The sequence below is a fragment of the Streptomyces sp. NPDC059499 genome (genome assembly GCF_042749285.1).
In the GTDB taxonomy this organism is placed as follows: domain Bacteria; phylum Actinomycetota; class Actinomycetes; order Streptomycetales; family Streptomycetaceae; genus Streptomyces.
Map to the genome: position 1 here is coordinate 54,081 of NZ_JBHYTT010000009.1, position 45,943 is coordinate 100,023.

45 protein-coding genes and 1 riboswitch (1 of these 46 running past the window's edge) are annotated in these 45,943 nt (G+C 71.2%); of the genes, 30 read left to right on the plus strand and 15 right to left on the minus strand.

Annotation, left to right across the window (positions count from 1 at the left end):
* Positions 1-446 carry the 5' portion of a class II aldolase/adducin family protein gene (locus tag ACFW9O_RS21430; RefSeq protein WP_384611369.1) on the minus strand. It extends 217 nt beyond the left edge of the window, so only the first 446 of its 663 coding nucleotides appear in the window; the start codon lies at positions 444-446; the stop codon falls past the left edge of the window.
* A 304-nt stretch (positions 447-750) separates the two neighbouring features.
* Here ACFW9O_RS21430 and ACFW9O_RS21435 point away from each other — a divergent pair, with 304 nt between their 5' ends.
* From ACFW9O_RS21435 to ACFW9O_RS21465, 7 genes are all read left to right on the plus strand, one after another.
* Positions 751-2,013 carry an anion permease gene (locus tag ACFW9O_RS21435; protein WP_384611371.1) on the plus strand — a complete coding sequence of 421 codons (1,263 nt, stop codon included), beginning with the start codon at positions 751-753 and terminating at the stop codon, positions 2,011-2,013.
* A 12-nt stretch (positions 2,014-2,025) separates the two neighbouring features.
* Positions 2,026-2,247: a hypothetical protein gene (locus ACFW9O_RS21440; protein ID WP_351168688.1), complete on the plus strand. Its 222-nt coding sequence runs from the start codon at positions 2,026-2,028 to the stop codon at positions 2,245-2,247.
* Between the two features lie 162 nt (positions 2,248-2,409).
* A riboswitch (cobalamin riboswitch) is annotated at positions 2,410-2,537 on the plus strand.
* Positions 2,538-2,666: 129 nt separating this feature from the next.
* Entirely contained in the window at positions 2,667-3,614 is a 948-nt protein-coding gene (locus tag ACFW9O_RS21445) for a cobalamin biosynthesis protein (protein ID WP_384611373.1), read from the plus strand.
* Positions 3,611-5,266: a cobyric acid synthase gene (locus ACFW9O_RS21450; protein ID WP_384611375.1), complete on the plus strand. Its 1,656-nt coding sequence runs from the start codon at positions 3,611-3,613 to the stop codon at positions 5,264-5,266. Before ACFW9O_RS21445 ends, ACFW9O_RS21450 begins: the two co-directional genes overlap by 4 nt.
* Complete coding sequence (locus ACFW9O_RS21455; RefSeq protein ID WP_384611376.1) at positions 5,263-7,296, plus strand: putative cobaltochelatase; 2,034 nt, start codon at positions 5,263-5,265, stop codon at positions 7,294-7,296. The genes ACFW9O_RS21450 and ACFW9O_RS21455 overlap by 4 nt, the downstream gene beginning before the upstream one ends.
* Entirely contained in the window at positions 7,296-7,904 is a 609-nt protein-coding gene (gene cobO / locus ACFW9O_RS21460; protein WP_384611378.1) for a cob(I)yrinic acid a,c-diamide adenosyltransferase, read from the plus strand. The genes ACFW9O_RS21455 and cobO overlap by 1 nt, the downstream gene beginning before the upstream one ends.
* Positions 7,898-9,244, plus strand: coding sequence for a cobyrinate a,c-diamide synthase (locus ACFW9O_RS21465; RefSeq protein WP_384611379.1), 1,347 nt, complete (start codon positions 7,898-7,900; stop codon positions 9,242-9,244). The genes cobO and ACFW9O_RS21465 overlap by 7 nt, the downstream gene beginning before the upstream one ends.
* Before the next feature lie 29 nt (positions 9,245-9,273).
* Here the strand turns inward: ACFW9O_RS21465 and ACFW9O_RS21470 are convergent, their stop codons facing one another.
* Complete coding sequence (locus ACFW9O_RS21470) at positions 9,274-9,996, minus strand: ZIP family metal transporter (RefSeq protein WP_383183844.1); 723 nt, start codon at positions 9,994-9,996, stop codon at positions 9,274-9,276.
* A gap of 78 nt (positions 9,997-10,074) precedes the next feature.
* Between ACFW9O_RS21470 and cobC the strand changes: the two genes are divergently transcribed.
* The gene (gene cobC, locus ACFW9O_RS21475) at positions 10,075-11,586 is read left to right on the plus strand and encodes an Rv2231c family pyridoxal phosphate-dependent protein CobC (protein ID WP_384611381.1); all 1,512 of its coding nucleotides are present in this window, start codon (positions 10,075-10,077) and stop codon (positions 11,584-11,586) included.
* A 77-nt stretch (positions 11,587-11,663) separates the two neighbouring features.
* Here the strand turns inward: cobC and ACFW9O_RS21480 are convergent, their stop codons facing one another.
* Both ACFW9O_RS21480 and ACFW9O_RS21485 read right to left on the minus strand, forming a co-directional pair.
* Positions 11,664-12,809, minus strand: coding sequence for an SCO1860 family LAETG-anchored protein (locus ACFW9O_RS21480; RefSeq protein ID WP_384611383.1), 1,146 nt, complete (start codon positions 12,807-12,809; stop codon positions 11,664-11,666).
* 317 nt (positions 12,810-13,126) lie between these two features.
* Complete coding sequence (locus tag ACFW9O_RS21485) at positions 13,127-14,227, minus strand: amidohydrolase family protein (protein WP_384611384.1); 1,101 nt, start codon at positions 14,225-14,227, stop codon at positions 13,127-13,129.
* A 102-nt stretch (positions 14,228-14,329) separates the two neighbouring features.
* On the opposite strand from ACFW9O_RS21485, the gene ACFW9O_RS21490 reads away from it, so the two are divergent.
* From ACFW9O_RS21490 to ACFW9O_RS21520, 7 genes are all read left to right on the plus strand, one after another.
* On the plus strand, positions 14,330-15,436 hold the full coding sequence (locus tag ACFW9O_RS21490) for a pyridoxal-phosphate-dependent aminotransferase family protein (protein WP_384611386.1): 1,107 nt from the start codon (positions 14,330-14,332) through the stop codon (positions 15,434-15,436).
* 403 nt (positions 15,437-15,839) lie between these two features.
* On the plus strand, positions 15,840-16,304 hold the full coding sequence (ectA, locus tag ACFW9O_RS21495) for a diaminobutyrate acetyltransferase (RefSeq protein ID WP_384611388.1): 465 nt from the start codon (positions 15,840-15,842) through the stop codon (positions 16,302-16,304).
* Between the two features lie 74 nt (positions 16,305-16,378).
* Complete coding sequence (gene ectB / locus ACFW9O_RS21500) at positions 16,379-17,647, plus strand: diaminobutyrate--2-oxoglutarate transaminase (protein WP_384611390.1); 1,269 nt, start codon at positions 16,379-16,381, stop codon at positions 17,645-17,647.
* Between the two features lie 63 nt (positions 17,648-17,710).
* On the plus strand, positions 17,711-18,109 hold the full coding sequence (locus ACFW9O_RS21505; RefSeq protein WP_037691652.1) for an ectoine synthase: 399 nt from the start codon (positions 17,711-17,713) through the stop codon (positions 18,107-18,109).
* A gap of 5 nt (positions 18,110-18,114) precedes the next feature.
* Positions 18,115-19,008, plus strand: a complete 894-nt coding sequence (gene thpD / locus ACFW9O_RS21510) for an ectoine hydroxylase (RefSeq protein ID WP_384611392.1) — start codon at positions 18,115-18,117, stop codon at positions 19,006-19,008.
* A gap of 165 nt (positions 19,009-19,173) precedes the next feature.
* On the plus strand, positions 19,174-19,545 hold the full coding sequence (locus ACFW9O_RS21515) for a cupin domain-containing protein (protein WP_351168659.1): 372 nt from the start codon (positions 19,174-19,176) through the stop codon (positions 19,543-19,545).
* A gap of 98 nt (positions 19,546-19,643) precedes the next feature.
* On the plus strand, positions 19,644-20,651 hold the full coding sequence (locus ACFW9O_RS21520; protein ID WP_384611394.1) for a VOC family protein: 1,008 nt from the start codon (positions 19,644-19,646) through the stop codon (positions 20,649-20,651).
* Positions 20,652-20,654: 3 nt separating this feature from the next.
* On the opposite strand, the gene ACFW9O_RS21525 is transcribed toward ACFW9O_RS21520, so the two are convergent.
* Together ACFW9O_RS21525 and ACFW9O_RS21530 are read right to left on the minus strand one after the other, a co-directional pair.
* Positions 20,655-22,211, minus strand: a complete 1,557-nt coding sequence (locus tag ACFW9O_RS21525; protein ID WP_384611396.1) for an arabinogalactan endo-beta-1,4-galactanase — start codon at positions 22,209-22,211, stop codon at positions 20,655-20,657.
* A gap of 65 nt (positions 22,212-22,276) precedes the next feature.
* The gene (locus tag ACFW9O_RS21530; RefSeq protein WP_384611398.1) at positions 22,277-24,322 is read right to left on the minus strand and encodes a beta-galactosidase; all 2,046 of its coding nucleotides are present in this window, start codon (positions 24,320-24,322) and stop codon (positions 22,277-22,279) included.
* A 188-nt stretch (positions 24,323-24,510) separates the two neighbouring features.
* Here ACFW9O_RS21530 and ACFW9O_RS21535 point away from each other — a divergent pair, with 188 nt between their 5' ends.
* Genes ACFW9O_RS21535 through ACFW9O_RS21550 form a run of 4 tightly spaced genes read left to right on the plus strand, consistent with a single transcriptional unit; the run spans position 24,511 to position 28,681 of the window.
* Positions 24,511-25,827: an extracellular solute-binding protein gene (locus ACFW9O_RS21535; protein ID WP_384611400.1), complete on the plus strand. Its 1,317-nt coding sequence runs from the start codon at positions 24,511-24,513 to the stop codon at positions 25,825-25,827.
* The gene (locus ACFW9O_RS21540; RefSeq protein WP_384611402.1) at positions 25,824-26,750 is read left to right on the plus strand and encodes a carbohydrate ABC transporter permease; all 927 of its coding nucleotides are present in this window, start codon (positions 25,824-25,826) and stop codon (positions 26,748-26,750) included. The genes ACFW9O_RS21535 and ACFW9O_RS21540 overlap by 4 nt, the downstream gene beginning before the upstream one ends.
* The gene (locus ACFW9O_RS21545) at positions 26,747-27,604 is read left to right on the plus strand and encodes a carbohydrate ABC transporter permease (RefSeq protein ID WP_351168649.1); all 858 of its coding nucleotides are present in this window, start codon (positions 26,747-26,749) and stop codon (positions 27,602-27,604) included. Before ACFW9O_RS21540 ends, ACFW9O_RS21545 begins: the two co-directional genes overlap by 4 nt.
* A 42-nt stretch (positions 27,605-27,646) precedes the next feature.
* A complete protein-coding gene (locus ACFW9O_RS21550; protein WP_351168647.1) occupies positions 27,647-28,681 on the plus strand; it encodes a LacI family DNA-binding transcriptional regulator in 1,035 nt (344 codons plus the stop codon).
* A gap of 84 nt (positions 28,682-28,765) precedes the next feature.
* On the opposite strand, the gene ACFW9O_RS21555 is transcribed toward ACFW9O_RS21550, so the two are convergent.
* Positions 28,766-29,836, minus strand: a complete 1,071-nt coding sequence (locus ACFW9O_RS21555; RefSeq protein ID WP_351168641.1) for an alkene reductase — start codon at positions 29,834-29,836, stop codon at positions 28,766-28,768.
* A gap of 168 nt (positions 29,837-30,004) precedes the next feature.
* Between ACFW9O_RS21555 and ACFW9O_RS21560 the strand changes: the two genes are divergently transcribed.
* Positions 30,005-30,511: a MarR family winged helix-turn-helix transcriptional regulator gene (locus tag ACFW9O_RS21560; RefSeq protein WP_384611405.1), complete on the plus strand. Its 507-nt coding sequence runs from the start codon at positions 30,005-30,007 to the stop codon at positions 30,509-30,511.
* 27 nt (positions 30,512-30,538) lie between these two features.
* Here ACFW9O_RS21560 and ACFW9O_RS21565 read toward each other — a convergent pair whose 3' ends face one another.
* From ACFW9O_RS21565 to cpt, 4 genes are all read right to left on the minus strand, one after another.
* On the minus strand, positions 30,539-31,600 hold the full coding sequence (locus tag ACFW9O_RS21565) for an aminotransferase class V-fold PLP-dependent enzyme (protein WP_384611407.1): 1,062 nt from the start codon (positions 31,598-31,600) through the stop codon (positions 30,539-30,541).
* A 69-nt stretch (positions 31,601-31,669) separates the two neighbouring features.
* Positions 31,670-32,404: a DsbA family oxidoreductase gene (locus ACFW9O_RS21570; RefSeq protein WP_384611408.1), complete on the minus strand. Its 735-nt coding sequence runs from the start codon at positions 32,402-32,404 to the stop codon at positions 31,670-31,672.
* A gap of 112 nt (positions 32,405-32,516) precedes the next feature.
* Entirely contained in the window at positions 32,517-32,882 is a 366-nt protein-coding gene (locus ACFW9O_RS21575) for a hypothetical protein (RefSeq protein WP_384611410.1), read from the minus strand.
* A gap of 98 nt (positions 32,883-32,980) precedes the next feature.
* On the minus strand, positions 32,981-33,514 hold the full coding sequence (cpt, locus tag ACFW9O_RS21580) for a chloramphenicol phosphotransferase CPT (protein ID WP_384611411.1): 534 nt from the start codon (positions 33,512-33,514) through the stop codon (positions 32,981-32,983).
* A gap of 97 nt (positions 33,515-33,611) precedes the next feature.
* Here cpt and ACFW9O_RS21585 point away from each other — a divergent pair, with 97 nt between their 5' ends.
* The gene (locus ACFW9O_RS21585; protein WP_384611647.1) at positions 33,612-34,013 is read left to right on the plus strand and encodes an SgcJ/EcaC family oxidoreductase; all 402 of its coding nucleotides are present in this window, start codon (positions 33,612-33,614) and stop codon (positions 34,011-34,013) included.
* Here the strand turns inward: ACFW9O_RS21585 and ACFW9O_RS21590 are convergent.
* Complete coding sequence (locus ACFW9O_RS21590) at positions 34,006-34,407, minus strand: ATP-binding protein (RefSeq protein ID WP_384611412.1); 402 nt, start codon at positions 34,405-34,407, stop codon at positions 34,006-34,008. The genes ACFW9O_RS21585 and ACFW9O_RS21590 overlap by 8 nt on opposite strands.
* A gap of 158 nt (positions 34,408-34,565) precedes the next feature.
* Here ACFW9O_RS21590 and ACFW9O_RS21595 point away from each other — a divergent pair, with 158 nt between their 5' ends.
* A complete protein-coding gene (locus ACFW9O_RS21595) occupies positions 34,566-35,423 on the plus strand; it encodes a Scr1 family TA system antitoxin-like transcriptional regulator (protein ID WP_384611414.1) in 858 nt (285 codons plus the stop codon).
* A complete protein-coding gene (locus tag ACFW9O_RS21600) occupies positions 35,420-35,626 on the plus strand; it encodes a DUF397 domain-containing protein (protein ID WP_384611416.1) in 207 nt (68 codons plus the stop codon). Before ACFW9O_RS21595 ends, ACFW9O_RS21600 begins: the two co-directional genes overlap by 4 nt.
* Before the next feature lie 52 nt (positions 35,627-35,678).
* On the opposite strand, the gene ACFW9O_RS21605 is transcribed toward ACFW9O_RS21600, so the two are convergent.
* Positions 35,679-36,665, minus strand: coding sequence for a polysaccharide lyase family 1 protein (locus tag ACFW9O_RS21605; RefSeq protein ID WP_384611417.1), 987 nt, complete (start codon positions 36,663-36,665; stop codon positions 35,679-35,681).
* 171 nt (positions 36,666-36,836) lie between these two features.
* Between ACFW9O_RS21605 and ACFW9O_RS21610 the strand changes: the two genes are divergently transcribed.
* The gene (locus ACFW9O_RS21610; protein ID WP_384611419.1) at positions 36,837-37,622 is read left to right on the plus strand and encodes an MBL fold metallo-hydrolase; all 786 of its coding nucleotides are present in this window, start codon (positions 36,837-36,839) and stop codon (positions 37,620-37,622) included.
* Positions 37,623-37,692: 70 nt separating this feature from the next.
* Here ACFW9O_RS21610 and ACFW9O_RS21615 read toward each other — a convergent pair whose 3' ends face one another.
* Together ACFW9O_RS21615 and ACFW9O_RS21620 are read right to left on the minus strand one after the other, a co-directional pair.
* A complete protein-coding gene (locus tag ACFW9O_RS21615; protein ID WP_351168619.1) occupies positions 37,693-38,298 on the minus strand; it encodes a DUF1349 domain-containing protein in 606 nt (201 codons plus the stop codon).
* Positions 38,295-39,815 (minus strand): aldehyde dehydrogenase (NADP(+)), encoded by a 1,521-nt coding sequence (locus tag ACFW9O_RS21620; protein ID WP_384611421.1) that lies wholly within the window; start codon positions 39,813-39,815, stop codon positions 38,295-38,297. The genes ACFW9O_RS21615 and ACFW9O_RS21620 overlap by 4 nt, the downstream gene beginning before the upstream one ends.
* 165 nt (positions 39,816-39,980) lie before the next feature.
* On the opposite strand from ACFW9O_RS21620, the gene ACFW9O_RS21625 reads away from it, so the two are divergent.
* From ACFW9O_RS21625 to ACFW9O_RS21650, 6 genes are all read left to right on the plus strand, one after another.
* A complete protein-coding gene (locus ACFW9O_RS21625) occupies positions 39,981-40,751 on the plus strand; it encodes an IclR family transcriptional regulator (RefSeq protein ID WP_329212353.1) in 771 nt (256 codons plus the stop codon).
* Between the two features lie 4 nt (positions 40,752-40,755).
* Positions 40,756-41,229 carry a GNAT family N-acetyltransferase gene (locus ACFW9O_RS21630; RefSeq protein ID WP_351168615.1) on the plus strand — a complete coding sequence of 158 codons (474 nt, stop codon included), beginning with the start codon at positions 40,756-40,758 and terminating at the stop codon, positions 41,227-41,229.
* A gap of 149 nt (positions 41,230-41,378) precedes the next feature.
* Positions 41,379-42,398 carry a hypothetical protein gene (locus ACFW9O_RS21635; protein ID WP_384611424.1) on the plus strand — a complete coding sequence of 340 codons (1,020 nt, stop codon included), beginning with the start codon at positions 41,379-41,381 and terminating at the stop codon, positions 42,396-42,398.
* Complete coding sequence (locus tag ACFW9O_RS21640; protein ID WP_384611425.1) at positions 42,395-43,636, plus strand: sensor histidine kinase; 1,242 nt, start codon at positions 42,395-42,397, stop codon at positions 43,634-43,636. The genes ACFW9O_RS21635 and ACFW9O_RS21640 overlap by 4 nt, the downstream gene beginning before the upstream one ends.
* The gene (locus ACFW9O_RS21645) at positions 43,633-44,295 is read left to right on the plus strand and encodes a response regulator (RefSeq protein ID WP_384611427.1); all 663 of its coding nucleotides are present in this window, start codon (positions 43,633-43,635) and stop codon (positions 44,293-44,295) included. The genes ACFW9O_RS21640 and ACFW9O_RS21645 overlap by 4 nt, the downstream gene beginning before the upstream one ends.
* Positions 44,296-44,376: 81 nt before the next feature.
* On the plus strand, positions 44,377-45,828 hold the full coding sequence (locus tag ACFW9O_RS21650; protein ID WP_384611428.1) for a peptidoglycan D,D-transpeptidase FtsI family protein: 1,452 nt from the start codon (positions 44,377-44,379) through the stop codon (positions 45,826-45,828).
* Positions 45,829-45,943 lie beyond the last annotated feature (115 nt).

Sequence of the window (45,943 nt, forward strand, 5' to 3'; positions counted from 1 at the left end):
GCGGTGAGCATGTTCCCGGCAAGCTCCGGCGTCCCGTACCGGGCGTAGGCGGCGGTGCGGACGGGGCCGCCGAGCATGGCGGCGGCGTAGTGCACCAACGGGACCTCGTCGACGAGGGTGGAGACGGCCGTGGCGTGGACCGCGTGGGTGTGCACGACGGCGGCGGCGCCGCTGTTGTTGTTGTAGACGGCCAGGTGGAGGGGGAGCTCGCTGGTCGGGGCCATGTCGCCGAGGACCCGGCGCCCTTCGAGGTCGACGCCGACCGCGTCCCCGGGGCCCAGCCGGTCGTAGGGCACTCCACTGGGGGTGACCAGGACGACTCCGCCGACCCGCGCCGACACGTTGCCCGAGGTGCCGACGACCAGTCCGTCCGCGGCAGTCCTGCGGGCCGTCGCGACGACGCCGTCCCATGCCCGCTCGATCGCGTCCTGGTGCTGATCGCTCATGCGGCGATCCTAGGGTCAGGCATTCGGATCACGCCGGGTCCGTCGGGTCTGTCGGGCGAAGCCGTCGCTGAGCACGTGAGCGATGTCTCTCCAATGGGGCAAATGCGGCAGACCAGGTGGGCGCCGAAACCCGGCGCAGGCCGGTTCCCCCACCGCCGCGGCCCGCTGCGACCGCCTCGGGCGCACACAAGCGGAATGGCTGTTCGCGCTTGGGGTCACCGCAACGCCCTGCCCAGTTCATCTTCCGTTCACCCAGGTTGCTTACGTTCCTACAGCCACTGACGTCGAACGATTGCCTGGGTAAATGGAACACATCACGCTGCTGCTCGCGATCGTGATCGTGACAGCTCTCGTGTTCGATTTCACGAACGGTTTCCACGACACCGCCAACGCGATGGCCACCACCATCTCGACCGGCGCTCTCAAGCCCAAGACAGCGGTGGCCATGTCCGCCGTTCTCAACCTCGTCGGCGCGTTCCTGTCGGTGGAGGTCGCCAAGACGATCTCCGGCGGGATCATCAACGAGAACGGCCTCAGAACCGAGGTCATCTTCGCGGCGCTCGTCGGCGCCATCCTGTGGAATCTACTGACCTGGCTGGTCGGCCTGCCCTCCAGCTCCTCCCACGCACTCTTCGGCGGTCTCATCGGCGCCGCGGTGATGTCGGCCGGATGGTCCTCGATCAACGGAGGCACCGTCGTCACGAAGGTCCTCCTGCCCGCGATTGCGGCCCCGCTCGTCGCCGGTCTGGCCGCACTGCTGGCCACGAAGCTGACGTACCGCCTCAACCGGAAGATCACCGACGAGGCGCAGCTGAAGTCGACCGCCAAGGGCTACCGGGCCGGACAGATCGCCTCGGCCGGTCTCGTCTCGCTCGCCCACGGCACCAACGACGCCCAGAAGACGATGGGCATCATCACCCTGGCCCTGGTCACCGGAGGCGTGCTCGCCCCCGGTTCCAACCCGCCGGTCTGGGTCATCGCCTCCGCCGGTATCGCCATCGCGATGGGCACCTACCTCGGCGGCTGGCGCATCATCCGCACCATGGGCAGCGGCCTCACCGAGCTCAAGCCGCCGCAGGGCTTCGCCGCCCAGACCAGTGCGGCCACGGTCATCCTGGCCTCCTCGCACCTCGGCTTCTCCCTCTCCACCACCCAGTCCTGCTCCGGTGCCGTGATGGGCGCCGGTCTCGGACGCAAGGGAGGCGTGGTCCGCTGGTCCACGGCCACCCGCATGTTCATCGCCTGGGGCCTGACCCTGCCGGCCGCCGGTCTGGTCGGCGCGGGCGCGGAGTTCCTCACCAAACAGGGCCCCTGGGGTGTCGGCGTGGTCGCCGTGCTCCTCGTCGCGGGCTCCGGTGCCATCTGGCTGCTGTCGCGCCGCAAGCCGGTCGACCACACCAACGTCAACGAGACGGACGCCGAGCCCGCGGGCGTCGTCACCACCGCCATCGCGGCCGTCAGCCCTCCGCCCGTCGGCTCCGGCGTCCCGGACCTCAAGACCACCATCCCGGCCCCGGCCCCGACGGCCGGATCCCCGGCCGACCCGGCCCGACCGGCCACGGTGTAAGGACAGATCCGCATGAACATCGACTGGGCAGCTCTCGCCTCCGTCTTCGGCGTCAGCCTCGTGGTCACCGTCGCACTGGTCGGCCTCTTCACTCTCGGCATCATCGGCCTCTCCAAGCAGGCCGCGGCGGTTCAGTCCGGCGGATCTCTCACGCTGGCGCGCACCGGCGCGTACGCCTGCTTCGGGCTGTGCGCGGCGGCGGTCGCCTACGGGATCTATCTGATCGTCGTCTGACCACCCGGCACCACGCCGCCGTCTCCTCGCATCGGGCCGGACACACCACGTGTGTGTCCGGCCCGATGTGCGTCTGCGCACACTGCACTCCCGCAGGTCAACGGCAGGTTGACGGGCGTTCACGGGGCGTGGTGGACTGCCGGTGCCATTTACGGCGACAGGAGAGGAAGCCGGTGCGAATCCGGCGCGGTCCCGCCACTGTCACCGGGGAGCAGGCCCCCACACGGAAGTCACGGTCCGGCACGGACTGGAAGGCCGGGGGAACTGCGGATCCGGAAGCCAGGAGACTCTCGTCGCCGGTCACGTCGAACCAGGGCGCGGACCCTGAGTTAAGGACATCTGCCATGCCTGGCTGCCGTGCGTCGGTCCCTGTGCCACCCGCTCCGAACGTCCTTCGAGGCACGACGGCCGGCTGAACCGTGCGAGCCGACCGCATCTTCGCGTACGGCGCCACCGCCGGTCTGATCGGCGACCTGCTGCTGGGTGACCCCCGGCGGGGCCACCCCGTCGCCGCCTTCGGGCAGGCCGCGGCAGGCGTCGAGAGCCGGCTGTGGCGCGATCACCGCGGCTGGGGCGCCCTGCACGCGCTCGTCTGCGCCGGGGGCGCCGTGGGCGCCGCCGCGCTGGCCGCCCGTGCCGTACGGAACCGTCCCGCCGCTGCCGTGGCCCTGACCGCCGCCGCCACCTGGTCCGTCATCGGCGGTACGTCGCTGGGCCGGGAGGCCCGCGCCATCGGCGGTGCGCTCGCCGCCGGTGACATCGAGGTGGCCCGGGAGCGGCTGCCGCACCTCTGCGGCCGTGACCCCCAGTCCCTCGACGGACAGCAGATCGCCCGCGCGGTGGTGGAGTCCGTCGCCGAGAACACCTCCGACGCCGTCGTCGGCGCTCTGGTGTGGGGCGCCCTCGGCGGTGTCCCGGGCCTCGTCGGGTTCCGGGCCGTCAACACCCTCGACGCCATGGTCGGCCACAGGTCGCCGCGCCACCGGCGCTACGGCTGGGCCTCGGCCCGCCTCGACGACCTCGCCGGCTGGCCGGGTGCCCGCCTCACCGCCGTGCTCGCGGTGGCCGCCGGTGGCCGTCCGCGCGAGGCCGTACGCGCCTGGCGGGCCGACGCGGGCAAGCATCCGAGCCCCAACGCGGGCCCGGTGGAGGCGTCGTTCGCGGGTGCGCTCGGTGTGCGCCTCGGCGGGACCCTCGCGTACGGCGGGCGGGTCGAGCACCGGCCCGTGCTCAACGGGGAGAACGGCCGGGACGTGCGGGTCACGGATATCGAACGCGCGGTGCGGCTGTCGCGCCGGGTGAGTGTGCTGGCCCTCGGCGTGTGTGCGGCCGCGCGGCTGGCTTCGGGAAGGAGAGGCCGGGCATGAGCGGCGGACAGGGCGGCGGGCTGTTGGTCGCGGGAACGACCTCGGACGCGGGCAAGAGCGTCGTCACGGCGGGAATCTGCCGGTGGCTGGTGCGCCGGGGGGTGAAGGTCGCACCGTTCAAGGCGCAGAACATGTCGCTGAACTCGTTCGTCACCCACGAGGGCGCGGAGATCGGCCGCGCCCAGGCGATGCAGGCGCAGGCCGCCCGGGTGGAGCCGAGCGTGCTGATGAATCCGGTGCTGCTCAAGCCCGGTGGTGACCGCTCCAGTCAGGTGGTCCTGATGGGGAAGCCGGTCGGCGAGATGAGCGCACGGGGCTACCACGGCGGCCGTCAGGAATCGCTGCTGGGGACGGTCGTGGACTGTCTGGAGCAACTACGGGGCACGTATGACGCCGTGATCTGCGAGGGGGCGGGCAGTCCCGCCGAGATCAATCTGCGGCGCACGGACATCGTGAACATGGGCATCGCGCGGGCGGCTCGCTTCCCGGTGCTGGTCGTCGGGGACATCGACCGGGGCGGGGTGTTCGCTTCGTTCTTCGGGACGACGGCGCTGCTGAGCGCCGAGGACCAGTCGCTGGTCGCCGGGTACCTCGTCAACAAGTTCCGCGGCGATGTGTCGCTGCTGGAGCCCGGCCTGGACATGCTGTACGAGCTCACCGGGCGCCGTACGTACGGGGTGCTGCCGTTCGCCCACGGCCTCGGTATCGACGAGGAGGACGGACTGCGGGTGTCGATGCGCGGCGCCGTGCGGGAGTCGGTCGTCGCGCCTCCGCACGGACCGGACGTCCTGAGGGTCGCGGTGTGCGCCGTGCCGCTGATGTCGAACTTCACCGATGTGGACGCGCTGGCGGCCGAGCCGGGTGTGGTGGTGCGGTTCGTGGACCGGGCCGAGGAGCTCGCCGACGCGGACCTGGTGATCGTGCCCGGTACGCGCGGCACGGTGAAGGCGCTGGCGTGGCTGCGCGAGCGGGGGCTGGCCGACGCGCTGCTGCGGCGGGCCGCCGAGGGGCTGCCGGTGCTGGGGATCTGCGGCGGTTTCCAGGTGCTCGGTGAGTCCATCGAGGACGAGGTGGAATCGCGGGCGGGGCTGGTCGAGGGGCTCGGGCTGCTGCCGGTGCGGATCCGGTTCGGCCGGGAGAAGGTGCTGGGCCGGCCTGTCGGATCGGCGCTCGGGGAGCCCGTGGAGGGGTACGAGATCCATCACGGGGTCGCCGATGTGCGCGGCGGTGAGCCGTTCCTGGACGGATGCCGGGTGGGCGCCGTGTGGGGCACGCACTGGCACGGGTCGCTGGAGAGCGACGCGTTCAGGCGGCGGTTCCTGGCGGAGGTGGCGCGGGCTGCCGGGCGGCGGTTCGTGGCGGCTCCGGACACGAGCTTCTCGGAGCTCCGGGAGGAACAGCTGGACCGGCTGGGGGATCTGATCGAGGAGCACGCGGACACGGATGCGTTGTGGCGGCTGATCGAGCAGGGGGCACCGGCGGGACTGCCGTTCGTGCCGCCGGGGGCACCGCGGGGAGCGGGGACGGTGGCGTCCCGTGACCGGGGCTCCGCCCCGGACCCCGGTCCTCGAACGCCGGACAGGCTGGATACCGCTGAGCGAACGCCCGATGTGGCTGGAGCAGTTGATCTCGTGACAGAGGAGGCACCGTGAGTACCCCGTATCCCTTCACCGCCATCGTCGGACAGGACGATCTGCGGCTCGGACTGTTGCTGAACGCCGTCAGTCCGGCCGTCGGCGGTGTTCTCGTGCGGGGCGAGAAGGGCACCGCCAAGTCCACCGCCGTACGGGCGCTCGCCGCGCTCATGCCGGAGGTGTCCGTGGTCTCCGGGTGCCGGTTCTCCTGCGATCCGGCCGCGCCCGACCCGGCGTGTCCCGACGGTCCGCACGAGGCAGGGACCGGCGTGTCGCGTGCCGCGCGGACCGTGGAGCTGCCCGTCGGCGCGTCCGAGGACCGGCTCGTGGGTGCGCTGGACATCGAGCGGGCGCTCTCGGAGGGGGTGAAGGCCTTCGAGCCGGGGCTCCTCGCCGACGCGCATCGCGGGATCCTGTACGTGGACGAGGTCAACCTGCTCCACGACCACCTGGTGGACCTGCTGCTCGACGCGGCGGCCATGGGTGCCTCGTACGTCGAACGCGAAGGCGTCTCCGTACGGCATGCGGCGCGGTTCCTGCTGGTCGGGACGATGAACCCCGAAGAGGGCGAGCTGCGCCCGCAGTTGCTGGACCGCTTCGGGCTGACCGTCGAGGTGGCCGCTTCCCGCGACACCGACCAGCGGGTCGAGGTCGTGCGGCGGAGGCTCGCTTACGACGACGATCCGGACGGGTTCGCCGCCCGGTGGGCGCAGGAGGAGGGCGCGTTGCGGGCACGGATCGCCGCCGCGCGTGTCCTGCTGCCCGAAGTGGTGCTCGGGGACGGCGTGTTGCGGCAGATCGCGGCGACGTGCGCGGCCTTCGAGGTGGACGGCATGCGTGCCGACATCGTCATGGCCCGCACCGCGACGGCGCTGGCCGCGTGGGCGGGGCGCGACGAGGTCACCGCCGAGGACGTGCGGCAGGCCGCGCTGCTGGCGCTCCCCCACCGGCGGCGGCGCAATCCGTTCGACGCGCCGGGGCTGGACGAGGACAAGCTGGACGACACCCTCAGGGACGCGGCCGGGGACGAGGGCGGCAACGACGGCGACGGCGACGACGAGCCCGATCCCGACGGGCCCGGCGGCGGTGACGGTGGCGGCGGCGGGGTGCCTCCGCAGGACCCCGGCCCCGAGGCCCCGGACCGGAGCGGGGACACCGGTCCCGAGCAGGGTGGTGAGGCCCCCGCGCAGGGGCGGCCCCCGGGCGGCGGGGAGCAGCAGCCCGTACGTGCCTCGGAGCCGTTCCGCACGAAGATGCTCAGCGTGCCCGGTCTCGGTGAGGGCGCGGCAGGGCGGCGGTCCCGGGCGCGTACGGAGCACGGGCGGACGACGGGGGCGCGGCGGCCCCAGGGGGCGCTGACGAAGCTGCATCTCGCGGCGACCGTGCAGGCGGCGGCGCCGCACCAGCGGGCGCGCGGGCGGTCCGGGCGGGGGCTCGTCGTACGGCGTGACGATCTGCGGCAGGCGACGCGGGAGGGGCGCGAGGGGAACCTGGTGCTGTTCGTGGTGGACGCCTCGGGGTCGATGGCGGCCCGGCAGCGGATGAGCGCCGTGAAGGGTGCCGTGATGTCGCTGCTGCTGGACGCCTATCAACGGCGGGACAAGGTGGGCCTGGTGACGTTCCGCGGCAAGGACGCCGAGGTCGCGCTGCCGCCCACCTCTTCGGTGGACGCGGCTGCGGCGCGGCTGGAGTCGCTGCCGACCGGCGGGCGCACCCCGCTGGCCGCGGGGCTGCTGAGGGCGCACGACGTCCTGCGGGTGGAACGGATGCGCGATCCGTCCCGGCGGCCGCTGCTCGTCGTGGTGACGGACGGCCGGGCGACCGGCGGTCCGGACCCGGTGGCGCTGGCCGCGCGGGCGGGCCGGCTGCACGCCGCCGAGGGCACGGCGTCCGTCGTCGTGGACTGCGAGTCGGGGTTCGTGCGCCTCGGGCTCGCCGCACAGCTCGCCCGGGACCTGGGGGGAAGCGCGGTCACGCTCGACGAGCTGCGCGCCGACTCGATCGCCGGGCTGGTCAAGGACGTTCAAGCAGCCGGGAGGGCCGCGTAATGCCACAGGGACAGCCTGTATCGGTGCCGGACGACGGACTGACGACGCGTCAGCGACGCAATCGTCCGCTCCTCTTCGTCCACACGGGCATCGGCAAGGGCAAGTCGACGGCGGCCTTCGGGCTCGCGCTGCGGGCCTGGAACCAGGGCTGGCCGATCGGGGTGTTCCAGTTCGTGAAGTCGGCGAAGTGGAAGGTCGGCGAGGAGAACGCGCTGAAGGTGCTCGGGGCGAGCGGCGAGGGCGGCACCGTCGACTGGCACAAGATGGGCGAGGGCTGGTCGTGGGTCCAGCGTGGCCTCCACGGCGACAACTCCGACAACGAGGAGAAGGCCCGTGAGGGCTGGGAGCAGGTCAAGCGCGACCTGGCGGCTGAGACGTACAAGCTGTACGTGCTGGACGAGTTCGCCTATCCGATGCACTGGGGCTGGATCGACACCGACGAGGTCGTCGAGGTGATGCGCGACCGTCCGGGGACGCAGCATGTCGTGATCACCGGGCGCAACGCTCCCGCGAAGCTGATCGAGGCCGCCGACCTGGTGACCGACATGTCGAAGGTCAAACACCCGATGGACGCCGGTCAGAAGGGCCAGAGGGGCATCGAGTGGTGAGTGTCCCTCGTCTGGTGATTGCCGCGCCGGCTTCCAACAGCGGAAAGACCACGGTCGCGACGGGCCTGATGGCGGCCTTCGCGGGCCGCGGCCTCGCCGTGTCCCCGCACAAGGTGGGCCCGGACTACATCGACCCGGGGTACCACGCCCTGGCCACCGGCCGTCCGGGGCGCAATCTGGACGCGTACATGTGCGGTACGGAGCTGATCGCCCCGTTGTTCGCGCACGGTGCCGCCGGTGCCGACCTGGCGGTCGTCGAGGGCGTGATGGGGCTGTACGACGGTGCTTCGGGGCAGGGTGAACTCGCCTCCACGGCACAGGTGTCGAAGCTGCTCCGGGCTCCCGTCGTACTGGTCGTCGACGCCTCTTCGCAGTCCCGTTCGGTCGCTGCCCTCGTGCACGGTTTCGCGTCCTGGGATCCGGAGGTGCGGATCGGCGGGGTCATCCTCAACAAGGTCGCGTCCGACCGGCACGAGGCCCTGCTGCGGGAGGCCCTGGAGGAGACGGGCCTGCCGGTGCTCGGGGCGCTGCGGCGGGCACCGCAGGTGGTGACGCCTTCGCGCCATCTGGGTCTGGTTCCGGTGGCGGAGCGGCAGACCGAGGCCGTCGACGCGGTACGGGCGATGGCGGAGCGGGTACGGGCGGGCTGCGACCTGGACGCCCTGCTGGCGCTGGCCCGTTCGGCGCCCGCGCTGCCCGACGAGGTGTGGGAGCCGGAGCGGCATTCCGTCGAGGGGGTACGGCCGGTGGTGGCCGTGGCGGGCGGGGCCGCGTTCACGTTCGCGTACGCGGAACACGCCGAGCTGCTGACGGCCGCCGGAGCGGATGTGGTGGTCTTCGACCCGTTGCACGACGAGAAGCTGCCCTCGGGGACGGCGGGGCTGGTCATAGGCGGCGGCTTCCCCGAGATGTACGCGCCTGAGCTCTCGGCGAACGAGCCGCTGCGCAGGTCGGTGACCGAACTCGCCCTGTCCGGCGCCCCGGTGGCGGCGGAGTGCGCGGGGCTGCTGTATCTGGCGCGTGAGCTGGACGGGCGTCCGATGTGCGGGGTCCTGGACGCCTCGGCCCGGATGTCCGAGCGGCTGACGCTCGGCTACCGGCAGGCGGTCGCGGTGTCCGACAGTGTGCTGGCGGCTGCGGGAACCCGGCTGCGCGGGCACGAGTTCCACCGGACGGTGCTGGAGCCGGGCGCGGGTGCCTCCCCCGCCTGGGGCATGCACCAGCCGGAACGACGGGTGGAGGGCTTCGTCCAGAAGGGCGTGCACGCGAGTTATCTGCACACGCACTGGGCGGCGTCACCCGGGGTGGCCCGGCGCTTCGTGGAGCACTGCCGGGCATGAGCACAGCGAAAGGGTCGAGAGGATCCGGGTCACTCCGCGATGCCGACGACCAGCCAGATGAAGCCCACTCCCGCGACGGTGCACAGCAGTGTGGAGCGGGCCGGGTGGTCGTGGTGGGCCTCGGGCAGGATCTCGGCGGCGGCGAGGTAGAGGAGGGCTCCGCCGAAGAAGCCGAGATAGCAGCCGAGCAGTTCCTCCGGAAGGGTGAACAGCAGGGTGGTCGCCGCGCCCACGATCGGGGCCAGGGCGTCCGCGTACAGCATCAGGAGGGCCTTGCGGCGGGCGTTCCCGTAGAGGCTGGTGATCGTGTAGGTGTTGAATCCGTCGGCGAAGTCGTGGGTGATGACGGCGAGTGCGACGGCGGCGCCCATGCCTCCGCCGACCTGGAAGGCGGCGCCGAGCGCGATGCCGTCCATCAGGCTGTGTCCCACCATCGCGGCCGCGGCCGTCATCCCGACCTGCGGCACTCGCTCCTCGCCCGCACCATGCGCCGCCTGGCGTACGGCCAGTGAACGCTCCACGACATGGGCCACCAGGAAGCCGCCCACGAAGAGCAGCAGCGCGGCGGGGACGCCGAAGACCGCTCCGCCCGCGGCCTCCACCGCTTCGGGCAGCAGATCGAGACCGACGACGCCGAGCATCAGTCCGCCGGCGAGGCCGAGCACCAGGTGACGGCGGTCGGTGACGCGTTGAGCGACCCAGCCGCCGGCCAGGGTCATCAGGAACGCGCCGAGCGCGACGAACACCGCCATGGGCCCTTGCTAGCCGATCGACCCCCGGGCCCGCATCTCAGGCAACCCTGACCCACCACTCCGAGAGGGACTCCGCTCATGACCCGCACCCAGCTCGTCGTCGGCGTCGGTGCCCGACGGGGCGTCACGGCCGAGGAGGTCTTCGGGCTGATTCTCGGGGCACTGCGCGCGGCCGGGTCGGCGGCCTCCGACGTGGTGGAGGTGGCGACGCTCGACACGAGGGCGGACGAACCGGGGATCACGGGAGCGGCGGCACGGCTCGGGGTACCGGTGCGCGCGTTTCCCGCCGCGGTACTGGCCGCCGTCCGCGTACCGAACCCCTCGGGGGCGCCGCGGGACGCCGTGGGAACACCGTCGGTCGCGGAGGCTGCCGCGCTCGTCGGGGCGGACGAACTCCTCGTACCGAAGCGGAAGTCGGCCTCGGCGACCTGCGCGGTGGCGCGCCGTCTGCTTTCTGTCGGTACCCCGGCGTCGACGAATGGCGCTGAGCCGTTCACCATGGCTGCCATGCTGCCCCCCACGAAGCACATCGACAGCGCCGGGCCCGATCTGCGGCACCACGGCGACGCGGAAGTACGCGGCCTCGATCTGACCGACCTTGCCGTGAACGTACGGACCGGTACGCCCCCGGACTGGCTGCGGGAGCGGATAGCCGCGTCACTGGGCTCGCTGGCCGCCTATCCGGACAGCCGTCCGGCACGGGCGGCGGTGGCCGCACGGCACGGACTGCCCGAGGAGCGTGTCCTGATGACGGCGGGGGCTGCCGAGGCCTTCGTACTGATCGCCCGGGCGCTGCCGGCCCGGCGGCCGGTCGTCGTGCATCCTCAGTTCACGGAGCCGGAGGCGGCGCTGCGGGCGGCCGGGCACGAGGTCGGGCGGGTGGTGCTGCGTCCGGAGGACGGCTTCCGGCTGGACCCGTCGGCGGTGCCCGAGGACGCCGATCTGGTGGTGGTCGGCAATCCGACCAACCCGACGTCCGTACTCCATCCCGCGGGTGTCCTGGAGCAACTGGCACGGCCCGGTCGCACGCTGGTGGTCGACGAGGCGTTCATGGACGCCGTTCCGGGCGAACGGGAGGCGCTGTGCGGGCGTGAGGACGTCCCCGGGCTCGTCGTGCTGCGGAGCCTGACCAAGACCTGGGGTCTCGCGGGGCTGCGGATCGGCTATGTGCTCGCGGATCCGGCGACGCTGGCTCTGCTGCAGGAGGCGCAGCCGCTGTGGCCGGTGTCCTCCCCCGCCCTGGCGGCTGCGGAAGCCTGCATGGAACCGCGTGCGCTGGTGGAGGCGGCCGACGCGGCGGACCGTGTCGTGGTGGACCGGGCGCATCTGCTGGCCGGGCTCGCGGAGTTCAGTGAGGTGGAGGCGGTGGAGGCGGCCGAGGGGCCGTTCGTTCTCCTGCGGATGGAGCGGGCGGGCGAGGTGAGGGAGCGGCTGCGTTCACGTGGGTTCGCCGCGCGGCGGGGCGACACGTTCCCCGGGCTGGGCACCGACTGGCTGCGGCTGGCCGTGCGCGACCGTGTGACGACCAACAGGTTCCTGCAGGCGCTCGACCTGGCGCTGCAGGGGCTGCCCCGGAGAGCGGTCGGCTGACGGACCCGCGGGGCGGGAAGCGGTGTTCCGTCACACGGACGCCGCTTCCCGCCCCGCCCCGTCCTCCCTCGGGCGGTTCAGCTCCGGGCACGCCTGCGGGCGACGACCGTGGCACCGGCGCCGGCCGCCAGCAGAAGGGCCGCACCGGCTGCGATGTACGGGGTCGAGGAGCTGGATCCGGTCTCGGCGAGGTCGCCGCTGCCGGCTGCCTGGACCGGGTCGGCGCCGGTCTGGGGCTTCACGTCGACGGCATCGCCCTTGTCGCCCGTGCTGCCGGTGTCACCGGATCCGCCGGTCGAGCCGCCGCTGCCGCTGCCGCTGCCGGAGGAGCCTGCGGTGGAGCCGCCGTCCTGCGAACCGCCGCTGTCCGAACCTCCGGTGCTCGAACCGCCGCTGTCCGAACCGCCGGTGTCCGAACCTCCGGTGCTCGAACCGCCGTTGTCCGAACCACCGTTGTCCGAACCACCGTCACTGGCGCCGCCGTCCGACGAGCCGCCATGGCCCTTCGGCGTCCTGCACGTGGCCTCGGCCAGCGTGACCTCTCCCTGCACATCGGCCACGTTGAGCTTGCCCGGGTTCACGGACACCCGCAGCTGAAGCGCCGTCGCGGCGGCCGTACGTGAGGTGGTGCTGGTCTTCGACAGGTCGAGGGTCACCTCGCCGACGCCCGGCACCTCGACCTGCGTCCGACCGCCGGAGGTCAGCCTGATCCGCTTGCCGAGCACCGAGACGTGCCCCAGCACGTTCGACTCCGCGACCGGCTTCTTCCCCACCTCGCAGAGCGCCTTGGACGTGACCTTCTCGACTTCGACGAGCGAGAGCAGCGGCAGCCCCGGCACGTGCACCCGGGCCTTCACGAGGTTGGTGTAGCCCTCGGCCCTGCGCTTGTCGACGGTCGCCTTCGCGGTGGCCACGTCGGCCTTCAGCACATGGACGGGGCGGCCACGCTCCGCTCCGTCGAGCTCCACGCTGAGCGCGGTTTCGTCGGCACTCGCGGGTGCCTGCACCTCGTTCAGCGTGGCCTTGAGCGGCACCTCGACCGACTTGTTCAGGAGGGAGACGTCGAGTGCGGCACGGAGCACGACCGCGCTCGCCTTTCCGCGGCCGTCGGCCGGGGTGGCCGGCGCCGTCGCGGTGGCGGCCTGCGCGGGGACGGCGACCAGCAGTGCGACGGGCGCGGCGGCGACCGCCAGGGCAGCCAGGCGGAAGGTGTTGCTGTTCAAAATGGTGGAACCCCCACAAGAGACATGGAGCCCTCCGGCGCCGTCAATGGGGGACATCGCGTACGCCGGAGGGCTTCGACTCCGTGAATCTTTACGCACGGAGAGTGAACTGACAGACACCTGGCGTCAGTTCACTCCAAAGGGGGGTTTTCGCGTGCATCTTCGAATAATCCGGCACAGGAGTTCCCCGAAGTCACTCGTTTCGCCCAGCGCGGGCGACCGCGGGCACCGAACGGCGGGGAGACGCAACGAGGTGCTTCAACGAGTGGGCGGCTGCCGGGTCACCTGTCGGTCAACTCGGCGCCTCCCCCGGCAGGTCAGCCGACCACCCGTCCGTCGAGCACCACCCGCCGCGGATCCGCCAGCACGCGCACGTCCGCCCGCGGGTCCTCGTCGTACACCACCAGATCCGCCGGAGCGCCCTCCTCCAGCACCGGTCGGCCGAGCCACTTCCGGGCGCCCCAGGCCGTCGCGGAGAGGGCTTCGAGGGGCGGGATGCCCGCCTTCACCAGTTCGGCGACCTCCTCCGCCACCAGCCCGTGGGCCAGCGAGCCGCCCGCGTCGGTCCCGACGAAGACCGGGATGCCCGCGTCGTACGCCGCGCGCACGGTGTCGTAGCGGCGCTCGTACAGCTGCCGCATGTGTGCGGACCACCGGGGGAACTTGGACTCGCCTCCCGCCGCGAGGTCGGGGAACGTGGCGATGTTGACCAGCGTCGGAACGATCGCGACGCCTCGCTCCGCGAAGAGCGGAATGGTGTCTTCGGTCAGCCCCGTCGCATGCTCGATGCAGTCGATCCCGGCCTCCACCAGGTCACGCAGGGCCGCCTCGGCGAAGCAGTGCGCGGTGACCCTGGCGCCCAGGCGGTGCGCCTCGGCGATGGCCGCCTCGACCTCGGCACGCGGCCAGCAGGCGGTCAGGTCGCCGGCGTCGCGGTCGATCCAGTCGCCGACCAGCTTCACCCAGCCGTCCCCGCGCCTCGCCTCCCGCGCGACGTAGGCGACCAGGTCACCGGGCTCGATCTCATGGGCGTAGTTCCTGATGTACCGGCGGGTCCTGGCGATGTGACGGCCCGCCCTGATGATCTTCGGCAGGTCCTCGCGGTCGTCGATCCACCGCGTGTCGGAGGGTGATCCGGCGTCCCGGATGAGCAGCGTGCCGGCCTCCCGGTCGCTGAGTGCCTGCTTCTCGCTGGTCGCCGCGTCGACGGGCCCGTGGCGGTCGAGACCGACATGGCAGTGCGCGTCGACGAGACCGGGCAGGGCCCAGCCGGTGACGGTCACCGCGTCGTCCGCGCCGGGCGGCCGCTCGTAGGTGATCCGCCCGTCGACGGCCCAGAGACCGTCCCTGACGTCGTCGGGGCCGACGAGCACCCGCCCCTTGATCCGCAGCACCGGCGCCACCTCGTGATCACTCATACCAGCACTGTACGAGGCGGTGGACAAGGCTCTCGAAGAGGCGCTGGGTACCCTCGACGCAAGCGCTGACCGCAGCTGGACCGATCCGAAGAGAGCACCACCGTGACGCACCCCTTCCTCGACCTTCCCCCGCTCACCGCCGCGCATTTCGCGGCGATCGAGCGTCGGGTGGCCGGCCTCCTCGCCACCGAGCAGGACGTCGTCATCATGCAGGGCGAGGCGCTGCTCCCCCTCGAAGGCTGCATCCGGGGCGGGGCCGGGCCCGGTTCGACCGCGCTGAACATCGTCACGGGTCCTTACGGCCAGACCTTCGGCAACTGGCTGCGCGACTGCGGCGCCGAAGTCGTCGATCTGGCGGTGCCGTTCCACACGGCGGTCACCGCCGAGCAGGTCGCACAGGCACTGGCCGCACGCCCGGAGATCGACTTCGTGTCGCTGGTGCACGCCGAGGCCGCGACGGGCAACACCAATCCGGTCGCGGAGATCGGCGAGGCGGTCCGGGCCCACGGCGCGCTGTTCATGCTGGACGCCGTCGCGTCGGTGGGGGCGGAGCCGCTGCTGCCGGACGCCTGGGGCGTGGATCTGTGTGTCATCGGCGCCCAGAAGGCGATGGGCGGCCCGGCCGGGGTCTCAGCAGTGTCGGTGAGCGGGCGGGCCTGGGAGCGGATCGCGGCCAACCCGAAGGCCCCGCGGCACTCGTACCTCTCCCTCCTGGACTGGAAGACGCGCTGGATCGACGGTGGGCGCAAGGCACTGCTGCACGCGCCCGCGCAGCTGGAGATGCTGGCGCTGGAGGCTTGTCTGGAGCGGATCGAGGCCGAGGGCCTGGACTCCCTGACGGCCCGGCACGCCTCGGCGGCGGCGGCGACCCGGGCGGGCGCACTGGCGCTCGGCGGCGGGCTGGAGCCGTACGTCCACGACGCCCGCGACGCGGCGCCGGTCGCCACGACGCTGCGCGCCCCCGAGGGCGTCGACGCCTCCGCCCTGGTCGAGCGGGCGCTCGCCGCCGACCCTTCGCTGCCGCTGATCGCGGGCGGCGGTGCGCTGTCCAAGGAGATGATCCGGGTCAACCACTACGGCGTGGACGCGACGCCGGGCGCGGTGCGGTCCTCCCTCGCCGCCCTGGGCGCCGCGCTGGAGGGCGCCGGACGGACGACCGACCCGGAGGCTGCCCGCAAGGCCGTATCGGAAACCTGGCCGGGGAAGTGAATTCACCCGGATCCATAATCCGGAGCCTTAATCGGTGAATTGCGGGGAGTTACTTTATCCAAAGTAGCTCCCCGCATTCTTCTTCCCGCTTTCCTCGTAGCTAAACACCCCAGTTCCCACAGGGTCGAGCCGCGTAATCCGGTTGCGCGTCACGAGAGTTACAACCATGTGACCGACTCCACAGAGAGGCCGTTATGCCGGATAAATTCCGGTCAAATGCTGAGAAAACGTCCCCCGATCCGGCCCGGATCGCGCCCGCGTGATAACACAGTGAACCCTCTCGCCCAACCCCCTACCTCGATGCAATTTTGATTTTTGCTGGGTAAATTCAATTCGCATGACCGCAGCACCAGCAGACTTTGCACGTGCCCGAAGCGAATTCCTCAGAATCGACACCCCGCGAGTGGAGGACGGAGCCGCGATCTGGCGAATTGCCCGCGACTCCGAGGTCCTGGACCTCAACTCCTCGTACAGCTACCTGCTGTGGTGCCGTGACTTCGCGGCGACCTCCGTGGTCGCCCGCGACGAGAACGGCGACCCCGTCGCCTTCGTGACGGGATACATCCGCCCCGACCTCCCCGAGACGCTCGTCGTCTGGCAGGTGGCCGTCGACCGCGCCCACCGCGGGAAGGGTCTGGCTGCCACGCTGCTGGACGCCCTGACCACCCGCGTCGCCGCCGCCCAGGGCCTGGCTTCGGTCGAGACGACCGTCACTCCGGACAACACCGCGTCCGACCGCCTGTTTACCTCCTTCGCGCAGCGCCACGACGTTCCCCTGGAGCGCGAGGTGCTCTTCGACGGCGAGCTGTTCCCGGAGGGAACGCACCTGCCGGAGGTCCTGTACCGCATCGGCCCGCTCCACGCGTAGGGCCTGACCCGCCCCCCGCCCGGGGCATGCCTCACCCGCCGCCCGTCACACCCCCCTCGAGCAGGAGATTCGCTGTGACCATCACCCCGCCCGCCCTGAGTGTCTTCGAGACCCTGGAGTCGGAAGTACGGAGCTACTGCCGCGGTTGGCCCGCAGTCTTCGACCGCGCGCAGGGCGCCCGGCTGACGGACGAGGACGGACACTCGTACCTCGACTTCTTCGCCGGTGCCGGATCCCTCAACTACGGCCACAACAACCCGGTGCTGAAACGCGCGCTGATCGACTACATCGAGCGCGATGGCATCACCCACGGTCTGGACATGGCCACGACGGCCAAACGCGCCTTCCTGGAGACCTTCCAGAACGTGATCCTGCGCCCCCGTGACCTGCCCTACAAGGTGATGTTCCCCGGCCCGACCGGCACCAACGCGGTCGAGTCGGCGTTGAAGCTCGCCCGCAAGGTCAAGGGCCGCGAGTCCGTCGTCTCGTTCACCAACGCCTTCCACGGCATGTCGCTCGGCTCGCTCGCCGTGACCGGCAACGCCTTCAAGCGCGCCGGTGCCGGCATCCCGCTGGTGCACGGCACCCCGATGCCGTTCGACAACTACTTCGACGGCCAGGTCCCCGACTTCCTGTGGTTCGAGCGGCTCCTGGAGGACCAGGGCTCCGGGCTCAACAAGCCCGCCGCCGTGATCGTGGAGACCGTGCAGGGCGAGGGCGGCATCAACGTCGCCCGCGCCGAGTGGCTCCGCGCGCTCCAGGACCTCTGCCACCGCCAGGACATGCTCCTGATCGTCGACGACATCCAGATGGGCTGCGGGCGCACCGGCGGCTTCTTCTCCTTCGAGGAGGCCGGCATCGTCCCGGACATCGTCACGCTGTCGAAGTCCATCAGCGGCTACGGCATGCCGATGGCGCTCTGCCTGTTCAAGCCGGAGCTGGACATCTGGGAGCCGGGCGAGCACAACGGCACCTTCCGCGGCAACAACCCAGCCTTCGTCACGGCCGCCGCCACGCTCGACGCCTACTGGGCGGACGGCCAGATGGAGAAGCAGACCCTGGCACGCGGCGAGCAGGTGGAGCGTGCGCTGCTCGCGATCTGCGACGAGAACCCGCAGCTCGGCGGTCACTTCCGCGGTCGCGGCCTGGTCTGGGGCCTGGAGTTCCCCGACGTCGCGCGCGCCACCGCCGTCTGTGCCCGCGCCTTCGAGCTGGGCCTGCTGCTGGAGACCTCGGGCCCGCAGAGCGAGGTCGTGAAGCTGCTTCCGTCGCTGACCATCACACCCGAAGAGCTGGACGAGGGCCTGCGCACGCTGGCCCGGTCCGTCCGTGAGACCGCCTGACCGGGGTACGCCCCCGGGGCAGGCACATCTGAGCAGTACAGAAGAGAAAGGCACCATCCCACCGTGATCGTCCGATCGTTCAGTGACATCGAGAACACCGACCGGCATGTGAAGGCCGCCTCCGGCACCTGGGAGAGCAAGCGCATCGTGCTCGCCAAGGAGAAGGTGGGCTTCTCGCTCCACGAGACCGTGCTGTACGCGGGCACGGAGACGTCCATGTGGTACGCGAACCACATCGAGGCCGTGCTGTGCACCGAGGGCGAGGCCGAGCTCACCAACGACGAGACCGGCGAGAAGCACTGGATCTCCCCGGGAACGATGTACCTGCTGAACGGGCACGAGCACCACACGCTGCGGCCCAAGACCGACTTCCGCTGCGTGTGCGTCTTCAACCCCCCCGTCACCGGACGGGAGGACCATGACGAGAACGGTGTCTATCCGCTGCTGACAGAGGAGGGCTGAACCCCATGACCACTGAAGTACGCGCCGACCTGTACCCCTCGCGCGGCGCCGCCGAGATGACCACTCCCCGCCAGGACCCGGTCATCTGGTCCGCGCCGGGCGCGCCCGGTCCCGTCGCCGCGAAGGACCTCCAGGGCTTCGAGCAGGACGGCTTCCTCACCGTCGACCAGATCATCACGGACGACGAGGTGGCCGGCTACCACGCCGAGCTGGAACGGCTCGTCGCCGATCCCGCGGTCCGTGCCGACGAGCGCTCGATCATCGAGCCGAAGTCGCAGAGCGTGCGGTCCGTCTTCGAGGTCCACAAGCTCAGTGAGGTCTTCGCCCGGCTCGTGAGCGACGAGCGCGTGGTGGGCAGGGCCCGTCAGATCCTCGGCTCGGACGTGTACGTCCACCAGTCCCGGATCAATGTGAAGCCCGGCTTCGGCGCTTCGGGCTTCTACTGGCACTCGGACTTCGAGACCTGGCACGCCGAGGACGGCCTGCCGAACATGCGGACGGTGTCCGTCTCGATCGCGCTGACCGAGAACTACGACACCAACGGCGGGCTGATGATCATGCCCGGTTCGCACAAGTCGTTCCTCGGCTGTGCGGGCGAGACGCCGAAGGACAACTACAAGAGGTCCCTGCAGATGCAGGACGCCGGCACCCCGTCCGACGAGGCGCTGACGAAGATGGCCGACCGGCACGGCATCAAGCTCTTCACGGGCAGGGCCGGTTCGGCGACCTGGTTCGACTGCAACTGCATGCACGGCTCGGGGGACAACATCACCCCGTACGCGCGCAGCAACGTCTTCATCGTGTTCAACAGTGTGGAGAACACGGCCGAGGAGCCCTTCGCGGCTCCGGTCCGCCGCCCCGAGTTCATCGGGGCGCGCGACTTCACGCCGGTGAAGTAGGGACGTACGACGGTCAGGAGGGGCGGTACGCGTCACGCGTACCGTCCCTCCGGCGTTCTTCGGCCAATGTCCAGGAACGTACGAGACATGCGGAGCCGGAGCACGGCAGGCTCGTGACGCCGGGCGGCCACCTGAGAGGCGCCGTCCCTCGACGAAGGGCTCCCCGTGTCCACATCCGCTGTTCCCGTCAACCTCGCCGACAAGCTTTCCCAGTTCAGCGACCTGTGGTCGCAGAAGAAGGTAGCCGTCCTCAACGACTACGAGGTCAAACTGGCCAAACTGAAGGGGGAGTTCGTCTGGCATTCCCACGAGGACACCGATGAACTGTTCCTGGTCATCAGCGGGCGGCTCACGATCCGGCTCAGGGATACCGATGTGGTGCTGGAGCCCGGCGAGTTGTTCGTGGTGCCCCGCGGTGTCGAACACTGCCCCGTGGCCGAGGAGGAGACCGCGATCCTGCTGTTCGAACCGGCGGGAACGATGAACACCGGTGACGCAGGGGGGCCGATGACCAAGGCGGCCGAGATCCTCGGCTGACGGGGACGAGGAACGCCACCGGCGTCCACCACCGCGGGCCCCGCCCGTCCGTTCAACTCGCTGGACCTCGGACCGGGTCAGCGGAGAGGGTGGCGCTCATGACATCCCTCGTACAGCACGTCACCATCGACTGCGCCGACGCCTACAAGCTGGCCGGCTTCTGGGCCGAGGTCCTCGGTTCCCCCATGTCCGACGACGACGCGCCCGGTGACCCCGAGGCGCTCGTCGAGTCACCTCGTGCGGCCCTGCTCTTCGTCACGGTGCCTGAGCCCAAGAGCTCCAAGAACCGTGTCCACCTCGATCTGCGCCCCGACGACCGCAGCCGTGACGCGGAGGTCGAGCGGCTGCTCGCTCTCGGCGCCACGCTGGTCGCCGACCACCGCAAGCCCAACGGGCGGGGCTGGGCGACGATGGCCGACCCCGAGGGCAACGAGTTCTGCGTGGAGTGCAGCGCCGCCGAGCGCGCGGCGCTGAGCGGGACCCGGATGCCGGTCACCGCGGACGACGTGGCCCGAGCCGTGCACCTCGCGGTCGACGTCCTCGAGGAGTCCCCGGAGGGCAACTGGCACGCACCGGCCGGGTCGTTGGAGTGGAGCTGCTGGGAGACCGTCGAGCACCTGAGCGACGATCTCTTCGCGTACGCGGTCCAGCTCGGCCCCCGGAAGCCGCCGACGGACACCGAGGTGCCCTACCGGTGGGCCGCGGAGCGCAAGGGCGGCCCGGCGAACTCGATCTTCGCGGACCCGGCGGCCGGGTCCGCCGGGCTGCTGCAGACCCTGGAGGCGAGCGGCGCCCTGCTCACGTCGATGGTGCGGACGACTCCGGCGGACGTCCGCTCGCACCATTCGTACGGGCTCTCCGACCCGGAGGGCTTCGCCGCGATGGGCATCGTGGAGACCCTCGTGCACACCCACGACATCGCCGAGGGCCTGTCCCTCGCCTGGGCGCCGCCCGCCGATCTGTGCGACCGGGTGCTGGCCCGGCTCTTCCCCGGTGCGCCGGACGACGAGGACCGGTGGGCCGTCCTGCTCTGGTCCACCGGCCGCGCCGACCTGGCGGGCCGCGACCGTGTCACCTCGTGGAAGTGGCACGGCGCGCCCCTGTAACCCCTACCGGTGGGAGAACCAGCTCGCCGCCGGGAGCAGCTTCCCGTCGTAGTCGAACACCGCCTGGTTCTCCCACGCGTTGCCCGACGAGGGGTCGGCCGGGTCCCAGCCGCTGCCGGTGGCTGCGGTCCAGGCCGGCTCCCAGTAGACGGCGCCGAGCCCGCGGCCGTTCGGGACGGCCTCGACGACGTTCATGACGTCGCGGAGGTTGGCAGCCTGGCCGGCCGGCGTCGCCGGGTAGCCCGTGACCAGCTGGGACGCGGTGGCCACGTTGTTCTCCAGGCCGTCGTCGTCCGCGAGCGTGTGGGCGTACGCGGTCTCGGCGACCAGCACCGGCTTTCCGTACCGGGAGGCGGTGTCGTCGAGGTTGGTCTGCAGCTCGGACAGCGAGCCGTGCCAGTAGCCGTAGTAGGAGAGCGCGATGACGTCGAAGGGGACGCCCCGCGACACCGCGTTGTCGAACCACCAGCGGGTGCCGGCGTTGTCGCCGCCCTTGGCGAGGTGCAGCGCCACCTTCGTACCGGAGGAGACGGCCTTGGCGGCGTTCGCCCCGGAGGTCAGGAGGCCGGCCAGCTGGGACCAGTTGTCCGTGGACCCCTCGGGCCAGAGCATCCCCCCGTTGGTCTCGTTGCCGATCTGCACCATGTCGGCGGTGGTGCCCTGGGCCTTCAGCGCGTTCAGCACGTCGTACGTGTGGTTGTAGACGTCGGTGCGGAGCTGGCTGTAGCTGTGGCCCGCCCATGCGGCGGGCTTGTTCTGCTTGCCCGGGTCGGCCCACGCGTCGGAGTAGTGGAAGTCGATGAGCGTCTTCATGCCGAGTGCCTTGGCGCGCTTGGCCATGGCGAGCACACGGGCCTTGTTGTTGTAGCCGTCGGCCGGGTTCACCCAGACCTTGAGGCGCACGTAGTTCATCCCGGAGTTCTTGAGGATGGTCATCGCGTCGCCGGCGGTACCGCCGGCGTTGCGGTACGTCGCGCCGTGCGCCTCGTTCTTCGGGAGGGTGGAGAGGTCACCGCCCTTGACGCTCAGCCCGGTGGTGCCCTGGGTGAACGTGATGTCGTCGAAGTTGGCCCACTCCCCCGCGTGCGCGTCGGAGTTGAGGCTGATCGTGCAGGCCCCTCCGGTCACCTTGACGGAGGTGACGAGCCGGATCCAGGCTCCGTCGGCGGTGGGCGGCAGGTCGGTGCGCTGCTCGGCGGCGCCGCAGTTGCGCAGGGCTATGTAGGCGGAGTTCTGGCCGCCGCCGGAACGGACCCAGGCGCTGAGGGTGTACGTGCCGTCGGTGAGACCGGAGAGGTACTGGTAGGTCTCGACCTTGTACGCCGAGGCGGACCAGTGGCTGAGCCTGGTGCTGCCCGCGTGGCCGCCCGCCTCGGTGAAGGAGGCGGCGGACTGCCCGCCCGCCGAGTAGGTCGACCAGCCGGTGCTGCCCGATTCGAAACCGGGGTTGGCGGGGGTGGTGGCCGCGTGGGCGGCCTGGGCGGGGAGGGCGGCGAACAGCAGGCCGGAGAGTGCGGCCACCGTTCCTGCGGCTCTGCGGGTGTGCGTCGTTCCGTACATCGTCGATGTCCCTTCGACAGTTGTGCGGGGTAACGGGGGATGTGTGCGGGGGTTCTCGGTGCGCCTCAGCCGTCGAGCCGTACGACGCGCACCGCGCCCGCCGGGACGGCGAGAGGGTGCGTGGCGGGCTCGCCGGTGAGGAGTTCGGTGCCGGGGGCGTCCAGCGCCACCTCGGTGTCGGTGCCGGTGTGGTTGATCGCGAAGAGGTACGTGCCGTTGTCCCCGGTGCGCGTGACGACTTCGACGTCGTGGGAGAGCCCGGTGCGCGGTGCGACGGCGGCGTCGGCGCAGGCACGGTCCAGGACGGCGTCCAGGTGGGGGCCGGAGAGCCGGGTGGAGACGTACCAGGCGGTGCCCTTGCCGAGCCTGTTGCGGGTGACGGCGGGGCGGCCGGCCGGGATGCCGTCGGCGTAGGACCAGACGGTCTCGGCGCCGCGCGGGATCACCACGTCCGTCCAGAGGTCGCCGGTCAGCTCCGGTCCTTCGGGTGCGCCCTCGGGAGTGATCAGGCGGACCGTTTCGCCTTCGCCGAGCGGGGAGAACTCCTCGATCGTCAGGCCCAGGACGTCCCGCAGCGCGCCCGGGTAGGGGCCGGGGTGCACGGCGTCGTGGGTGTCGACGATGCCGGAGAAGTACGAGACGACGAGGGTGCCGCCGTTCTCGACGTAGCGGCGCAGGTTGCGGCCGGTCTCCTCGGTGGCGAGGTAGAGGGCGGGGACGACGACGAGGGGGTACGCGGACAGGTCGGCGTCCGGGTGGGCGAAGTCCACGGTGAGGTGGCGGTCGTAGAGCGAGGCGTAGAACGTGTCGGCGCGCTCGCGGGCGTCGTGGTCCTCGCTGGGGCGCCACTCCAGGGCCTGTGCCCACCAGGACTGCCAGTCCCAGAGCATCGCGGCGTCGGCGACGGTACGGGTGCCCCGGATGCCCTCCAGCAGGCCGAGGCCGGCACCGAGCGCGGTCACCTCGCGCCACACGCGGGAGTCGGTGCCGGCGTGCGGGACCATCGCGGAGTGGAACTTCTCGGCGCCGCGCCGGGACTGGCGCCACTGGAAGAACATCGCGCCCTCGGATCCGCGGGCGACGTGGGCGAGGCTGTTGCGGGCCATCTCGCCGGGGCGCTTGGCGGGGTTGCGGGGCTGCCAGTTGACGCCGCTGGTCGAGTGCTCCAGGAGCAGCCAGGGGGCGCCGCCCGCCACGGAGCGGGTGAGGTCGGCGGCCATGGCGAGGTTGACGTGGGTACGGCGGCCGTCGGTGATCAGGTAGTGGTCGTTGGTGACGATGTCGACCTCGCGGCCCCAGGCCCAGTAGTCGACGGAGTCGCACTGGCTGAGGGCGGTCATGAAGTTGGTGGTGACGGGGACGCCGGGGGCGAGCCGGTGCAGGATGTCGCGTTCGGCGGTGAAGTTCTCGCGCATGGTGGCGTCGGCGAAGCGGGCGTAGTCCAGCTGTTGGGAGGGGTTGCCCACCGTGGGGGTGGTGCGGGGCGGGTCGATCTCGTCGAGGGTGCGGTAGCGCTGACCCCAGAAGTTGGTGCCCCAGGCCTCGTTGACCGCATCGACGGAGCCGTGCCGGCCGCTGAGCCAGCGGCGGAAGTGGGCGGCGCAGTTGTCGCAGTAGCAGGCGCTGACGGGGACGCCGTACTCGTTGTGGACGTGCCACATCGCAAGGGCCGGGTGCTTCGCGTACCGGCGGGCGAGCTGTTCGGTGATGTTCGCGGCGGCCGCACGGTACGGGGCCGAGCTGTGGCAGATCGCGCCGCGTGATCCGAAGGCGTGGCGGACCCCGTCGCGGCTGATCGGGAGGGCTTCGGGGTGGGCGCGGTAGAACCAGGCGGGCGGTGCCACGGTGGGGGTGCCGAGGTCGGCGCGGATGCCGTTGACGTGCAGCAGGTCCAGGAGGCGGTCGAGCCATCCGAAGTCGTAGCTGCCCGGCTCGGGTTCCAGGAGCGCCCAGGAGAAGATCCCGACGCTGACCATGGTGACGCCGGCTTCCCGCATCAGGCGCACGTCCTCGTGCCAGACCTCCTCGGGCCACTGCTCGGGGTTGTAGTCGCCGCCGAAAGCCAGCTTGTGCAGACCGATCGGGGTGGCAGCGGGCGCTGAGTGCGGCATGGACGTCTCCTGGCTCTTTGGAACAACTTCTGGGAACGTGCACACACACTCGTGGCGACGCAGGCCCAACATAACCGCACAGCAACAACCATTGACAAGTGTCGGTTTCGTTTCTCTACTGTGAACGCTCACAGCGTCCGATCGGCCGGTCCGCCGATGCGCCGGCCCGTCTCGTCAGGGGAGAAACCATGAAATACCGCTCCGTCGCGGTGACCACCGCAGCCGCACTCGCCGCCGGCGCCCTGCTCTCGGGCTGCGGCTCCTCGGACGACGGGGGCGACGAGCCGGCCGCCTCCGGACCCGCCTCGCTGACCTACTGGGCCTGGGCTCCCGGCCTGGACAAGGTCGCGGACATCTGGAACGACGGACCGGGCAAGGAAGCCGGCATCACGGTCACGGTGAAGAAGCAGGCGTCGGGCGACGACCTCGTCACCAAGATCATCACCGCGGCGAAGGCGCACAAGGCCCCCGACCTGGTCCAGGCCGAGTACCAGGCGCTCCCCACCCTGGTCTCCAACGACGTCCTCGCCGACATATCCAAGGAGGCGGGCGACGCGAAGAGCGCCTTCGCGGACGGGGTCTGGCAGCAGACGACCCTGGGCTCCGACGCCCTGTACGCCCTGCCGCAGGACTCGGGCCCGCTGATGTTCTACTACCGCCAGGACCTCTTCAAGCAGTACGGCCTGACCGTGCCCACCACCTGGGACGAGTTCGCCGAGACCGCCCGCGCGCTGAAGAAGAAGGCGCCGGACAAGGACCTCACGACCTTCTCCTCCAACGACTCGGGCCTCTTCGCGGGCCTCGCCCAGCAGGCCGGCGCCCAGTGGTGGACCACCGGCGGCGACAAGTGGAAGGTCGCGATCGACGACCCCGCCACGCAGAAGGTCGCCGACTTCTGGGGCGGCCTCGTCAAGGAGGGCGCCATCGACAACCAGCCGATGTACACCCCGGCCTGGAACAAGGCGCTCAACACCGGCAAGCAGGTCGCCTGGGTCAGCGCCGTCTGGGCGCCGGGCACCCTCACCACCGCGGCGCCGGAGACGAAGGGCAAGTGGGCGATGGCCCCGCTCCCCCAGTGGACGGCCGGCGAGAACGTCACCGGCAGCTGGGGCGGCTCCTCCACCGCGGTCACCAACGACTCCAAGAACAAGAAGGCCGCGGCCACGTTCGCCACGTGGCTGAACACGGACCCGGCCGCGCTCGCCGCCCTCGTCAAGGAGAGCGGCATCTACCCCGCCGCGACGGCCGCCCAGACCGGTGGGGCGCTCGCCCAGGCCCCCGACTACTTCTCCAACCAGCCCGACTTCTACACCGAGGCAGCCAAGATCGCCCAGGGCACCGCGCCCGCCGCGTGGGGCCCGAACGTCAACGTCGCGTACACCGCCTTCAAGGACAACTTCGCCGAGGCCGCCAAGAACAAGTCGGACTTCGGTCCCGCGCTGACCGCGATGCAGGACGCCACGGTCGCCGACCTCAAGAAGCAGGGCTTCGGAGTCTCCGAGTGACACGCGCACCCCGCAGGAGGCCGTACGGGGTCAAGGGCGCCCCGTACGCCTTCCTGATACCCGCGACCGTCCTCTTCCTTCTCTTCTTCGCCCTGCCCATCGGGTACGCGCTGTACCTCAGCTTCCGCAGGACCGAGGTCAAGGGGCTCGGCCTGGGCAAGGGCGCCCGGGACGAGATCTGGGCGGGCCTGGCCAACTACACCGACGCGCTCTCCGACCCGGAGCTGCTGCACGGAGCGCTGCGCATCCTCGGGTACGGCGCGATCGTCGTCCCCGTGATGCTCGGGCTCGCCCTGCTCTTCGCCCTGCTGCTGGACACCGAACGGGTCCGGCTGCGCGGCTTCACCCGGCTGGCGATCTTCCTGCCGTACGCGATCCCTGGTGTCATCGCCGCACTGATGTGGGGCTTCCTCTACCTGCCCGACGTCAGCCCCTTCCTCTTCCTGCTCGACAAGGCGGGGCTGTCGCAGCCGGACCTCCTGGACGGCGGCCCGCTGTACCTCTCCCTGGCCAACATCGCGGTGTGGGGCGGCACCGGCTTCAACATGATCGTGATCTACACGTCGCTGCGGGCGATCCCCGTCGAGATCTTCGAGGCCGCGCGCCTCGACGGCTGCTCGCAGCTGCAGATCGCACTGCGGATCAAGATCCCGATGGTGGCGCCCTCGCTGATCCTGACCTTCTTCTTCTCGATCATCGCGACGCTCCAGGTGTTCAGCGAGCCCACCACGCTGAAGCCGCTGACCAACTCGCTCTCCACCACCTGGAGTCCGCTGATGAAGGTCTACCAGGACGCCTTCGTCAACAACGACATCTACGCCGCGGCGGCGCAGGCGGTCATCATCGCCCTGGCCACGCTCGCCCTGTCCTTCGGCTTCCTCAAGGCGGCCAACTCCCGTACGAAGCAGGGAGACTCCCGATGAGTACGCAGTCCCTTGCCACCGGCCCCCGCCGCTTCCCGCTCGTCCCGACGGCCGCGCTGCTCCTCGGCGCGCTGTACTGCCTGCTGCCCGTCGTCTGGGTCCTGGTCGCCTCGACCAAGTCCGGCAGCGAGCTGTTCTCCACCTTCACCTTCCTGCCCGGCTCCGGGTTCACCGACAACGTCGCCGACCTGACGGCGTACCGGGACGGGGTGTACTGGAAGTGGATGGCCAACTCCGCCTTCTACGCCGGGGTGGGCGCCCTGCTGTCCACGGCGGTGTCCGCGGTCTCGGGGTACGCGCTGGCCGTGTACCGCTTCCGCGGCAAGGAGACCGTCTTCAACATCCTGCTGGCCGGGGTGCTCATGCCGCCGGTGATCCTCGCCGTACCGCAGTACCTGCTGCTGGCCCAGGCGGACATGACCGACTCCTACCTGTCGGTGCTGCTGCCGGTGATCCTCTCCCCGTACGGCGTCTACCTGGCCCGGATCTACGCCGCGGCGGCCGTGCCGGCCGATGTGATCGAGGCGGGACGCATGGACGGCGGCGGCGAGTGGCGGATCTTCCGCACCATCGCGCTGCCGATGATGCTGCCGGGACTGGTGACGGTGTTCCTGTTCCAGTTCGTGGCGGTCTGGAACAACTTCCTGCTCCCCTACATCATGCTCGGCGACGACGAGAAGTTCCCGGTGACCCTGGGGCTCTACACGCTGCTCCAGCAGGGTTCGAACACCCCGGCGCTGTACACGCTGGTCATCACCGGGGCACTCCTGGCGATCATTCCGCTGATCGCCCTGTTCCTCGTGATCCAGCGGTTCTGGAGCCTCGACCTGCTCTCCGGCGCCGTAAAGTCCTGACAGCTCCTCAACAGGGCTTCCTTTGATGAAAGATCAAGCACCATGAGCCGCACAGAACAGAACGGCACGGGACGCCGCCGGCCGCCGACGATCCACGATGTCGCGCGGGAGGCCGGGGTCTCCCGGGGCACGGTCTCCCGGGTGCTCAACGGCGGCCACAACGTCAGCCCCGCCGCCCTCGACGCGGTCAACTCCGCCATCCGCAGGACCGGGTACACCGTGAACCGGCACGCCCGGTCGCTGATCACCGGCCGTTCCGACTCGGTGGCGTTCCTGCTGACCGAGCCGCAGGAGCGGTTCTTCGAGGACCCGAACTTCAACGTGCTGCTGCGCGGCTGCACCACGGCGCTCGCCGCGCACGACATCCCGCTGCTGCTGATGATCGCGGGAACGGAGGCGGAACGCCGCCGGAACATGCGGTACATCGCCGGGCACGTCGACGGGGTGCTGCTGGTCTCCAGTCACTCCGGCGACCCGGTCGCCGCCCAGCTGCACGAGGCCGGCGTGCCGCTGGTCGCCTGCGGGAAGCCGCTCGGGCAGGGCTCGAAGGTCAGCTATGTGGCGGCGGCCGACCGGGACGGCGCACGGGACATGGTGCGGTTCCTGTACGAGTCCGGGCGCCGCCGGATCGCCACGGTCACCGGCCCGCTGGACACCCCCGGCGGCGTGGAGCGGCTGGCGGGTTACCGCGAGACGCTCGCCGAGTGCGGGCTGCCCTTCGACGAGGCGCTGGTCGTGCCGGGCGACTACAGCCGTGCGGGCGGTGAGGCCGCGGCCTCGCTCCTGCTGGAACGCACACCGGACATCGACGCGGTGTTCGTCGCGTCCGACCTGATGGCACAGGGGGTGCTGACCGCGCTGGAGCGGGCTGGCCGACGGGTGCCGCAGGACATCGCGGTCGGCGGTTTCGACGACTCGCCCGCGGCGCTCGCGGCCCGTCCCGCGCTGACGACGGTCCGTCAGCCGTGGGACCGGATCAGCTCCGAGATGGTACGGGTGCTGCTGGCGCAGATCGGCGGGGAGGACCCGGCCGCGGTCATCCTGCCCACCGAGCTGGTCCGGCGGGACTCGGCGTAGCGCCGTCGGACGCGCACACGCGTCGCCCCCTGCCGGGCCTTCGCCCGTCAGGGGGCCGGAGTACGCGGTGCGACAGCCGGCCGGTTACCGGTCCTGCAGCGCCGGGTAGTCGGTGTAGCCCTTCGCCTCGCCGCCGAAGAACGTCGACGGGTCCGGGGTGTTGAACGGCCCGCCGGCCTTCAGCCGCGCCGGCAGGTCCGGGTTGGCGAGGAAGAGCACGCCGTAGGAGATGAGGTCGGCGATGCCGTCGTCGATCACCGTGTGGTGCTCCGGTCCGGTCGGCCCGTCGGTGAGCACGTTGAGGACCACGGTCCCGGAGAACTGCTTGCGCAGCGCGAGCGTCAGCTCGCGGATCTCGACCTGCTCCAGGATGTGCAGATAGGCGATTCCGAGCGGTTCGAGCTCCGCGACGAGTGCGGTGTAGACGGCGTCGGGAGCGGGCTCCTCGATGCCGTTGTACGGGTTTCCGGGCGAGATGCGCAGCCCGGTGCGCTCCGCGCCGATCTCGGCGACGACGGCCTTGACGACCTCGACGGCGAAGCGGATGCGGGCCTGCTCGGAACCGCCCCACTCGTCGGTGCGCAGGTTGGTGTTCGGTGCGAGGAACTGGTGGATCAGGTAGCCGTTGGCGCCGTGCAGCTCGACCCCGTCGAAGCCCGCGTCGACGGCGTTGCGGGCGGCCGCGGCGAAGTCCTCGACGGTCGTCCGGATCTCGGCGTCGGTCAGCTCGCGCGGCTCGACGAAGTCCTTCGGGCCCACCTGGGTGTAGACCTGGCCGGGCGCCGCGACCGGGGAGGGGGCGACCGGGGTGAGTCCGTCCGGCAGCAGTACGGGGTGGCCGATGCGGCCCGCGTGCATGATCTGGGCGAAGATGCGCCCGCCGGCCTCGTGGACGGAGTCGGTGACCCTGCGCCACGAGGCGACCTGCTCGGCACTGTGCAGTCCGGGGGTGGAGGGGTAGCCCTGGCCCACCACCGACGGCTGGATGCCCTCGGTGATGATCAGTCCGGCCGAGGCGCGCTGGGTGTAGTACTCGACGACGAGATCGGTGGCCGTGCCGCCGTCACCGGCCCGGCTGCGGGTCATCGGCGCGAGCGCGATGCGGTTGGCGAGCTGTGTACCGGAGAGGTCGATGGGGTCGAACACGGTGGTCATGAAAGCTCCCGGGGGATTTACATGGTCGGCCAAGTAATTATCTCCGCGCCACTGTAACCCATTAATTGGCCGACCAAGGTAAAGTTCATGGAGACGTCATGGACCAGGCGACGTCACGGACCCGGCAGCGGAATCGACCGGGCAGCACCACCGCCCCGAGGAGTCCCGATGAAGGCCGACAGCACGGCCCCCGCAGATCCCGTCTGTGCCGAGGCGCTGCCCAGCGCCGCCCGCGGCGGCCCCGTCAGCCATGCCGTCTCGCGCATCGCCAGACTGCACCGCATCGCGGCGGGCAGGCTGCTCAAGGGGCTCGGCCTCTATCCCGGCCAGGAACTCCTGATGATGCACCTGTGGGACGGCGGGGCCGTGCGCCAGGCGGAGCTCATCAAGGCCGTGGACCTCGACCCGTCCACCGTCACCAAGATGCTCCAGCGGCTCGACCAGGCCGGGCATGTGCGCCGCTGCCCCGACCCGGCCGACCGGCGGGCCGTCCTGGTCGAGGCCACCGAGGACAGCTGCGGGCTCCACGCCTCGGTGCGCGACGCCTGGTCCAGCCTGGAGGAGCACACCCTCGCGGGGCTGGACCCGGCGGAACGCACGGAGCTGGCCAGGCTCCTGGCCAAGGTCGAGGCGAACCTCTGCCGGGAGACCGAGGGGTGCCCCGGGCCGGAGTGACCGGTTCGGCCGGAGAGGGCTGCCGGTTCAGCCCGAGAGCACGTCCAGCGCACGGTCCACGTCGGCCTCGGTGTTGTACAGGTGGAACGCCGCCCGCAGATTTCCCGCCCGGTCCGAGACCATGACCCCTGCCCGCGTCAGCTCGTCCAGGCGGCCGCCGAGCCCCGGCACGGCGACGATCGCCGACTCCCCCGGCACCGCCTCGTGCCCGATCCCGGCCAGCCCGTCGCGGAAGAGTGCGGCGAGCCCGGTGGCATGGGCGTACAGCGCGTCGACTCCGACCTCCGCGAGCAGCTCCAGGGAGCGCTCGGCGCCGTGGTACGCGAGGAAGGCGGCCGGCTCGTCGAAGCGCCGTGCCGTGACGGCCAGTTGCTCGACCGGCCCGTACGTGCTGTTCCAGCGGTCCTCGGCCGAGACCCAACCGGCGTACACCACGGGGATCGTCTCCTGCGCCTCCTCCGTCACGGTCAGGAACGACGCACCCCGGGGGCACAGCAGGAACTTGAAGCCTCCGGTGACCGTGTAGTCGTACGCCCCCGCGTCCAGCGGCAGCCAGCCCGCGGACTGGCTGGCGTCGAGCAGGGTCCGCGCGCCGTGCGCATGGGCCGCCGCCCGGACGGCGTCCAGGTCGGCGACCCTGCCGTCTGCGGACTGGACGGCGGAGAAGGCGACGAGCGACGTCTCCGGCCGTACGGACTCGGCGAGCTCCTCCAGCGGGACGTACCGCATCTTCAGATCACCGCGGACGGCGAACGGGCTGACGACCGAACTGAACTCGCCCTCCGGGGCGAGGACCTCGGAGCCCGGCGCCAGGGAGGCCGCGACGAGCCCCACATGGGCGGCGACGGAGCCGCCGGTGGCGACCCGGTCGGGACCGACTCCGGCGAGCCGGGCGAAGCCGGCCCGTGCGGCGTCCACCGACTCGAAGCTGCCCGCACCGGCCCGGCGGCCCGTGGCGTTGTCGTCGGCCAGCTCCTTGACCGCCTCGACGGTCCGGCGGGGCAGCAGACCGCAGCTGGACGTGTTGAGGTAGGTGGTCTCCGGTGCGAACTCGGCGGCTGTGACCTGGTGAATCGTAGACGTCTCCATGCGTCCAGCCTGTCCGCCCCTCAATCCCTCGTCAATCACGAAGAGTTGAGGGGCGGATCCAAGGAGTACTTATGCGTGCCGGTCGGAGGCGCCCTGGGGGACCTCGCAGGCCCCGTCCGCGTCGCAGGCTTCGGCCTCGCCGCCGAGGGTGGTGAGCGCGCTGACCGGACGGTCCTTCCACGCCCGCTCCAGGGCCTGGACGAAGACCTCGGAGGGCTGGCCGCCGGAGATTCCGTAGCGTCGGTCGAACACGAAGAACGGCACCGCGTTCGCGCCCAGCTCGGCCGCCTCGCGCTCATCGGCCCGTACCTCGTCGGCGTACGCCGTCGGGTCGGCCAGCACCGCCAGCGACTCCTCCCGGTCGAGCCCCGCCTCCTCGGCGAGGTCGGCCAGCACCGCGTCGTCGAAGACCGAGCGCTCCTCGGCGAAGTTCGCCCGGTAGGCGAGGCTCAGCAGCTCGTCCTGACGGCCGCGCGCCTTGGCCAGGTGCAGCAGCCGGTGGATGTCGAAGGTACTGCCGTGGTCACGCCCCTCGGAGCGGTAGCCGAGCCCTTCGGACTGCGCGTTCGCCGCGACATTGGCCTCCATGCCGCGGGCCTCCTCGGGGGTGCGCCCGTACTTCTGCGCCAGCATGTCGATCACCTTCTCGGTGTCGCCCTTCGCACGCCCGGGGTCGAGCTCGAAGGAGCGGTGCACCACCTCGACCTCGTCACGGTGGGCGAACCCGGCCAGGCCCTTCTCGAAGCGCGCCTTCCCGATGTAGCACCAGGGACAGGCGATGTCGCTCCAGATCTCGACGCGCATGACTCTTCTTCTCTCCAGCTCTGCCGTACGGGTGCGGAGCCACCCTCCGCCGCCCGTTCAACGTTCAACGGCGACGGCTGATTCCCGGGTGCCCACCACGGTGACCGGCCCGTCAGCCCTCCGACAGGCGCCGGCGCCACCACCCGCAGGCACCCTGCGGGGAGGCAAGCACGAGGTGCGCGCCGAGGGGCACGCTTCGGCGGTCGAACGCGGCATCCAGCCGGGCGACCACCCGCCCGAGGTCGGACCGGGCTCCGCGGGGAAGCCACAGCAGCACGTCCTCCAGGCAGTCACGCGCCATCAGTGGGTCACAGCACTCACAGTCCATCACCGGATCGGGCAGTACGCGGCCCGGCTGATCCAGGTACCGCCGGCACTCGGTCAGGGCGGCGGCCACGTCGCCCGGCCACAGCCGCTTCTCCTCCAGCCTCCGGATCGCGACGCGCGTCGCCGCGGAGACACCGCGGATCCGATGCACCGGAACATACCTACGGGGCCGCCACCGCTCGGCGCGTACGGCCCCGGGACGCCTACGCGGCATCGGCCTTTCGGATCAGCATGCCGTCACCCTACGGGTCACGTGACGTGGCCGGCGACAACCCGCGCACAGTCCAGGGACTCCGTGTGCGTGGTGTCCACCTCGAGGTCGTACACCACGCCCCGGTGGACCGCCTCCGCCTGCAGCGCGGCCATCCCCCGGGCCCGGTCCCCGCGGGCGACCTCGCGGGCCGCGGCGACCTCTCCGTCGCACCTGACGCCGACCCACAGCACGTCCAGTCCGCCCAGGGCCTTCCGCCACCGCTCCTGGGACGCCGCTCCGCCGAGGAAGACGTCGTCGACGACGACCCGGGCCCCCGCACGGGCCATCGCGGCCACCCCCTCCATCCACGCCGCTTCCAACTCCCTGAACTGCGAGCCGACAGTCACCCCGCCGTCCTCGGCAAAGCCGATTCCCGCGTCCGACGTCTGCATGGACGCGGGCATCGCCTCGATCAGCGAGTCGACCGCGGCGGCGAGCCACGGATCCCGCAGCACCGCCTGCAGACACCGGACGATCCCGGACTTGCCCGAGCTGGACCCACCGTTCAGCACAATCACCTGAGTTGCCATCCGGGCACCGTAGAGGCAATCACCACGGCGCTCGACTCGATATCGCCCTCTTGACCTCAATCACACGTGAGGTCCGACGATGTTCCCCATGAACCCCATGAACACGGAAACCACGTCGCACGCGGCAGACCTCGAAGCGATCAGCCTGCTGGTCGCCACCGTCGAGCACTCCCAGGAGAACAAGGACCCCGAGGAGTTCCTCGGCCTCTTCCACCCGGACGCGATCTGGACGACCGGCCACGGCAAGGTACTCATCGGCCTCGATGCCATCGCGGAGTTCACCCGCAAGGTACTCCCCGCCTCGGACTGGGACGGCAGGGTCACGTACGAGGTCGCCCACGTCCTCTTCATCCGCCCCGACGTCGCGGCGGTCAAGGTCCGTCAGCGCTACCTGGCCCCGGGCGAGGAGAGCGAGGGCGCCCCGCTGTACGTCGTCTCCAAGCAGGACGACGGCCGTTGGCTGCTGACCGCCTGCCAGAACACCGTGGTCGTCAGCTGATTCCGATCTCCGCCCAGACCGTCTTCCCGGACGGCGGGAACGGCCTCACGCCCCAGTCCACGGCGAGCGCGTCGACGATGACCAGCCCGCACCCCCCGCCGGACCGGGCGAGGGCCCGTTCACCACGCGGGTCGGTGACCTCGATGCGCAACCGCGCACCCGGCAGGAGGACGAGCCCGAGCCGGAAGCCCCGCCCCTCCAGCCGCCCGTGCCGCACGGCGTTGGCCGCCAGTTCGGCGACGACGAGCGCGGCGGCGTCGATGGGTTCACCGCCCCGCGGCCACCCCCATGCGACGAGCTGCTCCACGGCGAGCAGCCGGGCGAGGCGCGCACCCCGTCGGGTGGCGCTCAGCAGCTGCGTGAACTGCGGTGCGGGTGTTACCGGTCGGCGCATGCCTGTGTGTACGGATTCGCTCTTCACGCCACTCAGCGTGGCCGGGTGACCGTACGCTGACCAGGAGTGACTACGGTACGCAGCGTGCGTGTACCGGTGCGGATGGTGATCGGTACCGGTCGTCCGCCGCGCGGCACGCGGGACGAACGGGGCCGGCGATGGGGCTGACGGGCGCGATCGGGGAGAACGACGACTCGGAGGGCGCGACGGACCTGTTCCGGGTGATCGGCCGCCAGGTCCGGCTGCTCCGTGAACGGGCGGGGCTCACCCAGCGGGAACTCGGTGAGCAGCTCGGCTACAGCGAGGACTTGGTCCGCTCGCTGGAGTGTGGACGCAGGACGCCACAGCCGGAGTTCCTGGACTCGGCGGACGATGCGCTGAATGCGGGCGGGCTGCTGCGGGCCGCGACGGAGGACGTCGCCCGGGCGAGGGCCCGGGCGCGGGTGAAGCATCCGGCGTGGTTCCGGGACTATGCGCGGCTGGAAGCGGATGCGGTGGAGGTCCACGAGTACGGCAGCCATGTCGTGCCCGGCCTTCTGCAGACCGAGGAGCACGCGCGTGCCCTGTTCGCCATGCGCAAGCCGCTGCTGGACGATGCGACCATCGAACTACGGGTCGCGTCGCGCATGGTTCGTCAGGAGCTCCTGACTCGATGGCCTGCGCCGATCCTGACGTGCATCATCGAGGAGGCCGTGCTGCGTCGGCCGATCGGCGGTTCCGCAGTACACAGGGCGCAGCTGGAGAAGCTGCTCGATCTGGGCCGGCTGCGAAGCCTGGAGCTTCAGGTCATGCCGACCGGCCGGGAGCAGCATGCCGGTATGGGTGGGCCGTTCATTCTTCTGACGCCCAAGGGGCGAGCCCAGGTCGCATACCTGGAGGTTCAGAACATCAGCCGTCTGGTCACCGATCCGGACGAAGTCCGTATCCTTGCCGCACGCTACGGCAGCATCAGGGCACAGGCACTCAACCCGCCCGAATCCCTCGCTGTCATCAAGGAGTTGCTGGGAGCGGCATGAGTGACAACGGCGCTGTGGACATGACGTCATCCCTCACGTGGGCCAGGAGCACCTACAGCTCCAACGAAGGTGGGGCGTGCGTCGAGGTCGCCTCCGGCGGGCCCGTCGTCCTCGTACGTGATTCGAAGGACGTCACCCGCCCCCACCTGACCGTCTCCCCCGCCCACTGGGCCCGCTTCGTGCGGTTCGCGGCCGATCGCTGAGGGGTGCGCCGCCCGCGTCCGGGCCGCGCACCCCTCACTCATCCGTCGCGGGTCAGATCTTGCCTGCGCCCGCCCCGCCGGTCACCGAGGCCACGACGGAGGAGGCGGGCTCGGCCGTGTACGAGTACGGCGGTGTGGTGAACGAGCCCGTCTGCGAGATCTCGGTGGCCGCGCCGCCGAGGTCGTTGCCCCGCTGGACGACATAGCCGTCCTCGTCGCTGCTGCGGCTGGTCGTGATGGCGATCTTCGTGTTGCGGAAGACGTTGTTCTCGACCAGCATCTGCGCGCCCATGCGGGAGTGCACGGCGGTGTCCGCGCCCTCGACGTAGTTGTCGTAGAAGTGGCCGGTCCCGAAGCGGAGGCTCGGGATGCGGGAGAAGATGTTCTGGAAGTGGTTGTGGTGGTACGTCACGCGCAGATGGCCCTTGTCCTCGCTCTCGTTGTTGTCGCTGTGGCCTACGAGGCTGCCCTTGAAGTGGTTCTTGAAGGTGTTCCAGGACACGGTGACGTTGTCCGAGGCGTGCGTGATGTCCAGCAGGCCGTCGTAGTAGTCCTTGTCGTGGTCGCGGTCCGCGAAGAAGGAGTTGTGGTCGATCCAGACCTTGGTGGAGTTCTGGACGGTGATGCCGTCGGAGGGGGCGAGCGGCTTGCTGATGTTCAGGTTGCGGATGACGATGTTCGACTCGCTCTTGAGGCGCAGGCCGCCGCCGGTGAATCCGGAGGACGAACCGACGCCGAGCACCGTGGTGTTGGAGCCGATGTCGACCTGGCCGCTGAGCGAGATGAGCCCGCTCACCTTGACCGTCTTGGCGCTGTCGCCGGTGACGGCCGACTTGAACGCGGCGAGGCTGCTGACGGTCACCGCGGCGGCGCTGCCACCGCCGGTGGTACCCGCGCCGAAGCCCACGGGGCTGGACTCGGCGGCGCCTGCGGAGTTGGGGAGCACCGCTACGGTGAGCGCCGCGACGGTGGAGGCGGCGGCCAGTGCCGTGATACGGCTTCGGCGGCTGCGGAGAGGGGTGCGGAGAGGGGTGCGCATGGGGGCCCTTTCTCGGTACGACTGAGTGCGGGGTGCACTCATGGGTCGCCGCAGGTGGCGCTCAGGTTGCCGAGTCGGGACGATAATTCACGTACGTGTACCAGGACTTGGATATGTGACACCGGTCGGTGTCGCCGCCGTCTGCGGCAGCATCCGTAGGAGGAGGACACATTGGAACGGCACGGAAACGTTCTCGCGTTACTGGACGCCTCAGGCACGTTCTACAGGCCGGAACGGCTCGCCTTTCCCGGGGCGGGCGAGACCGACTGGGAACGCGCGACGTCCCTCGATCCGGGCGCACGGGGGCCGGACGGCATGTGGCGGCTGAACTTCTGGTGCTTCGCGATCGAGCGGCCCGGCGGGCGCTGGGTCCTCGTCGACGCGGGCGTCGGACCGGCCGAGGGGCCGGGCGCTCCGTGGTGTCCGGTACCCGGCCGGCTGCCGGAGGCGCTCGCCGAGGCAGGGATCGCACCGGCGGACGTGGAGTCCGTCGTGCTGACCCATCTGCACGAGGATCATGTGGGCTGGTCGACGACGGCGGCCGGGGACCCCTTGTTCCCCCGGGCCCGGTACGTCGTGCAGCACGCGGAGACGACTGCCCTCGACCGGTCGGACCCCGTGTGGAAGTGGGTCGTCGAGCCGCTCCGCGCCACGGGACAGCTCGACGAGGTCCGTGGGGAGCACCGGCTCGGGACAGGAGTGACCCTGTTTCCCACGCCGGGGCACACTCCGGGCCACCAGTCCGTCCTTGTCGAGCAGCCTGGCGGCCGGGACGTCGTCGTCACCGGCGACGCACTGGTGCACGCCGTCCAGTTGGGCAACCCGGCCGTCGCCTACGCCCATGAGCTCGACTCGGACACCGCTCGCGCCTCCCGCGAGGCGCTGCTGGAGCGAGCCGTGGCGCACCGCGCGCTGCTGGCCCCCGCCCACCTGACTCCGGCGTTCATCGCACCGTAGGGGCTCGACCCCACCAGGGGAACGCCCCACCCCCCGGCCGGAACCGGGGGGTGGGGCGTTCCGCCGGCTGTCAGCTGCCGTCGCGCAGGTCGCCGAGGCCGCCGGGCCGGTACGCGATCCGGTCGAAGGCCACCTCGCAGCCCTCGCCCGTGGGCGCCTGGGCGAGGAAGCCGGCCAGTACCGGGGCATGCTCCGCCCCGAGGGCGAAGACGCGGACGAAGGTCCACTTCTCGCCGTCCTCGGAGGCGTGGAAGGCGAACGCCCTGCCGGTGCGGCTGAGCCGCAGCCAGACGGTGTCACCGTCCACGACGAAGGAGTTGGCGTCGTCGGAGTGGCCGCGGGTGACCACCGTGCAGATGGTGGGGCGTTCCGGGGAGAGCTCGAAGCAGAGCTTCGCCCACTCCCGTTCGCCGGCGTGCAGATAGAGCACACCCGCGTCGAACGCCCCCGTGAAGCCCACCTTCACCCGGGCGGTCAGCCGGAAGTCGCCCTCCGGCACGGCACCCAGCAGGCGCGGGGCGTCGGAGGCGGGTTCCAGGGCGTCGCCGTCCGGCGGGACGAAGCGGTCCTGGCGGGCGCCCGCCCGGCCGGTCAGCACGCCGTCCTCGTACGCCCAGGACCCCTCCGGGCCGAACGGCTCCAGCGGAAAGGGCACTTCGGGAAGATGCACGGTCATGCGCGGCGCCCGTCGACCCGGCGGGGCAGGCCCTGCGGGTTGTCCTCGCGCAGCTCCGGCGGGAGCAGCGCCTCGGGCGTCGACTGGTAGCTGACCGGGCGCAGCCAGCGCTCGATCGCTGTCGCGCCGACCGAGGTCGACGTGGAGGTGGTGGCCGGGTACGGGCCGCCGTGGTGCTGGGCGGGGGCGACGGCGACGCCGGTCGGCCAGCCGTTGACCAGGACGCGTCCGGCCAGCGGGGTGAGCGCCGCGAGCAGACCGGCGGCGCTGCCGTCGGCCTCCTCGGTGGCGATGTGGAGGGTGGCCGTGAGGTTGCCGGGGAGCCGGGAGAGGACGGCGGTGATCTCGTCCTCGGAGTCGTAGCGTGCGACGACGGTGACCGGGCCGAAGCATTCCTCCAGCAGTGCGTCGTGCGGCCCTTCGGCTGCCAGCCGCTGGGCGGGGACGGTCAGGAAGCCCGCGGAGACGGTGTGCTCGCTGCCCGCGCCGGGGGTGACGGGGGCCTCCACGTCGGCGAGTGCGGCCCTCTCCGCCACTCCCGCGACGAAGGCGTCCCGCATCCGGTGGTCGAGCATGACGCCCGCACCGGTGTCGCTGACCGTCTCGGTGAGGGACTTCAGCAGTCGGTCACCGGCCTCGCCGGACGGGGCGAGGACGAAGCCGGGCTTGGTGCAGAACTGTCCCGCGCCCATGGTCATGGAGCCGCCGAGCCCTGCGCCGATCTGCTCACCGCGCTCCTCGGCGGCCGCGGCGGTGATGACCACGGGGTTGAGGGAGCCGAGCTCGCCGTGGAAGGGGATCGGGGTGGGCCGGGCGGCCGCGGCGTCGAAGAGTGCCCGGCCGCCGCGGATCGAGCCGGTGAACCCGGCCGCGGTGACGAGGGGGTGCTTGACCAGCTCGACGCCCGCGTCGAAGCCGTGCACCACGGTCACCACGTCTTCAGGCAGGCCGTTCTGCGCGGCGGCCCTGCGCAGGAGCGAGGCGCAGAGTTCGGAGGTGGCGGGGTGGTCGGGGTGCGCCTTGACGACGACCGGGCAGCCCGCGGCGAGCGCGCTCGCGGTGTCGCCGCCGGGGACGGAGAAGGCGAGCGGGAAGTTGCTGGCCGCGTAGACGGCGACGACGCCGAGCGGGATCTTGTAGCGGCGCAGGTCCGGCCAGGGCGGGGTCCTGCTGCCGTCCTCGTGGTCGATGTGGATGTCGAGGAAGGAACCCTCCTCGACGACCTCCGCGAAGGCCCGCAACTGGGCTGCGGTGCGGGCGAGTTCTCCGGTGAGCCGGGCCGGGCCGAGCGCGGTCTCCGCGTCGGCGGCCTCGATGACGTGCTCCCCCGCACCGGCGAGCAGATCGGCCGCGGTACGCAGGAACGCGGCGCGCACCGTGCGGTCGGCCAGCGTGTCCCGCACGGCATGCGCGGCCCGGACCGCGCGGTCGACCTCCTCCGCTGTAGCCTCCACCGCAACCTGCTCACGCGGGTTCCCGGTTCGGGGGTCGACACTCCAGACTGGTGCTGCTGCCACCGTGTTTCCTTCCGGTCCACTGCCACACATCAGGAGTTGTTCGGTATTCTGAACAGAGTTCCTGATCGTGAATATGCAGGGGACTCTATTTCCGGGCGTTCCGTGTTGGCAAGAAGTCGCAGCGTTGCGCAGGTTGTACAAGAAGGCTGGAAGGGGCATAGGGCGATGTCGGTTGCCGAGTCCGGTGGGACACAGGTCAAGTCTGCGGTACGGACGGTGGAGCTCCTCGAATACTTCGCGGGGCGCCCCGGTATGCACTCACTGGCCGCCGTGCAGGAGGCTGTCGGTTACCCCAAGTCCAGCCTCTACATGCTGCTGCGCACGCTGGTGGAGCTGGGCTGGGTCGAGACCGACGCGACGGGCACGCGGTACGGGATCGGGGTGCGCGCCCTGCTCGTCGGCACCTCGTACATCGACGGGGACGAGGTGGTCGCCGCCGCCCGTCCCACCCTGGACCGGCTCTCCGACGACACCACGGAGACCATCCACCTGGCCCGTCTCGACGGGACGAACGTGGTGTACCTCGCCACCCGGCAGTCCCAGCACTACCTGCGCCCGTTCACCCGCGTCGGCCGCCGGCTGCCCGCCCACTCCACCTCGCTCGGCAAGGCGCTGCTGGCCACCCACAGCGACGAGCAGGTCCGCAAGATGCTGCCCGAGACGCTGCCCGCGCTGACGGAGCACACCCTCACCGACCGCGAGAAGCTGATCGAGGAACTGCGCCTCATCCGCGAGCAGGGGTACGCGGTGGACCGCGAGGAGAACACGCTGGGTCTGCGCTGTTTCGGGGTCGCGATCCCGTACCGCACCCCCGCGCGCGACGCGATCAGCTGCTCGGTGCCGGTCGCCCGGCTCACGCCCGCGCACGAACAGATGGTCAAGGACGCCCTGTTCGACGCCCGCGACCGGCTGACCCTGGCGACCCGGAGGCTCTGACACCGTGCGTCTCGAGCTGCGCGAGGTGCGGGACGGCGACCTGCCCCTGTTCTTCGCGTTCATGAGCGACCCCGAAGCGACCCGGATGGCGGCCTTCACCAGCGCCGACCCTTCCGACCGTGCCATGTTCGACGCCCACTGGCAGCGCATCCGCGCCTCGGACACCGTGATCATGCGCACGGTGCTCGCGGACGACGTGGTGGTCGGCAGCGTGGGGGTGTACGGGCCGCCGGCCGAGCGTGAGGTGACCTACTGGCTGGACAGGGCGCAGTGGGGCCGGGGGCTGGCGACCGCCGCGCTGCGGGCCCTGCTCGACGCCGTGCCCGAGCGGCCGCTGCACGCGCGGGCGGCGGCCGACAACACCGGTTCGGTGCGGGTGCTGCAGAAGTGCGGGTTCACCGTGACCGGCGCGGACCGGGGCTTCGCGCAGGCCCGGGGCGAGGAGACCGACGAGGTGCTCCTGCGGCTGGACGCCTGACCGTGCGGGTACCCGGCACGCCGGGTACCCGACGCGAAGGGCGGCGGAGGCCACGCCCGTCAGGGCGAGGGGCCTCTCCCCCGCGCGGCGGAGGCGGATCGTCGCAGCGCAGGACGTGCGGACGTGCGCCGCACGGAAGCGTGGGCGTCATGACCCGGACACCGCTCGCATCCCGCACCCATGACGCCCCGCCGCCCTTCCGTACCGGCCGGGGCCGCGCCCTGCTCCGCATCCTCGCGATCGCCTCCTGCCTGCCCTATCTGTCGCTCAAGGCCGCCTGGATCGCGGGCAGTCACATCGGCATCCCGGACGGCAGCGTCCTGCTCGACCACCCCACCCTGATGGCCGTGGCCAACAGCGGGACGGTGCTGATGGACGGGACCGTGATCGTCCTCGCCCTGCTGCTCACCCAGGCCTGGGGGCGGCGCGTCCGGGCCTGGCTGCTCGCCCTCCCGATGTGGGTCGCGACCGGGCTGCTCCTGCCGATCATGGCCGGCTTCCCGTTGCAGCTGCTGGTAGGCGCCCTCACCGGCCGGAGTCCGGGCGCCGACGACTCTCGTGCCTTTCTGGACGACTGGGTGTTCACGGTCGTCTACCCCGGTTTCATCGTCCAGGGCCTGACACTCGGCACCCTCTTCGTCCTGTACGCGAGGGACCGCTGGGGTCACCTCTGGCGGAGCGCCCTGCGCGATCTTCCCCCGAGCCCCACGGCGCCCGCCCTGCGCGCCGCCGCCGTCGCCGCCTCGGTGCTCGCCGTCGTACCCGCCACGATGCACCTGGCCTGGGCCGCGGGTTCGACCGCCGGGCTCAACGGGACCCGGATCGCCGAACGCACCGACGACTTCTACGCGCTCCAGGCACTCGACGCCCTCTTCGTCGCCGCCGCCGTCGCGGGGGTGCTGCTGCTCGCCTTCCGCCGCACGGGCGGGCTCGCGCTCGAGGTACCGCTCGCGCTGGCCTGGGCCGGCTCCGGAACCGTGGCCTGCTCGGGCGGCTGGCTGAGCATCGCCTCACTGGGCAGCGTCGAGGAGATCGCCGACCACCCCACCGCGGCGATGGGCCTGATCTACGCTGTGCAGATGCTGGTCGGGATGCTCATCGTCACCTCGGGCGCGTACTTCTTCGCCGAGCGCTCGGCCGCGGCGAAGTCGGCCGGCACCCGGGCGTGAGACTCCTCCTCGGGCGGCGGGCCCGGCTGCGCTGGCTTCATCTCATCGTCGGTGGCGCGCTGTTGATGCCGTACTTCCTCGTCGGCACGGTCATCGTCGGCTCGTACAGCTCCGACGCCGACGTCTTCTCCTCGCCCGTCAACCAGTTCACCGCGTTCGCGTTCGCGCTGCCGATGGCCGCGGTCACCGGCCTCTTCCCGCTCGCCCGCCCACTGTCGGTGTCGGCGGCCCGCACCCTGTGCGACATCCCGGCACAGGTGCTGGCGGACGGACTCGCCAGGACCTGGCAGGCACGGATCAGGACCGCGGGCTGGTTCACCCTGCATGTGGCGCTCGGCGGAGTCATCAGCGGGCTGACGCTCGCGCTGACCCCGTTCGCGGTGGCCGTGATGATGCTGCCGTTCTTCACGGGTGTCCGGGAGTCGCCGGCGATGGGACTGCCCGCGGCCCTGGACCGGCCCTGGCTCCTGGCCGTGGCGCCGCTCGCCGGCCTCGCGATGCTCGTGGCGATGGCCGGCTGCGCGGCCGCGGCAGCGGCGGTACTGGCCGGCCGGGCGCCGGTGCTGCTGGGTCCGACACCCGACGACCGGCTGGCCGCCGCGGAGCGCAGGGCGGCGGATCTGGCGGTACGCAACCGGCTCGCCCGGGAGCTTCACGACTCGGTCGGCCATGCGCTGAGCGCGGTCACGCTCCAGGCCGGTGCGGCCCGCAGGGTGCTGGACAGCGATCCCGATTTCGTGCGGGAGGCACTGACGGCGATCGAGGAGACGACGCGCCGCACGGTCGGCGAACTCGACGCCGTACTGGGCCTGTTGCGGCGCGGGGAGGACGAGGCGCAGGGCCCCGCACTCGACGCCCTGGACGGGCTGCTGGCCCACTGCGGGGTCCCCGTGGCCTACACGGCGAAGGGCACCCCGGAGCTGGTTCCGCGGGCCGTGTCCAGGGAGGCGTACCGGATCGTGCAGGAGGGCCTGAGCAACGCGCTGCGGCACGGCGGCAGCGGTACGCGGGTGGAGCTCCGGATCGCGGTGGACGAGCGCGAACTGGAGATCACGATGGACAATCCGCTGCCCGGCCGGGCAGCGGCGGTGCGCCCCGGCGGCGGGCGCGGGCTGCGCGGCATCGCCGAACGGGCGGTGCTGCTGGGCGGCACCACCCGATCGGGGCCGGACGCCGATGGCGTGTGGAGGCTCAACGCCCGCCTCCCCCTGCAGGGCCGAGGACAGGAGGAACGATGAGCGGCGGCACGGTCCGCATCGTCCTCGCCGACGACGAGCGCATGGTCCGTACGGCACTGCGCGTGATCCTCGACGCGGAAGCCGGCCTGGAGGTCGTCGGCGAGGCTGCCACGGGGGCCGAGGCGGTGTCCGTGGTGCGTGAGCTGCGGCCCGATGTGGTGCTCATGGACGTGCGGATGCCACAGATCGACGGGATCCGCGCGACCGAGCAGATCCTCGGGACGATGGAGGACCCGCCGCGGATCGTCGTCGTCACGACCTTCGAGAACGACTCCTACGTGTACGACGCCCTGCACGCCGGAGCCGCGGGCTTCCTGCTGAAGCGGGCGGCGGCCGAGGACCTGGTGCAGGCGGTGCGGCTGGTGGCCCGCAGCGACTCGCTGCTGTTCCCGGCCGCGGTGCGCGGTCTGGCCGCCGAGTACGGGCGGCGGCAGGCGGTCACGGCGCCGCCCTGGGTGGCGCGGCTGACCGAGCGGGAGGCAGAGGTGCTGCGGCTGATGGCGGTGGGCCTGACCAACACGGAGATCGCCGGGCGGCTGACGGTCGGTGTGGCGACGGCGAAGACGCACGTGGCCGCGGTGCTCGCGAAGACCGGGGCCCGGGACCGTACGCAGGCGGTGATCGCGGCGTACGAGTCGGGGTTCATCAGGCCCGGCTGACCCGCCCCGGCGGCTGAGAATACGGTGAGAAGGGACACGAACGGGAACGTCCCGGGCGCCCCCGCTCGTCCCTCCAGCGGGATGAACAAGACAATCAGGCGCGCTTCGGTCTTCTGTCTGCTCATGGTCCTCGCCCTCCTGGTGCGGGCGACCTGGGTGCAGGCGTACGAGGCCCGGGCGCTCGCAGACGACGAACACAACCGGCGGAACACGATCGCGCAGTACGCGCAGCCGCTCGGTGACATCATCGTGGCCGGCTCCCCGGTCACCGGTTCGAAGGAGACCAGCGGTGGCGATCTCCGCCACAAGCGGACCTACACCCAGGGCGAGCTGTACGCGGCGATCACGGGCTACAGCTCACAGGCCTACGGCGCCACGCAGCTCGAAGGCATCTACAGCGATGTGCTCGACGGCACCGACGACCGGCTGAAGGATCCCGCGGCGGTGCTCACGGGCGAGCAGACGGACCCGGGCCAGGTGCTGACGACCATCGATCCGGATGTGCAGAAGGCTGCCTTCGAGGCGCTCGGTGACGACCGGGGCGCGGCCGTCGCCATGGATCCGGAGACCGGGCGGATCCTCGGAATGGTCTCGTCCCCCTCGTACGATCCGTCCGGCATCAGCGGGACCGACGACGGGGACAGCTGGCAGAAGCTGCTCGACGACAAGGACAAACCCCTGGTCAACCGGGCGCTGCGGCAGCCTCTCCCGCCGGGTTCGACCTTCAAGCTGGTCGTGGCGTCGGCGGCGCTGGAGGACGGCCTGTACGACTCGGTCGACGAGGCCACGGACAGTCCCGACCCGTACACGCTGCCGGGCACGACGACGGTCCTGACGAACGAGAACGCCTCCGCCCCCTGCGAGAACGCCACACTGCGCACCGCGCTCCAGTACTCCTGCAACAACGTCTTCGCGAAGGTGGCCGCCGACCTCGGCCAGGACAGGCTGAAGGCGATGGCGGACGCGTTCGGCTTCGACACCGAGAAGCTGGACGTGCCGGTGCGGGCGGCGGAGAGCGTGTACCCGACCGGCATGGACAAGGCACAGACCGCGCTGACCGGTATCGGCCAGTTCGAGGTGACGGCGACACCGATGCAGATGGCCATGGTCTCGGCGGCCCTCTCGAACGGCGGCGAGCTGGCCGCGCCGCACATGGTCTCCGAGGTGACGGACGCCGACGGTTCCGCGCTGGAGCGGTTCGAGGACGGCGACACCGAGCGGGTGGTCTCCCAATCGACGGCCGAGCAGCTGCGCAGCGCGATGGTCACCGTCGTGGAGGAGGGCACGGGCACCAACGCCCGGATCGACGGCGCGGAGGTGGGCGGCAAGACGGGTACGGCGCAGAACGGTGTGGACAACAGCAACACCCCGTACGCCTGGTTCACCTCGTACGCGAAGGACGGGTCCACCGGCAAGTCGGTCGCGGTCGCGGTCGTCGTCGAGGACTCGGGGGCGGCCCGCTCGGAGATCAGTGGCAACGGGCTGGCGGCGCCGATCGCACAGAAGATGATGAAGGCGGCGCTGGACGGCTGACAGGGGGTGGGGGGCCGCGGGGGGCGGGGGCCCCCCCCCGGCGGGTTGATGAAAGCGCGGAGGGGGGGGGTGGGGGGGGTGGGGGTGTTAAACCCCGAAAACGCCCGGGTTGGCC

Coding starts and splice junctions, on each gene's coding strand:
- ACFW9O_RS21625 (WP_329212353.1), top strand. CDS start 39,981: ATGTCGGTTGCCGAGTCCGGTGGGACACAGGTCAAGTCTGCGGTACGG.
- ACFW9O_RS21450 (WP_384611375.1), top strand. CDS start 3,611: ATGAGCGGCGGACAGGGCGGCGGGCTGTTGGTCGCGGGAACGACCTCG.
- ACFW9O_RS21535 (WP_384611400.1), top strand. CDS start 24,511: ATGAAATACCGCTCCGTCGCGGTGACCACCGCAGCCGCACTCGCCGCC.
- ACFW9O_RS21635 (WP_384611424.1), top strand. CDS start 41,379: ATGACCCGGACACCGCTCGCATCCCGCACCCATGACGCCCCGCCGCCC.
- ACFW9O_RS21555 (WP_351168641.1), bottom strand. CDS start 29,836: ATGACCACCGTGTTCGACCCCATCGACCTCTCCGGTACACAGCTCGCC.
- ACFW9O_RS21595 (WP_384611414.1), top strand. CDS start 34,566: ATGGGGCTGACGGGCGCGATCGGGGAGAACGACGACTCGGAGGGCGCG.
- ACFW9O_RS21530 (WP_384611398.1), bottom strand. CDS start 24,322: ATGCCGCACTCAGCGCCCGCTGCCACCCCGATCGGTCTGCACAAGCTG.
- cpt (WP_384611411.1), bottom strand. CDS start 33,514: ATGGCAACTCAGGTGATTGTGCTGAACGGTGGGTCCAGCTCGGGCAAG.
- ACFW9O_RS21585 (WP_384611647.1), top strand. CDS start 33,612: ATGAACACGGAAACCACGTCGCACGCGGCAGACCTCGAAGCGATCAGC.
- ACFW9O_RS21615 (WP_351168619.1), bottom strand. CDS start 38,298: ATGACCGTGCATCTTCCCGAAGTGCCCTTTCCGCTGGAGCCGTTCGGC.
- ACFW9O_RS21545 (WP_351168649.1), top strand. CDS start 26,747: ATGAGTACGCAGTCCCTTGCCACCGGCCCCCGCCGCTTCCCGCTCGTC.
- ACFW9O_RS21520 (WP_384611394.1), top strand. CDS start 19,644: ATGACATCCCTCGTACAGCACGTCACCATCGACTGCGCCGACGCCTAC.
- ACFW9O_RS21435 (WP_384611371.1), top strand. CDS start 751: ATGGAACACATCACGCTGCTGCTCGCGATCGTGATCGTGACAGCTCTC.
- ACFW9O_RS21565 (WP_384611407.1), bottom strand. CDS start 31,600: ATGGAGACGTCTACGATTCACCAGGTCACAGCCGCCGAGTTCGCACCG.
- ACFW9O_RS21525 (WP_384611396.1), bottom strand. CDS start 22,211: ATGTACGGAACGACGCACACCCGCAGAGCCGCAGGAACGGTGGCCGCA.
- ACFW9O_RS21650 (WP_384611428.1), top strand. CDS start 44,377: ATGAACAAGACAATCAGGCGCGCTTCGGTCTTCTGTCTGCTCATGGTC.
- ACFW9O_RS21600 (WP_384611416.1), top strand. CDS start 35,420: ATGAGTGACAACGGCGCTGTGGACATGACGTCATCCCTCACGTGGGCC.
- ACFW9O_RS21440 (WP_351168688.1), top strand. CDS start 2,026: ATGAACATCGACTGGGCAGCTCTCGCCTCCGTCTTCGGCGTCAGCCTC.
- thpD (WP_384611392.1), top strand. CDS start 18,115: ATGACCACTGAAGTACGCGCCGACCTGTACCCCTCGCGCGGCGCCGCC.
- ACFW9O_RS21550 (WP_351168647.1), top strand. CDS start 27,647: ATGAGCCGCACAGAACAGAACGGCACGGGACGCCGCCGGCCGCCGACG.
- ACFW9O_RS21605 (WP_384611417.1), bottom strand. CDS start 36,665: ATGCGCACCCCTCTCCGCACCCCTCTCCGCAGCCGCCGAAGCCGTATC.
- cobC (WP_384611381.1), top strand. CDS start 10,075: ATGACCCGCACCCAGCTCGTCGTCGGCGTCGGTGCCCGACGGGGCGTC.
- cobO (WP_384611378.1), top strand. CDS start 7,296: ATGCCACAGGGACAGCCTGTATCGGTGCCGGACGACGGACTGACGACG.
- ACFW9O_RS21470 (WP_383183844.1), bottom strand. CDS start 9,996: ATGGCGGTGTTCGTCGCGCTCGGCGCGTTCCTGATGACCCTGGCCGGC.
- ACFW9O_RS21560 (WP_384611405.1), top strand. CDS start 30,005: ATGAAGGCCGACAGCACGGCCCCCGCAGATCCCGTCTGTGCCGAGGCG.
- ACFW9O_RS21590 (WP_384611412.1), bottom strand. CDS start 34,407: ATGCGCCGACCGGTAACACCCGCACCGCAGTTCACGCAGCTGCTGAGC.
- ACFW9O_RS21485 (WP_384611384.1), bottom strand. CDS start 14,227: ATGAGTGATCACGAGGTGGCGCCGGTGCTGCGGATCAAGGGGCGGGTG.
- ACFW9O_RS21645 (WP_384611427.1), top strand. CDS start 43,633: ATGAGCGGCGGCACGGTCCGCATCGTCCTCGCCGACGACGAGCGCATG.
- ACFW9O_RS21570 (WP_384611408.1), bottom strand. CDS start 32,404: ATGCGCGTCGAGATCTGGAGCGACATCGCCTGTCCCTGGTGCTACATC.